This is a genomic window from Candidatus Pelagibacter sp. HIMB1485 (assembly GCF_052048055.1).
Taxonomy (GTDB): Bacteria; Pseudomonadota; Alphaproteobacteria; order Pelagibacterales; family Pelagibacteraceae; genus Pelagibacter.
The window spans coordinates 861,740-919,410 of the sequence record NZ_JBNAIN010000002.1 but is presented as its reverse complement, the minus strand read 5'-3'; the positions used below and the strand labels follow the sequence as shown (position 1 = coordinate 919,410).

The 57,671-nt window shown below is 28.2% G+C and carries 60 protein-coding genes and 3 tRNA genes (2 of these 63 running past the window's edge); 16 read left to right on the top strand and 47 right to left on the bottom strand.

Features of this window, described 5'->3' with window-relative positions; all coding sequences use genetic code 11:
* The 12 genes in view from secD to ACTTA4_RS07235 are tightly spaced (at most 53 nt apart) and all read right to left on the bottom strand, a layout consistent with a single transcriptional unit that may run on beyond the window.
* Nucleotides 1-118, bottom strand: the beginning of a protein-coding gene (gene secD / locus ACTTA4_RS07290) for a protein translocase subunit SecD (protein ID WP_262589218.1). 1,436 nt of this gene lie to the left of the window's left edge; the window shows 118 of its 1,554 coding nt (coding positions 1-118); the start codon lies at nucleotides 116-118; its stop codon lies beyond the left edge, outside the window.
* A gap of 13 nt (nucleotides 119-131) precedes the next feature.
* Complete coding sequence (gene yajC / locus ACTTA4_RS07285) at nucleotides 132-422, bottom strand: preprotein translocase subunit YajC (RefSeq protein WP_262589219.1); 291 nt, start codon at nucleotides 420-422, stop codon at nucleotides 132-134.
* Nucleotides 423-475: 53 nt separating this feature from the next.
* On the bottom strand, nucleotides 476-1,735 hold the full coding sequence (gene serS / locus ACTTA4_RS07280; protein WP_440634139.1) for a serine--tRNA ligase: 1,260 nt from the start codon (nucleotides 1,733-1,735) through the stop codon (nucleotides 476-478).
* Complete coding sequence (gene tatC, locus ACTTA4_RS07275) at nucleotides 1,728-2,498, bottom strand: twin-arginine translocase subunit TatC (protein ID WP_262589221.1); 771 nt, start codon at nucleotides 2,496-2,498, stop codon at nucleotides 1,728-1,730. The genes serS and tatC overlap by 8 nt, the downstream gene beginning before the upstream one ends.
* Nucleotides 2,491-2,709, bottom strand: a complete 219-nt coding sequence (gene tatB / locus ACTTA4_RS07270; protein ID WP_262589222.1) for a Sec-independent protein translocase protein TatB — start codon at nucleotides 2,707-2,709, stop codon at nucleotides 2,491-2,493. The genes tatC and tatB overlap by 8 nt, the downstream gene beginning before the upstream one ends.
* A 5-nt stretch (nucleotides 2,710-2,714) precedes the next feature.
* Complete coding sequence (tatA, locus tag ACTTA4_RS07265) at nucleotides 2,715-2,915, bottom strand: twin-arginine translocase TatA/TatE family subunit (RefSeq protein WP_440634138.1); 201 nt, start codon at nucleotides 2,913-2,915, stop codon at nucleotides 2,715-2,717.
* Nucleotides 2,916-2,962: 47 nt separating this feature from the next.
* Nucleotides 2,963-3,664 (bottom strand): SMC-Scp complex subunit ScpB, encoded by a 702-nt coding sequence (gene scpB / locus ACTTA4_RS07260; protein WP_440634137.1) that lies wholly within the window; start codon nucleotides 3,662-3,664, stop codon nucleotides 2,963-2,965.
* A complete protein-coding gene (locus ACTTA4_RS07255; RefSeq protein ID WP_440634136.1) occupies nucleotides 3,657-4,400 on the bottom strand; it encodes a segregation and condensation protein A in 744 nt (247 codons plus the stop codon). The genes scpB and ACTTA4_RS07255 overlap by 8 nt, the downstream gene beginning before the upstream one ends.
* A 9-nt stretch (nucleotides 4,401-4,409) precedes the next feature.
* On the bottom strand, nucleotides 4,410-5,360 hold the full coding sequence (locus tag ACTTA4_RS07250) for a glycoside hydrolase family 3 N-terminal domain-containing protein (RefSeq protein WP_440634135.1): 951 nt from the start codon (nucleotides 5,358-5,360) through the stop codon (nucleotides 4,410-4,412).
* Complete coding sequence (locus ACTTA4_RS07245; protein WP_440634134.1) at nucleotides 5,350-5,613, bottom strand: hypothetical protein; 264 nt, start codon at nucleotides 5,611-5,613, stop codon at nucleotides 5,350-5,352. Before ACTTA4_RS07245 ends, ACTTA4_RS07250 begins: the two co-directional genes overlap by 11 nt.
* The gene (argS, locus tag ACTTA4_RS07240) at nucleotides 5,613-7,346 is read right to left on the bottom strand and encodes an arginine--tRNA ligase (RefSeq protein WP_440634133.1); all 1,734 of its coding nucleotides are present in this window, start codon (nucleotides 7,344-7,346) and stop codon (nucleotides 5,613-5,615) included. Before argS ends, ACTTA4_RS07245 begins: the two co-directional genes overlap by 1 nt.
* Nucleotides 7,343-8,461 carry a deoxyguanosinetriphosphate triphosphohydrolase gene (locus ACTTA4_RS07235; protein ID WP_440634132.1) on the bottom strand — a complete coding sequence of 373 codons (1,119 nt, stop codon included), beginning with the start codon at nucleotides 8,459-8,461 and terminating at the stop codon, nucleotides 7,343-7,345. Before ACTTA4_RS07235 ends, argS begins: the two co-directional genes overlap by 4 nt.
* 50 nt (nucleotides 8,462-8,511) lie before the next feature.
* Here ACTTA4_RS07235 and ACTTA4_RS07230 point away from each other — a divergent pair, with 50 nt between their 5' ends.
* On the top strand, nucleotides 8,512-8,829 hold the full coding sequence (locus ACTTA4_RS07230) for a HesB/IscA family protein (RefSeq protein WP_440634131.1): 318 nt from the start codon (nucleotides 8,512-8,514) through the stop codon (nucleotides 8,827-8,829).
* Nucleotides 8,829-9,605 carry an exodeoxyribonuclease III gene (gene xth / locus ACTTA4_RS07225; protein WP_440634130.1) on the top strand — a complete coding sequence of 259 codons (777 nt, stop codon included), beginning with the start codon at nucleotides 8,829-8,831 and terminating at the stop codon, nucleotides 9,603-9,605. Before ACTTA4_RS07230 ends, xth begins: the two co-directional genes overlap by 1 nt.
* On the opposite strand, the gene ACTTA4_RS07220 is transcribed toward xth, so the two are convergent.
* The 4 genes from ACTTA4_RS07220 to ACTTA4_RS07205 are packed head-to-tail and all read right to left on the bottom strand — an operon-like array spanning nucleotide 9,597 to nucleotide 12,569.
* Nucleotides 9,597-10,595: an Ldh family oxidoreductase gene (locus ACTTA4_RS07220; protein ID WP_440634129.1), complete on the bottom strand. Its 999-nt coding sequence runs from the start codon at nucleotides 10,593-10,595 to the stop codon at nucleotides 9,597-9,599. The genes xth and ACTTA4_RS07220 overlap by 9 nt on opposite strands.
* Nucleotides 10,595-10,993 (bottom strand): Fur family transcriptional regulator, encoded by a 399-nt coding sequence (locus ACTTA4_RS07215; RefSeq protein WP_440634128.1) that lies wholly within the window; start codon nucleotides 10,991-10,993, stop codon nucleotides 10,595-10,597. Before ACTTA4_RS07215 ends, ACTTA4_RS07220 begins: the two co-directional genes overlap by 1 nt.
* A 24-nt stretch (nucleotides 10,994-11,017) precedes the next feature.
* Nucleotides 11,018-11,821, bottom strand: a complete 804-nt coding sequence (locus ACTTA4_RS07210; protein WP_440634127.1) for a metal ABC transporter permease — start codon at nucleotides 11,819-11,821, stop codon at nucleotides 11,018-11,020.
* Nucleotide 11,822: 1 nt separating this feature from the next.
* The gene (locus ACTTA4_RS07205; protein ID WP_440634126.1) at nucleotides 11,823-12,569 is read right to left on the bottom strand and encodes an ATP-binding cassette domain-containing protein; all 747 of its coding nucleotides are present in this window, start codon (nucleotides 12,567-12,569) and stop codon (nucleotides 11,823-11,825) included.
* Nucleotides 12,570-12,639: 70 nt separating this feature from the next.
* On the opposite strand from ACTTA4_RS07205, the gene ACTTA4_RS07200 reads away from it, so the two are divergent.
* Together ACTTA4_RS07200 and ACTTA4_RS07195 are read left to right on the top strand one after the other, a co-directional pair.
* Nucleotides 12,640-13,728 (top strand): zinc ABC transporter substrate-binding protein, encoded by a 1,089-nt coding sequence (locus tag ACTTA4_RS07200; RefSeq protein ID WP_440634125.1) that lies wholly within the window; start codon nucleotides 12,640-12,642, stop codon nucleotides 13,726-13,728.
* A 132-nt stretch (nucleotides 13,729-13,860) separates the two neighbouring features.
* The gene (locus ACTTA4_RS07195; RefSeq protein ID WP_440634124.1) at nucleotides 13,861-14,742 is read left to right on the top strand and encodes a phytanoyl-CoA dioxygenase family protein; all 882 of its coding nucleotides are present in this window, start codon (nucleotides 13,861-13,863) and stop codon (nucleotides 14,740-14,742) included.
* A gap of 7 nt (nucleotides 14,743-14,749) precedes the next feature.
* Here ACTTA4_RS07195 and phoB read toward each other — a convergent pair whose 3' ends face one another.
* From phoB to ACTTA4_RS07140, 11 genes are all read right to left on the bottom strand, one after another.
* Nucleotides 14,750-15,430 (bottom strand): phosphate regulon transcriptional regulator PhoB, encoded by a 681-nt coding sequence (gene phoB / locus ACTTA4_RS07190; protein ID WP_440634123.1) that lies wholly within the window; start codon nucleotides 15,428-15,430, stop codon nucleotides 14,750-14,752.
* A 2-nt stretch (nucleotides 15,431-15,432) separates the two neighbouring features.
* On the bottom strand, nucleotides 15,433-16,125 hold the full coding sequence (gene phoU, locus ACTTA4_RS07185) for a phosphate signaling complex protein PhoU (protein ID WP_440634122.1): 693 nt from the start codon (nucleotides 16,123-16,125) through the stop codon (nucleotides 15,433-15,435).
* Between the two features lie 3 nt (nucleotides 16,126-16,128).
* Entirely contained in the window at nucleotides 16,129-16,890 is a 762-nt protein-coding gene (gene pstB, locus ACTTA4_RS07180) for a phosphate ABC transporter ATP-binding protein PstB (RefSeq protein WP_440634121.1), read from the bottom strand.
* Complete coding sequence (pstA, locus tag ACTTA4_RS07175) at nucleotides 16,890-18,152, bottom strand: phosphate ABC transporter permease PstA (protein WP_440634120.1); 1,263 nt, start codon at nucleotides 18,150-18,152, stop codon at nucleotides 16,890-16,892. The genes pstB and pstA overlap by 1 nt, the downstream gene beginning before the upstream one ends.
* The gene (pstC, locus tag ACTTA4_RS07170) at nucleotides 18,145-19,548 is read right to left on the bottom strand and encodes a phosphate ABC transporter permease subunit PstC (protein ID WP_440634119.1); all 1,404 of its coding nucleotides are present in this window, start codon (nucleotides 19,546-19,548) and stop codon (nucleotides 18,145-18,147) included. The genes pstA and pstC overlap by 8 nt, the downstream gene beginning before the upstream one ends.
* Before the next feature lie 109 nt (nucleotides 19,549-19,657).
* A complete protein-coding gene (locus ACTTA4_RS07165) occupies nucleotides 19,658-20,677 on the bottom strand; it encodes a substrate-binding domain-containing protein (protein WP_440634118.1) in 1,020 nt (339 codons plus the stop codon).
* Nucleotides 20,678-20,782: 105 nt separating this feature from the next.
* Nucleotides 20,783-21,940, bottom strand: a complete 1,158-nt coding sequence (locus tag ACTTA4_RS07160; protein ID WP_440634117.1) for an ATP-binding protein — start codon at nucleotides 21,938-21,940, stop codon at nucleotides 20,783-20,785.
* Between the two features lie 265 nt (nucleotides 21,941-22,205).
* Entirely contained in the window at nucleotides 22,206-23,048 is an 843-nt protein-coding gene (locus ACTTA4_RS07155; RefSeq protein WP_440634116.1) for an EamA family transporter, read from the bottom strand.
* 7 nt (nucleotides 23,049-23,055) lie between these two features.
* Nucleotides 23,056-24,261, bottom strand: a complete 1,206-nt coding sequence (locus ACTTA4_RS07150; RefSeq protein ID WP_440634115.1) for a sugar phosphate nucleotidyltransferase — start codon at nucleotides 24,259-24,261, stop codon at nucleotides 23,056-23,058.
* Nucleotides 24,261-25,979: a dihydroxy-acid dehydratase gene (gene ilvD / locus ACTTA4_RS07145; RefSeq protein ID WP_440634114.1), complete on the bottom strand. Its 1,719-nt coding sequence runs from the start codon at nucleotides 25,977-25,979 to the stop codon at nucleotides 24,261-24,263. Before ilvD ends, ACTTA4_RS07150 begins: the two co-directional genes overlap by 1 nt.
* A complete protein-coding gene (locus ACTTA4_RS07140; protein WP_440634113.1) occupies nucleotides 25,979-28,606 on the bottom strand; it encodes a valine--tRNA ligase in 2,628 nt (875 codons plus the stop codon). Before ACTTA4_RS07140 ends, ilvD begins: the two co-directional genes overlap by 1 nt.
* 122 nt (nucleotides 28,607-28,728) lie before the next feature.
* On the opposite strand from ACTTA4_RS07140, the gene ACTTA4_RS07135 reads away from it, so the two are divergent.
* Together ACTTA4_RS07135 and ACTTA4_RS07130 are read left to right on the top strand one after the other, a co-directional pair.
* Nucleotides 28,729-28,802 (top strand) — tRNA-Cys (locus ACTTA4_RS07135).
* 50 nt (nucleotides 28,803-28,852) lie between these two features.
* Nucleotides 28,853-28,928, top strand: a tRNA-Asn gene (locus ACTTA4_RS07130).
* 65 nt (nucleotides 28,929-28,993) lie between these two features.
* Here ACTTA4_RS07130 and ACTTA4_RS07125 read toward each other — a convergent pair.
* The 10 genes from ACTTA4_RS07125 to ACTTA4_RS07080 form a co-directional block, all read right to left on the bottom strand.
* Nucleotides 28,994-29,365: a helix-turn-helix domain-containing protein gene (locus tag ACTTA4_RS07125; protein ID WP_440634112.1), complete on the bottom strand. Its 372-nt coding sequence runs from the start codon at nucleotides 29,363-29,365 to the stop codon at nucleotides 28,994-28,996.
* Nucleotides 29,366-29,511: 146 nt separating this feature from the next.
* A complete protein-coding gene (locus ACTTA4_RS07120) occupies nucleotides 29,512-30,246 on the bottom strand; it encodes an amino acid ABC transporter ATP-binding protein (RefSeq protein WP_316963573.1) in 735 nt (244 codons plus the stop codon).
* A gap of 2 nt (nucleotides 30,247-30,248) precedes the next feature.
* Nucleotides 30,249-31,691, bottom strand: a complete 1,443-nt coding sequence (locus tag ACTTA4_RS07115; protein ID WP_440634111.1) for an amino acid ABC transporter permease — start codon at nucleotides 31,689-31,691, stop codon at nucleotides 30,249-30,251.
* A complete protein-coding gene (locus ACTTA4_RS07110; RefSeq protein ID WP_440634110.1) occupies nucleotides 31,692-32,843 on the bottom strand; it encodes an amino acid ABC transporter permease in 1,152 nt (383 codons plus the stop codon).
* 63 nt (nucleotides 32,844-32,906) lie between these two features.
* Entirely contained in the window at nucleotides 32,907-33,947 is a 1,041-nt protein-coding gene (locus ACTTA4_RS07105; protein ID WP_440634109.1) for an amino acid ABC transporter substrate-binding protein, read from the bottom strand.
* A 124-nt stretch (nucleotides 33,948-34,071) separates the two neighbouring features.
* Nucleotides 34,072-34,148 (bottom strand) — tRNA-Arg (locus tag ACTTA4_RS07100).
* A gap of 29 nt (nucleotides 34,149-34,177) precedes the next feature.
* Nucleotides 34,178-35,347 (bottom strand): TrkH family potassium uptake protein, encoded by a 1,170-nt coding sequence (locus tag ACTTA4_RS07095; protein ID WP_440634108.1) that lies wholly within the window; start codon nucleotides 35,345-35,347, stop codon nucleotides 34,178-34,180.
* 238 nt (nucleotides 35,348-35,585) lie between these two features.
* Nucleotides 35,586-36,977: a Trk system potassium transporter TrkA gene (trkA, locus tag ACTTA4_RS07090; RefSeq protein ID WP_440634107.1), complete on the bottom strand. Its 1,392-nt coding sequence runs from the start codon at nucleotides 36,975-36,977 to the stop codon at nucleotides 35,586-35,588.
* Nucleotides 36,978-38,333, bottom strand: a complete 1,356-nt coding sequence (locus ACTTA4_RS07085; RefSeq protein ID WP_440634106.1) for a sigma-54-dependent transcriptional regulator — start codon at nucleotides 38,331-38,333, stop codon at nucleotides 36,978-36,980.
* Between the two features lies 1 nt (nucleotide 38,334).
* A complete protein-coding gene (locus ACTTA4_RS07080; protein ID WP_440634105.1) occupies nucleotides 38,335-40,116 on the bottom strand; it encodes an ATP-binding protein in 1,782 nt (593 codons plus the stop codon).
* Nucleotides 40,117-40,139: 23 nt separating this feature from the next.
* On the opposite strand from ACTTA4_RS07080, the gene ispF reads away from it, so the two are divergent.
* The 3 genes from ispF to ACTTA4_RS07065 are packed head-to-tail and all read left to right on the top strand — an operon-like array spanning nucleotide 40,140 to nucleotide 42,195.
* Nucleotides 40,140-41,240 carry a 2-C-methyl-D-erythritol 2,4-cyclodiphosphate synthase gene (gene ispF / locus ACTTA4_RS07075; RefSeq protein WP_440634104.1) on the top strand — a complete coding sequence of 367 codons (1,101 nt, stop codon included), beginning with the start codon at nucleotides 40,140-40,142 and terminating at the stop codon, nucleotides 41,238-41,240.
* Nucleotides 41,237-41,728 carry a phosphatidylglycerophosphatase A family protein gene (locus ACTTA4_RS07070; RefSeq protein WP_440634103.1) on the top strand — a complete coding sequence of 164 codons (492 nt, stop codon included), beginning with the start codon at nucleotides 41,237-41,239 and terminating at the stop codon, nucleotides 41,726-41,728. The genes ispF and ACTTA4_RS07070 overlap by 4 nt, the downstream gene beginning before the upstream one ends.
* Nucleotides 41,728-42,195, top strand: coding sequence for a CinA family protein (locus tag ACTTA4_RS07065; protein ID WP_440634102.1), 468 nt, complete (start codon nucleotides 41,728-41,730; stop codon nucleotides 42,193-42,195). The genes ACTTA4_RS07070 and ACTTA4_RS07065 overlap by 1 nt, the downstream gene beginning before the upstream one ends.
* Here ACTTA4_RS07065 and ACTTA4_RS07060 read toward each other — a convergent pair.
* From ACTTA4_RS07060 to tpiA, 8 genes are read right to left on the bottom strand one after another with little or no spacing between them, the layout of a single operon-like run.
* Nucleotides 42,192-42,629, bottom strand: a complete 438-nt coding sequence (locus ACTTA4_RS07060; RefSeq protein WP_440634101.1) for a type II toxin-antitoxin system RatA family toxin — start codon at nucleotides 42,627-42,629, stop codon at nucleotides 42,192-42,194. The two genes, ACTTA4_RS07065 and ACTTA4_RS07060, sit on opposite strands and share 4 nt — an antisense overlap.
* The gene (lipA, locus tag ACTTA4_RS07055) at nucleotides 42,629-43,549 is read right to left on the bottom strand and encodes a lipoyl synthase (RefSeq protein ID WP_440634100.1); all 921 of its coding nucleotides are present in this window, start codon (nucleotides 43,547-43,549) and stop codon (nucleotides 42,629-42,631) included. The genes ACTTA4_RS07060 and lipA overlap by 1 nt, the downstream gene beginning before the upstream one ends.
* Nucleotides 43,539-43,841 carry an FtsB family cell division protein gene (locus tag ACTTA4_RS07050; protein WP_440634099.1) on the bottom strand — a complete coding sequence of 101 codons (303 nt, stop codon included), beginning with the start codon at nucleotides 43,839-43,841 and terminating at the stop codon, nucleotides 43,539-43,541. The genes lipA and ACTTA4_RS07050 overlap by 11 nt, the downstream gene beginning before the upstream one ends.
* Nucleotides 43,841-45,097, bottom strand: a complete 1,257-nt coding sequence (gene eno / locus ACTTA4_RS07045) for a phosphopyruvate hydratase (protein WP_440634098.1) — start codon at nucleotides 45,095-45,097, stop codon at nucleotides 43,841-43,843. The genes ACTTA4_RS07050 and eno overlap by 1 nt, the downstream gene beginning before the upstream one ends.
* Nucleotides 45,094-45,915 carry a 3-deoxy-8-phosphooctulonate synthase gene (gene kdsA / locus ACTTA4_RS07040; RefSeq protein ID WP_440634097.1) on the bottom strand — a complete coding sequence of 274 codons (822 nt, stop codon included), beginning with the start codon at nucleotides 45,913-45,915 and terminating at the stop codon, nucleotides 45,094-45,096. Before kdsA ends, eno begins: the two co-directional genes overlap by 4 nt.
* Nucleotides 45,912-47,528 (bottom strand): CTP synthase, encoded by a 1,617-nt coding sequence (locus ACTTA4_RS07035; protein WP_440634096.1) that lies wholly within the window; start codon nucleotides 47,526-47,528, stop codon nucleotides 45,912-45,914. The genes kdsA and ACTTA4_RS07035 overlap by 4 nt, the downstream gene beginning before the upstream one ends.
* A gap of 44 nt (nucleotides 47,529-47,572) precedes the next feature.
* A complete protein-coding gene (secG, locus tag ACTTA4_RS07030) occupies nucleotides 47,573-47,872 on the bottom strand; it encodes a preprotein translocase subunit SecG (RefSeq protein ID WP_075506676.1) in 300 nt (99 codons plus the stop codon).
* A 6-nt stretch (nucleotides 47,873-47,878) separates the two neighbouring features.
* Nucleotides 47,879-48,619, bottom strand: coding sequence for a triose-phosphate isomerase (gene tpiA / locus ACTTA4_RS07025; protein WP_440634095.1), 741 nt, complete (start codon nucleotides 48,617-48,619; stop codon nucleotides 47,879-47,881).
* Between the two features lie 56 nt (nucleotides 48,620-48,675).
* On the opposite strand from tpiA, the gene ACTTA4_RS07020 reads away from it, so the two are divergent.
* From ACTTA4_RS07020 to gltX, 7 genes are all read left to right on the top strand, one after another.
* Nucleotides 48,676-50,097 carry a SurA N-terminal domain-containing protein gene (locus ACTTA4_RS07020; protein WP_440634094.1) on the top strand — a complete coding sequence of 474 codons (1,422 nt, stop codon included), beginning with the start codon at nucleotides 48,676-48,678 and terminating at the stop codon, nucleotides 50,095-50,097.
* Complete coding sequence (gene trpE / locus ACTTA4_RS07015) at nucleotides 50,097-51,554, top strand: anthranilate synthase component I (RefSeq protein WP_440634184.1); 1,458 nt, start codon at nucleotides 50,097-50,099, stop codon at nucleotides 51,552-51,554. Before ACTTA4_RS07020 ends, trpE begins: the two co-directional genes overlap by 1 nt.
* Nucleotides 51,554-52,120: an anthranilate synthase component II gene (locus ACTTA4_RS07010; protein WP_440634093.1), complete on the top strand. Its 567-nt coding sequence runs from the start codon at nucleotides 51,554-51,556 to the stop codon at nucleotides 52,118-52,120. Before trpE ends, ACTTA4_RS07010 begins: the two co-directional genes overlap by 1 nt.
* 4 nt (nucleotides 52,121-52,124) lie before the next feature.
* The gene (trpD, locus tag ACTTA4_RS07005) at nucleotides 52,125-53,117 is read left to right on the top strand and encodes an anthranilate phosphoribosyltransferase (RefSeq protein ID WP_440634092.1); all 993 of its coding nucleotides are present in this window, start codon (nucleotides 52,125-52,127) and stop codon (nucleotides 53,115-53,117) included.
* Nucleotides 53,110-53,901 (top strand): indole-3-glycerol phosphate synthase TrpC, encoded by a 792-nt coding sequence (locus ACTTA4_RS07000; RefSeq protein WP_440634091.1) that lies wholly within the window; start codon nucleotides 53,110-53,112, stop codon nucleotides 53,899-53,901. The genes trpD and ACTTA4_RS07000 overlap by 8 nt, the downstream gene beginning before the upstream one ends.
* A gap of 89 nt (nucleotides 53,902-53,990) precedes the next feature.
* The gene (gene lexA, locus ACTTA4_RS06995) at nucleotides 53,991-54,668 is read left to right on the top strand and encodes a transcriptional repressor LexA (protein WP_262589277.1); all 678 of its coding nucleotides are present in this window, start codon (nucleotides 53,991-53,993) and stop codon (nucleotides 54,666-54,668) included.
* Between the two features lie 22 nt (nucleotides 54,669-54,690).
* The gene (gene gltX / locus ACTTA4_RS06990) at nucleotides 54,691-56,088 is read left to right on the top strand and encodes a glutamate--tRNA ligase (protein WP_440634090.1); all 1,398 of its coding nucleotides are present in this window, start codon (nucleotides 54,691-54,693) and stop codon (nucleotides 56,086-56,088) included.
* Here gltX and lpxB read toward each other — a convergent pair.
* Both lpxB and ACTTA4_RS06980 read right to left on the bottom strand, forming a co-directional pair.
* Nucleotides 56,068-57,201: a lipid-A-disaccharide synthase gene (lpxB, locus tag ACTTA4_RS06985; RefSeq protein WP_440634089.1), complete on the bottom strand. Its 1,134-nt coding sequence runs from the start codon at nucleotides 57,199-57,201 to the stop codon at nucleotides 56,068-56,070. The two genes, gltX and lpxB, sit on opposite strands and share 21 nt — an antisense overlap.
* Nucleotides 57,198-57,671, bottom strand: partial view of an LpxI family protein gene (locus ACTTA4_RS06980; RefSeq protein WP_440634088.1) — the 3' portion only. 312 nt of this gene lie beyond the right edge of the window; only the last 474 of its 786 coding nucleotides appear in the window; its start codon lies off the right edge, out of view; its stop codon occupies nucleotides 57,198-57,200. The genes lpxB and ACTTA4_RS06980 overlap by 4 nt, the downstream gene beginning before the upstream one ends.

The following is a 57,671-nucleotide window of genomic DNA, read 5'->3' as shown; positions in this document are numbered from 1 at the left end:
TTATTTTCTTATTAAAAAAACTATCATCGAACTTAAATAAATTTGATGACGCAATTAAAATAAATAATAAAGAAAATAAAGTTACAAATAAGATTCTTAGTTTAGAAAAATAAAGCACTTATCTTAATTGATTATTTTTTAACTTCTGGAGTATTGTTTAAGAGACTTTGAATACCTGTAGCTTTAACAATTTCTACTTTAACATTTTCAGCTATTTCAACTTCTACTTTGTCGTTATCGATTAATCTTTCTACTCTTCCTGTTATTCCACCTGAAGTGACTACTTTATCTCCTCTCTTTAAACCTTCGACCATTGCTTTATGCTCTTTAACTTTTTTTTGCTGTGGTCTGATTAAGAAAAAATAAAAAATAACAAAAATTAAAATTAGCGGTATAAATTGACCTATTCCTGAACCTTCCATAAATCTCCTTTAAATTATGGCATTCTTATACCATCTCACTAATTAAAACAACTTTAATTGTTAGAAATCAATTCCATATTGTTCATATAAGGTCTTAGAACTTTAGGAATTATAATAGAACCATCTTTTTGCTGATAGTTTTCCATAATTGCAATCAGAGTTCTTCCAACAGCTAAACCACTTCCATTCAACGTACCTGCAAAAACATTTTCCTTATTACTGTTTTTGTATCTTGCCTTCATACGCTGTGCTTGAAACGTTGAACAAGATGAACATGATGATATTTCTCTATATTTATTTTCTGATGGCAACCATACCTCAATATCATAGGTCTTCTCTGCGCTAAAACCCATATCACCTGAACATAAAATTACTTTCCGATAAGGTAACTCTAATTTATCTAGTATGTCAGTTGCACAATTTGTCATTCTCTCTAATTCTTCTAAACATTTTTCATTCTCAACAATGCTTACCATTTCAACTTTGTAAAATTGATGCTGTCTAATCATACCCCTTGTATCCTTTCCATAGCTTCCAGCTTCTTTTCTAAAACAAGGAGTTGAAGCTACAAATCTCATTGGTAAATTATTAAGATCAATCATTTTATCTTTAACAATATTGGTTAAAATGACCTCTGCTGTTGGTATCAAAAATTTTCTATCTGAACCTTCGTCAAATTTAATTTCAAACTGATCATTTTCAAATTTTGGCAACTGTCCAGTACCGTACATAGTGCTTTCTGATGCCATTAATGGTGGTGATATCTCCTGATAACCATTTTGATGAATATGTGTATCAAGCATAAAATTTGATATTGCTCTTTCTAAAAGAGCCAATTTATCTTTTACAAATACAAATCTTGAACCAGTAGTTTTTGTAGCTAAATCAAAATCAAGCATATTTAGTTTTTCACCTAATTCGTAATGTGTTTTAGGTTTAAATTCTAAATTAGGTATCTCTCCTGATTTTAATATTTCTTTATTATCATTTTCGTCTTTACCATTTGGAACATCTTCATGCGGTATATTAGGTATGCTAGACAGAATACTATCTAAATCAAACTTAATTTGTTTTTGATCTTCTACAATTTTGTCGAGTTCCTTGCTGATTTCTTTAGATTTCTTAAACAAGCTCTCATCTTTTGATTTAGAAATGTCTTTTTTTTCTTTTTCTAAACTTTCTTTTTTTTGAATTAAATTTCTATTTTGTTCATCCAATTTTTGTATTTTTTCAAAATCTACTTCTAAGTTTCTTTTTTCAAGAGATTTTTGAAATTTAGAAAAATCTTTTCGTATTTCTTTAATGTTATGCATCTTCTTTTTGTAAATTTTTATTTTCTATAAATTTTACTGAAAATATTGATAATTCATACAGAATTAATAAAGGTATTGCTAAACCTATTTGAGTTATTGGATCTGGTGGTGTTAACAATGCAGCTGCTGCAAATATAATAACAACTACATATTTTCTTCTCTCTTTTAAAAATTGACTATCAACTATTCCGATTCTAGCTAATAAACTTAAAACGACTGGTAGCTGAAAACTGATACCAAAAGCAAAAATTAATTTCATAACTAGTGATAAATATTCATTAACTTTAGCCTCTAATTGGATTGGTAAATTTGTAGAAAGACCTGTACTTTCAAATGAAAGAAAAAATTTAATCGCAAGGGGCATTATCAAATAATAAACCAGCATACCTCCTAAAAAAAATAATATTGGTGTTAATATAAGGTAAGGCAGAATTGCTACCTTTTCATGTTTGTATAAACCAGGTGCAATAAATTTCCAAATTTGCATCAAGATAAAAGGACATGTAACAAAAAAAGCTGTGAAGAATGATACTTTAAGGTATGTTAAAAAGGTCTCTTGTAAAGCTGTAAATATCAATCTTCTATCAGAGCCATCTTCTTTTACAGCTCTTGCAAATGGATCAACAAGGAAACCATAGATATGTTCTGCAAATAAGTAACAAATCACAAAAAAGATAAATAAAAAGATAAAGCTATTTATCAATCTTTTTCTTAATTCTGTAAGGTGACTTACAAATCCACCTTCCTGATCTTCATTACTCATCTTTTTTAATTTCTTTTTTTATTTCGTTATCAATTTTTTCTTCATCTATCTCTAGATTTGAAACTTCATTTTGAATATTGTTAACGTATCTTTTTGCTGATCCGATCCACGAGCCTGCTTTTTTTAACATTACTGGAAAATCCTTTGGACCAAGAACTATTATAGCAATAGCAACAACAATTAAAATTTCAAACCAACCGATAGTAGGCATTTAAATTAATTTTTGTTATCCGAGTCTTTGTTATCGTCAGATATATTTTTTGGCTCTGTATCGTCAGTCACGTCTGACGCCATTCCCTTTTTGAAGCTTTTAATACCTTTAGCTACATCACCCATTAAGCTTGAAATTTTTCCTCTTCCAAACAATAAAACAACCAATATAACTATAATAGCTATTTGCCAAATTCCTATACTCATGAAAAACTTATAACCTTTTTAAGGTTATTTTGAAAGTTACTTTTTTATTAATCTTTCTCTTCAGGGTCTAGAGTGCTGTTTAGCATTTCATCTATATTGGAATAAATATCCTCTTTTTTCTCTTCTTGCTTTTCTTTGTAAAACTTTCCAGTTCCAAAAATAGCATTATCAACACTTGAACTATCAATTAAACCAGCAGCACCCAATTCATCAATTGTTGGAAGATCAGACAATTTTTGTATGTTGAAGTGACTTAAAAAATCATCAGTAGTTATGTACTGAATTGGTCTACCTGGAACATCTTTTCGACCACCTGGTTTTACCCAATTTAATTCCATTAATATCTCTAAAGTATTTGTACCAAAAGCAACTCCCCTTATTTCCTCTATCTCAGCTCTCGTAACTGGTTGATGATAAACAATTATAGCCAATGTCTCTACTGCAGCTCTAGATAGTTTCTTTTCAACAGTTTTTTCTTGGGACATCAAACTTGATAAATTTGGTGATGTTCTAAAAGACCACTTATCTTTTATACAAATTAAATTAATTCCCCTGTTTGAATATTCTTGTTTTAATTTTTCTAAAGATTCTGGAACATTACCTTTTTTAGAAACTTTACTTTCTATAGTATCTACATCTAAAGGTTCAGCTGCAGCAAAAATAATTGCTTCTATTTCTTTATCTAAATTAGATAGTTTTGATGGAAACTTTAAAACATTATCTTTTGAAGCTTTTGCTTTTTTAATCATTTATTTCCTTTATATATATTTCATCAAACAATTTATCTTGTTTAATTGATAAATTTCCTTCTTTAACTAATTCTAATGATCCAGCAAATATCCCAGCCTTACCAGTTCTTTTGTATTTTGAACCACTTTTAAAATTACTTGGTATTAATTCATCAAGTTTTTTCCATTCAAATAGTTTGCCAAAAAATTCTCTAATTGTTTTGATGCCATCTTCTGTTGTGAACACAGGTAGTTTTGGAATATTCATTTTTTGAAAATCTTTAGTCATTATTATTGTTGAGTAAGCTTTCATTAGTTCAAATAAACTTAAGTTATATTCTGTGCTATAAATTGATCTAATATTTCCTTTCATACCTCTTGTTCTTATTTCTCTACCTAATCTTTTTCTCTTAAGCATTTGTTCGGATAATAATCTAATTAATTCTAATTTTTTTAGCTGTAATTTTAACTTTTCTGCAACTTCTTGTACTTTAAATTCCTCTTCTGGAGTACCAGGTAAAAGTAATTTTGATTTTAAATAGGCTAACCATGTAGCCATTAAAAGATATTCAGAAGCAATTTCTAAATTTAAGTTTTTTTCATTAGTAATATACTCATGAAATTGATCTGCCAACTTAGTTATAGATATTTCTTCTAGATCAACTTTTTGAGCTTTTGCTAAATCTAAAAGTACATCTAATGGTCCATTATAATTATTTATATCTACATTAAATAATTCAGAATCGTTAGTGGACATGGAAAGATATTAACTTAAAATTTTATAAAATTGAGATGTTTTTTTAAGAATAAAACTACTCACTTGAGGTGAATTTTCTGCGACTATCTTCATTTCTTTCATATTTCCATTGCAATGAAGTGCTATATTACAACCTGCGCTGAATAAATTAATAGTATTAAGTTTTAAATCATCACTTAAACTCTTCATTGATAAGTCATCTGAAATTAAAATATTCTTAAATCCTATATTTTTCCTAATAATATTAATTATTTTTTTAGAGTGAGTGGCAGTGTTATTTTTATCAATTTTTGAATAAACAACATGACCTGTCATTGCAAATAAACATTTCTTCTTTTTAAATGTCCAAAAATCGTTTTTAAGAAGATATCCATATGTTTTGTTAATAATCGGTGTTGAATAATGACTGTCGACTTTTGCTAAACCATGACCGGGTATGTGCTTCATTACAGTTCCTATTGAGTTATTTTGAAATAATTCAATACAAATACCCCCTAATTTAGAGACTATTTTTTTATTTTTTGAATAAGATCGATCACCAATTACCTTGCTAGCGCCATTAACTCTAAGATCTAAAACTGGAACAGTATTAATATTCACTCCAATTAAATTCAATAAATAAGAAGTCTTATCTACAAATAACTTATAAACGATTTCAAATTTTTTTTTATCTTTATTAAACAAATCTCCAAAATATTCAGATGTCATATTATCAAATGAAATTAAATTTCTTAATCTGTTTACTCTTCCTCCTTCCTGATCAATCATAATTGGATATTTTTTATCCTTAAAAATTTTTCTAATGCTAGAGGTTAATTTTTTAACTTGATCAAAAGATTTAATATTTCTAGTAAATAGGATAATTCCCCAGGGTTTATATTTTTTTAGAAATAAAATTTCATTTTTAGATAATTTTGTTGATTTTAAACCAACTATAAAAGATTTTCTTTTACTTATCATTTTCTAATAATTTCCAAAAATTAAATTTTTTCTTTTTCTTTTTGTTTGTTTGCTTAACATACTCAATTACATTTTGAGTATCATTCTCTAAAACTGGTAAATTTTTTGAATATAATTTTATTTTCTCATCAATATTTTGATGAGATCTGTATGATTTTTTTTTGTGTTCATCTGAAAAATAATATTTTCCTGTAAAAAAAATAAATAAAAGTATTACTAAAACAAATATTAAGTACTTTATTTCTTTAAGCATTACATTTGATTTGGTGTATCAACACCAACAATATCCATACCTGTTTTTATTACATTGGAAATAGCCTTCAAAAAGATCAATTTATCTGGTGAGACTATTTTTTGATCATTAATGAACCTTTTTTCTGGAAATTGTTTTCCTAAATTCCAATACGAGTGAAATTCTGATGCAAGATCATATAAATAAACAGGTATTCTATGTGGTTCTAATTTTGTACTAGCTGCGTCAATACATTTTGGCCATTCAGATAATTTTTTTAAAATTTTAATTTCATCATTAGAATATTCAAAATTGAAATCATTTAATTCAATTTTTGAATTTACGTCTTCATCTATATGTCTAAATACAGATGAAATTCTAGCGTAACAATATTGAACATAATATAGTGGATTGTCCTTAGATTTTTCTTTGACTGCATCGAAATCAAAATCTAATTCAACATCACTACTTCTGTTAAGCATAATAAATCTTGTTGCATCTTTTCCAACTTCTTCAATCAAGTCATCAACCGTAATGTAATCCCCTTTTCTTTTAGACATTTTAAAAGGCTTGTTATCTTTTATTAATTTTACTAACTGACTAATTTTACAAATTAATGTATCTTTTTTTCCTGACAGTGCTTCAACAGATGAAGTAATCCGTTTTATGTAACCTGCGTGATCTGCTCCAAGAATATTGATTAAGTAATCGAAATTTCTATCAACTTTATTTTTATGATAAGCAACGTCACTTGCAAAATAAGTCCATGTACCATCTGATTTTTGAAGTGCACGATCTTTATCGTCTCCAAAGTCTGTTGATTTAAATAATAATTGCTCCCTTTCAACCCAATCTTTGTTATCTTCACCAGCGGGGGCTTTAATTTTTCCTTTATAAATAAAGTTATTTTTTTCTAAAAAATCTATTACACTTTCAACTTCATTGTTTAATACAATACTTTTTTCACTAACAAAATTATCATGTTTAATACCCAAGCTTTTAAGATTGTTTTTGATAAGCAGAAGTGCCTGCTCTATTGATAAGGTAGTTAATTTATCACTAATTTCGTCAAAATTATCAAAGTTAAGATTTGAATTATTTGAAATTATATTTTTTGCAAAATCAATTAGATAATCCCCAGGATACAAATCAGGATTATCTTCAGGAAATGTTTCTTTAAAATGAACTTCTCTAATTCTAAAATATACGGATTTAGTAAAATTTATAATTTGGTTACCATAATCATTCACATAATATTCTTTTGTAACTTTGTGTTTATTAAAAATTAAAACATTAGAGATAACATCGCCTAGAATAGCACCTCTACAATGTCCTACATGTAAGGGTCCTGTAGGGTTTGCTGAAACAAACTCCACTAAATAATTATTTTTCTTTTCTTTCTCATTAATTCCAAAATTATCTGCATTATCTGTAATATCTTTAATAAAATTTGACCAAAAAGATGGTTTAAATTTAATATTAATAAATCCTGGTTTGGCTACAGATATTGTTTCAATTTCGCTGTCATTATTTTTAATTTCAAGAGCAAGTTTTTCTGCAAGCTGTAATGGTGAGGTTTTATTGATTTTTGATAAAACCATTGCAACATTTGTTGAAATATCACAATCAAATTTTGGTGGGGGTATTTCTGCATTAATACCATTAAAACTTTCTGGAATTTCTAGATGATTATTTTTATTCAAATCAACAATAACTGATTTAATTTTGTCTAAATATAATTCAAAAATATTCATTTATTATCGTTATAAAGGTTAATAGCATATCTATCAGTCATACCAGATATAAAATCTGAAATAGCTCTATATTTGTCTTTAGTCAATTGATCTTTGGACAAAAATTTTCTTGGATTTGATTTAATTATTTTAAATAATTTCTTAATTATTAATTTACCTTTATGATTTTTTTTCAATACTGATTTATTGTCATACATTTTGTGTCTTAAGAAAGATTTAATTTCTTTTTCTGCATTCTTAATTTGGTTTGAAAAGCAAACAATTAACTCATTAGATTTAGCTACATCTCTTGAAGATTTTATCTTAAGCTTTTGAATATTTTTCTGAGTATTGCTCAATAAATCTCTAACCATGAGGTCAATTGAGTCTCTTATAATTTGATAAATTACAATTTTATAATTTTTATTAGTAATTTTATTTTTATATTTTTTATGAATATTTTTAAAAAAATCTATTTCAACCAATTCCTCCATTTTAAAAAGGTTGGCTTTTATTCCGTCTTGAATATCGTGATTGTTATATGCAATATCATCTGAAATTGCTGAAATTTGAGCTTCAAGAGAGGGAAATGAATTATATTTAATTTTACCTTTAAAAGCTTTTAACCCTATTAACTTATTAACTAAACCAATATCCTCAACAGGTCCGTTATGTTTAAGAAGACCTTCTAACGTTTCTATGGTCAAGTTTAATCCATTGAACTTAAAATACTTATTTTCTAAAAACATAACTATTCTTAAAGTTTGAAGGTTGTGATCAAAACCACCATAATTATCCATGCATTCATGTAAGGCATCTTCTCCAGCATGACCGAACGGCGTGTGACCTAAATCATGTGCTAAACTTAAAGTTTCAGCTAAATCTTCATTTAATTTTAAATATTTGGCTATTGATCTTGCAATCTGAGCAACCTCTATTGAGTGAGTAATCCTTGTTCTAAAATGATCTCCTTCAGTATTAACAAATACTTGGGTTTTATGTTTTAATCTTCTAAATGATGCGCTATGAATAATACGATCTCTATCTCTTTGAAAAGGAGATCGATATTTTGAGTGTGCTTCCTTAATTAGTCTGCCTTTACTTTTGTATACCCCTAACAAAGCGTCTTTTTTCATCCTTTAATTAAAATAATTAAGTATTATATTAGTAATATCAGTGTTGAGACATGATTAAAGAAATTAAATTTACAGATAATGCGTTAAAACAAATAGAAAGTTTGTTGGCAAAAAAAGACAAAGGTTCATTTTTTAGAATCGCTATTAAGGGTGGTGGTTGTTCAGGATTTCAATACGAATTCACTTTTGATAAATCAAAACAAGATGATGATTTAAATTTTCAAAATATTTTAATTGATAAAACTTCTGCAGATTTACTTAAAGGCTCTGAAGTTGATTATGTTTCTGAATTAATAGGTGAACAATTTAAAATATCTAATCCGCAAACAAAATCCTCTTGTGGTTGCGGTGTTTCTTTCTCACTTTAATGCTGATTTCTTCTTGGAATGTAAATTCTGTAAGAGCAAGAATTGAAAATATCAAAAGTTATTTATTAAAATATAAACCAGATATTTTAATGATGCAGGAAATCAAAACCGAGGATATCAATTTTCCGTATGATGACTTTTCTTCAATGGATTATGAAAGCCACGTATTTGGTCAAAAAAGTTATAATGGTGTAGCAATTATTTCTAAAAATAAATTAAAAAATATTAAAACTGATTTAATTAAAGATAAATTAAAACAATCAAGAATAATTTCTGCTGAATTTGAATATAAGAAAAAAACTATTCAATTAATTAATATATACACTCCAAATGGAAATCCTGTTGATACTGAAAAATATGACTACAAAAAAAATTGGCTTGATCAATTAATCAAACAACTAAAAACTTTATCTAAAAAAAATCCAAATTTAATTTTAGCTGGTGATTTTAATATAATTCCATCAGCAGAAGATGTTTATAATGTAAAAAGTTTTGAGGATGACGCTTTATACAGGTTGGAAATCAGAAAAAAATTTAGAGAGATGATAAATCTAGGTTTTAACGATGTTTATAGATATTTTAATGAAGAAAAAGAAGGATATACGTTTTGGGATTATATGAGAGGTGCCTGGCAAAAAAATAATGGCATGAGAATTGATCATTTTTTAGTTTCAAATTCATTAATTGATCAAATTAAAGATATAAACATCAACAAAGATCCTCGTGGGAGAGAAAAACCTTCTGACCACACTCCTATTGAAATTACTTTAACTTAAAGATTTAATTTTATTAACTAACTCTTCGTTTATATTTCTTGGACCAGTGTCCAATCTATTTTTATGACGTCTTTCACCAGGTAATCTTACTTCGCCCATTGATTTCATCTTCTCAAAAAATTCTTCTGCATGTTTTTGCCAGTTAGTTCCTGAAGTTTTATTTGGACTTATTGCTAATATAAATTCACCACCACTTGGAGGACCACCATCATTATTATCTTTAGCAGCTGTTTCATAACTAAAATTATCACCAACTAAAGCACCCGCTAATAATTCAACCATCATTGCAATTGCAGAACCTTTATAACCACCGAACGGTAATAATACTCCACCATCAGCAATTTCACCTGGATCAGTTGTTTCTTTTCCATCTTTAGTCAAACCAGTTCCAAGTGGAACTTTGTGCCCTTCTCTTTTAGCAACCTGAACTTCACCCATTGCCATCGATGCAGTTGCCATATCATAAACAACCGGAGTTTTGCCAGGTCTTGGCCAAGCAAATGAAATTGGGTTCGTTCCAAATAATGGTTTTATCGCTCCTGCAGGTGCAACAGCAGGCTTGTAAGACGTACATGCAAAAGCAACTAAATCATCTTCAGCTAACTTTTCTGTTTCAGGCCACATAGCAGCCATATGATGTGAATTATTTATTGCTAATACTGCAACACCATTTTCTTTTGCAGCTTTAGCTAGTTCTGGTAATCCTTTATTTAATACAACAGGTGCTAAACAATTATTTCCTTCAACTTTAATTACTGATGGAGATATTTTTTTAACTTCAGGTTTACCTTTTCCATTAATTTTTCCGCTTTTAAGACCAGTAACGTATGCTGGCAATCTAAATAAACCATGAGATACTGAGCCATCTCTTTCTGCATTTCTTATTAAATCTGATAAAATTGATGCTGTTTCATCATCGCATCCATTAGCCAAAAGAGTTTTTTTGGCAAGTTCAAATATTTCATCTAAGGTTAAAGATACTGTGCTCATTACTTCAATTTACACTTTTTACATAAACCAAAAAATTCTAAGTTATATTTGTTGTATCTCATTCCTGAGTCATCCTCAAAATTTGATAAATATTTTGAAAGTTTTGAATTATTTATCTCCGAAACTTTTTCACAGCTTTCACAAATAGAAAAAGCTGTTGCTTTAGAAATTTGGCAACTAGAATTTTGACATGCAATAAAAGCATTTCTGCTTTCGATCTTATGGATTTTTCCAATTTCAACTAATTTATCTAAAGCTCTATAAACTTGTAATGGTGCTTTAATCCCTTTTTTTTGAACATTAAAAAGAATTGAATAAGCCTTCATAGGTTCACCAGATTTATCAATGAGATCAAAAATTATTTTTTGGTTTTTAGAAAGATTGTGTTCTTTTTGCATCTATAAATTCTTATCAATTAGTCATTAGTTTTTCAATTGAATGGATTGCTTTATTTTAAACAAAGATAAAATGAATAAAAACAATGAAGCAGCAATAATTGAGGGTCCTGAAGCTGTGTTAAACTCAAGTGAAGAAAACAATCCTAGTATTACAGATAATAAACCACCTATAATTGAGAAAAATATCATTTTCTGAGGACTGTCTGAGATATTTCTAGCCATAGCAGCTGGAATGATTAGCATTCCGGTTATTAATAATAGTCCTACCATTTTTATTGAAATTGCGATGATTGCTGCCATTAAAATTGTGAATACAGCTTTGGCTCGCTCTGGATTTAACCCTTCTGCCTCAGCTAATTCATAATTAACAGTCGATGCAAATAAAGGTTTCCATATCAATTTTAAAATCAGCAATATGATAGCACCACCTATCCAAATTATTAGTATGTCATTTGTAGTTACAGCTAATATGTCACCAAACAACAGACCCATTATATCAAATCTAATGAATGTTAAAAATCCTATCACAACCAAGCCTACTGCTAGAGAAGAATGTGCTAACAAACCTAGCAAAGCATCACCAGGTAGATTAGTTTTTTTTTGAAGTTGAATAAGAATTAAAGCAACTACAGATGAAATTACAAAAACAGATAAGGCTATATTTAACTCTAAAGAATAAGCCATAGTCACTCCTAATAAAGCTGAGTGAGAGAGTGTATCACCAAAATAAGATAATCTTCTCCAAATTACAAAACAACCTAAGGGGCCAGTAACTAAAGCCACACCTATTCCAGCAACTAAAGCTCTAATAAAAAAATCGTCAAACATATTAATTTTTCTTTATTTGTCCTTCCTCTGAATGAACATGGTCATGTTTATGTTCATATACAGAAAGAATTTGAGATGCTTTTTCACCAAATAAAGTTTTATATTCGTTGTTTTTTGCTACATCCATTGGTGTACCAGAGCAACAAACGTGGCCGTTTAAACAAACAACATGATCAGTAGCTGTCATTACAGTATGTAAATCATGTGAAATTAATAAAATTCCACAATTAAGAGTGTCTGAAATTTTTTTAATCAATTCATAAAGAGCAATTTCACCTGTGTAATCTACACCTTGAACAGGTTCATCAAGAACTAATAATTCTGGTTTTTTTGAAATAGCCCTTGCTATCAAAACTCTTTGAAACTCACCCCCAGATAAATTTCCTAAATTTTTATTTTTTAAGTGAACGACACCAGTTAAATTTAAAGCTTCATCTATCGCTTCCTCATCAATATTTTCTGTTAACAGCATAAAATCATAAACACGAAGAGGTAATGTCCAATCTATAGATATTTTTTGAGGAACATATCCAATCTTGTTAGTATATTTCTCAACATTCCCTTCTATATTTTTATAAATTCCTAAAGCAATTTTTGCAGTTGTACTTTTTCCTGACCCGTTAGGACCAATTAAAGTTACAATTTTTCCTTTTTCAACTTTTAACGAAACACCTTCTACCAACCACTTTCCATTTTGTCGAAAGCCTGCATTATTTAGTTGAACCAAAGTTTTATTCTCAGAGTTCATTTATTCCTTGACTTGTAAATGTTATATTATTACATAATGTTATAATATAACAACTTTTAAATAATTACTTATGATAAATCTAAAAAAATTACCAATAATCTTTTCATTAATATCCTTTTTAACTATATTTTCATCAGCAAATGCTGAAATTAAAGTGGTTGCTTCTATTAAACCAATACATTCATTAGCAAGTTATTTAATGGATGGTGTAGGTAAACCAGATCTAATAGTGGATGGTTATAGCTCGCCTCATGGATTTGCAATGAAGCCCTCTCATGCAAAAATGCTTCAAAATGCTGATCTTGTGTTTTGGGTAGGAGAAGATTTAGAAAATTTTTTAGAAAAACCGTTAAGTTCTATCGCAAAAAAAGCTGAAAAAATTGAACTAATAGAAATCAAAGGATTACAAGTATTAAAATTTAGAGAAAGAAATATTTTTGACGAACATGATCATGACGACCATGGACATGATGATGATCACGGTAAAAAAGAAGATGATCACGACCACGATCACGATGATCATGGTAAAAAAGAAGACGATCACGACCACGATCACGACGATCACGGTAAAAAAGAAGATGATCACGACCACGATCACGATGATCAAGACGATCATGATGACCACGGACATGATGATCATGATGGACATGCTCATGGTGAATTTGATCCACACATTTGGTTGGACCCAATTAATGCAAAAGCTATGTTAAATGAAATGGCAGAACATTTAATTGAAAATGATCCAAAAAATGAAGCTAAATACAAAAGTAATTTAGCTAAGGCTTTACAAGAAATTGATAAACTTACAATTGATGTAATGACTGATTTAAGTAACAGCGTATCTTCAATTGTATTTCATGATGCTTATCAATATTTCGAGGAAAGATTTAACGTTAAAATATTAGGTGCATTTACTGTTAATACTGATGTAATGCCTGGTGCAGAACAACTTGCTGAAATAAGAGAAATTATTGAGCATGATAAAGTAGCTTGTGTGTTCTCAGAGCCTCAATTTAATCCTGATATTATCAATGCAGTTGCAAAAGATATGAAGATTAAAACTGGTGTTCTGGATCCTCTAGGTGCAACATTAGATCCAGGTAAAGATCTATATTTCAATTTAATTAGAAATATGTCTGTATCTTTCAAAGGTTGTTAATTAAAAATTAGGTTTAATCCGGGATTTTTTTTAAATTCTCGGATTAACATATAACATTCACTGATATTTTTATAATACAATAAGCATTGTAATTTTTTCTAAGAGGATTTATTTTCTTTATAATTTGATTTTATGAACGATTTAAATTTATTTAAAAAAAATGGCTTTCTTGTTAAAGAAAATTTAATTTCTCAAACAAAGATAAACAAAATAAATAAAATTGTTAATGAAGTAATTTCAAAAGAGAAAAAGAAAAAAAATGGTAATGGTGTAAATGGAACTCAATCCTATAATAATCACCATTTTGTTTACAATTCAGACTCATCAAAGAATAAAGAAATATTAAGACTAAATAACCCTCAGAATAGGCATAAAGTTTTCTATGAATTATCTAGAGATAAAAAGATTATATCCATAGCTAAAAAATTGTTAGGTGGAACAGTTAGATTTCATCTTGGTAAATTAAACTTTAAACTTCCAAATAAGAAAAAAGGAAGTGAAATTGGATGGCACCAAGATTGGGCTTTTTACCCTCATACCAACGATGATTTAATCACAGTTGGTATATATTTAGATGATTGCTATGAGAAAAATGGGCCTCTTAAAATAATAAAAAATTCACACAAAAAGAAATTATACAGCCACCACAGTAAAGAAAATTATTTTGTTGGAAAAATAGATACTAAGAAAAATAAAATAGGAACTAAAGATAGTGTTTCTATAACAGGAACTGCTGGAACAGTTGTTTTTTTTCATTGTAGATCAGTTCATGGATCAGGACACAACCAAATGAATAACTCAAGACCCTTAATTTTATTTGGTTATAGAGCTTGTGATGCTTGGCCATTAATCAATGATGGAAACCCTCATCCTGAAGTCAATTTAGAAAATTATGATAAAAATATTATTGTAGGAAATAAATCAATAAAACCAAGATTGACTAAAGTTCCAACAATAATCCCACTACCAAAAAAGAAACATTATGTTTCTATCTATGAACTTCAAAAAAATTAAATAATTTTTAAATAAGAGAATAACCAGATGATCTAACAGTTCTAATCAGTTCTTTTTTGTTTTTAATATTTATAGATTTTCTTAATCTTCTGATATGAACATCAATTGTTCTGCTCTCAACATTTACATTGTTTGGCCAAACGTTTTCTAAAATCTGATCTCTAGAATAAACTCTCTTTGGATTTACTAGAAAAAATTCTAGTAGTCTAAATTCAGTTGGTCCAAGTTGGATTTCTTGGTCATCCCTATATACTCTTTTTTCAATTCTATCTAAATTTAAATCATCGAATGTTAAGTTGTTTGATACAGTATTTGGGTTTGATCTTCTCAATACAGCTTTAATTCTAGATTTAAGTTCATTAAAACTGAAAGGTTTTGTTAGATAATCATCTACTCCACTATCTAAACCTTTTATTTTGTCTTCTTCCTCACCTTTTGCAGTTAGCATAATTATAGGTAAATTTTTAAAACTATTATCTTTTCTTATACTTTTACAAATTTCTATCCCTGAAAGGTCAGGCAACATCCAATCTAATAATAGTAGATCAGGCTGAAATTTTTTTAATTCTTTTAAACCATCGTTACCATTTATTGATGATGATACTATAAAACCGTTTTTTTCTAGATTATGTTGAATTAATTGAATTATTGAAGGTTCGTCTTCAATAATAAATATCCTACCATTCATTTTTATTGTTGAATAACTTTTCCTTTAGGTCTGCTACCTTTTAAGTATTCACCCTTAATTAAAAAACAAATTGTTTCAGCAATATTAGTTATATGATCTCCCGCTCTTTCAAGATTTTTTGTTGCAAAAATTAAATGGGTAGAAAAATCTAAATTCTTTTTATCTTTTGAAAGAAAATCAATAACACTTTCCATAGCTATATAGGTCAAATCATCAACTTGTTCATCTTTTTCCCATACCTCTTTAGCTTTATCATAATTTTTATTTACGTAACTATCTAGAACATCATTTAATTGTTTAATTACTAAATCTCCTAATCTCTTTAAATTTCCTAATAGTTCCTCAGGTAAATCTAATGGTAATGGTTTGACTTTTTTTGCATTACTTTTTGATAGATCACCTATTCTTTCTAAATCTTGAGATATTTTTAAAGAACTGATTGTTTCTCTTAAATCAATAGCCATAGGTGCTCTTTTGACTAGTAAAGTCATGATCTGAGTATCTATTTTGGATCTAAATTTATTTATTTCTTCATCACTTTTAATAATTTTATCAATAGAGTCTTTATCAACTTTGATTACGGCATCCATAGAATCTACCATTTGAGACTCTGTTAAACTCCCCATTTTAATCACTGAATCAATTAAAAATCTTAATTCTTCTTCGTAAGATTTTACTGTGTGCTCATTACTCATAAATTATCCAAATCTACCTGTAATATAGTCTTGTGTCATTTTATTGTCAGGATTTTTAAAAATTTTCTCTGTTTTTCCTACTTCAATTAGTTTACCTAAGTGGAAAAAGCCTGTTTTTTGTGAAACTCTAACTGCTTGAGCCATTGAGTGTGTTACAATCACAATTGTATATGTTTTTTTAAGTTCATCGATTAATTCTTCAATTTTTGCTGTTGCTATAGGATCTAATGCTGAACAAGGTTCGTCCATCAATATAACTTCAGGATTTACAGAAATTGCTCTTGCAATACAGAGTCGTTGTTGTTGACCTCCAGAAAGCCCTGTACCTGGTTCGTCAAGCCTATCTTTTACTTCTTCCCATAGAGCAGCTTTTCTTAAGCTACTCTCAACGATTTCATCTAATTCACTTTTAGTTTCACCTTTTCCATGAATTTTTGGACCATATGAAATGTTATCATAAATACTTTTTGGAAATGGATTGGGTTTTTGAAAAACCATTCCCACTCTCTCCCTTAAAGATACAACATCTAAATTTTTGTCATTAATTTCAATACCATCAATTTCAATATTTCCAGTAACTTTACAGATATCAATTACATCGTTCATTCTATTCAGACATCGAATAAAAGTAGATTTTCCACAACCAGATGGACCAATTAGAGCTGTAACCTCTTTTTCATTTAAATCTAAATTAACATCAAATAGTGCCTGTTTTTCTCCATAGAAAACATTCAAATTTTTTGATTTTATTTTTACACTATTCATTAGTTCCATCTTTTCTCAAATTTTTGTCTTAAATATACTGCTAAAAAATTCATTACAATTAAAAAACTTAATAACATCATAATAGTTGCGGATGTTTTCTCAACAAATCCTCTCTCTGCTGACTCTGACCATAAGTAAACTTGGACAGGTAATGAAGAAGATGGGTCAATTGGTGTTGATGGAATATCCACAACAAAAGCAACCATTCCAATTAAAATTAATGGTGCTGTTTCTCCCAAAGCTTGTGCCAATCCAATAATAGTTCCAGACAAAGTTCCAGGTAAAGCTAAAGGAACAACATGATGAAATACAGATTGAAATTTAGAAGCACCAACTGCTAAGGCTCCTTCTCTTATTGATGGTGGCACTGCCTTCAATGAAGCTCTACAAGGTATAATAATTCTTGGTAATGTCATCAGCGCTAAAGTTATACCTGCAACTAATGGAGTTGATCTGGGTAATTGAATGGTGGCTAGTAAAATTTGTAGAGCTAGTAAACCATAAACTATTGAAGGTACAGCTGCTAAATTGTTTATATTGATTTCAATAAAATCAGTAATTTTATTTTTTGGAGCAAATTCTTCTAGATAAATTGAAGCTAGTACAGCAACTGGAAATGCTAACAATAAGCAAATTAATATACTATAGAATGAACCTACAAGAGCTCCTCCTATACCAGCAATTTCAGGATCTCTAGAGTCTCCGTTTGTAAAAAAATAATTATTAAAATTTTTTGTTATAGTTTTGTTTTCTACAAGTTTGTCATAAATTTTAAGTTGGAAATCAGAAATTCTTCTTCTATCTTCAGGTAAATCTCTCGGATAATTACCTTTATGCAATTGATCAATATCATCAGAAGCTGTGATCTCTAATGTGATTGTTTTATCAATCAAATTATTTTTATTTGAAAATGCTTTTTTAATCTCAATTTCAGCATCTGTTGTAAATAAATCTATGAGAGCATTTTCCTCATCCATATTTTGCGCTGGATATACTTTTAATAGACTTTCAATTGTAATATCAAAAAAATCAGACTCTAATATTTCCTCTTGAGAAGCACCTGGTTCAACTTCAATAAGATCTTTATCAAAGAAAACCTCAACTTTAATTGCAGTTTTCATAAAAGCAGAACTTCCTTTGGAAAATATGTTTTGAACCAAGATTATTACAAATAATAAAGCAAAAAATATTGATGCTAGACCATAAAATCTAAATCGTTTTTCAGCGTTATGTCTTTTTTTTAACCTTTGTTCTTTAGTCATATTTTTCTCGATATTTTTTAACCGCTCGTTGAGCAATGTAATTCAATATTAAAGTTGCAATAAATAAAGTTAAACCAAGTGCAAAAGCAGATTGAGTTTTTGGACTATCGAATTCTTGATCACCAACTAAAATCATTACAATTTGAGTTGTAATAGTAGTTGTTGACTCAAGTGGATTGATAGTAAGATTTGCCGCAAGTCCAGCAGCCATTACAACTATCATAGTTTCACCAATAGCTCTTGAAACAGCTAACAAAATAGAACCAATTATACCTGGTAATGCAGCTGGTATAACCACCTTCTTAATTGTCTCTGATTTCGTAGCTCCAATAGCATAAGATCCATCTCTTAGAGATTGTGGAACAGAATTAATTACATCATCAGATAATGATGAAATGTAAGGAATGATCATAATTCCCATTATTAATCCAGCCGCTAAAGCACTTTCTGATGAAACTGATAGACCTAAATTTTCACCAATCTGTCTAAAAAACGGACCAACAGTTAATGCTGCAAAGAAACCATAAACAACAGTCGGTATTCCTGCTAAAATTTCTATGATTGGTTTTGATACTCTTCTAATTTTTAATGAAGCATATTCAGCCATATATATACCTGAAAAAAGACCAATAGGTACAGCCACCAACATGGCTATGAATGCAATAAAAGTTGTGCCAGCAATTAATGGTATAAATCCAAACGCATCTTTTAGTTCCTCTAATTCTTCAGGTGTAATTGCTGATGCATCTCTTACAAATGCTCTTTGTGGACTCCAATTAGTACCAAATAAATAATCAAAAATATTTATAACAGAAAAGAATTTTATACTTTCAAATAGTAATGAGAAAATAATTCCAAGTGTAGTTAAAATAGCAATAAGGGAGGATACAAACAACAAACCTTTTAAAATTATTTCAACATCATCTCTTGCTTTGTTGTTATTTTTAATTTTTTTTAATGAATAAATTACTGATAAAATAACTATGGTAAAAATTAATACTATTTTAGAGTTTGTAAAAAGATTAATAAACTTAGCATAAGCAATAGCACTTTCTTTTAAAATAGTATCTATATCACCAAAGTATGTTCCAAGATGTATTGCTTTAATTTTTTCATAAATTAAATTTGCTTCATTTTTATCATTGAAAATCGCTCCTTGATTAGAAGCAGTTTCGATAATTATTGATTTAATTATTACTGGTTCAAAAAGAGACCATACTAATAAAAAAACTAAAGCTGGTATAGAACACCATAAAACTAAATAATAACCATAAAACTTTGGTAAAGCGTTTAATTTTATTTTTTTTTCAATTGAAATACTTTTAGTTTTTGAACGACCATAAAAAAATAACGAAAAAGAAAATATTGTAATTAAAAATATAAGAACAAAATTCATTGAAGATTTCTATATCTTCCCTTTGTTACAGTTTTGTTACAAATTAAATCACTGATTGAATTAAAAAAAGGCCAGTAAAAATCTGGCCTTTTTTCAGGATAACTTTTATCTATTTAATATTAATTATATTTAAATCTAAAGCCGCTGATCTTGTTGTTTTGTACTCTTCAGAAGCTAGAGGAACTAGCCCAATTTTTGCTAAATAACCTCTGTTACTCATAGCTTTTTTGGAAGTAAACTCTTTTAAAAATTCCTGAATACCAGGGATAACTCCAATATGAGCTTTTTTAACATAAAAGAATAATGGTCTAGCAATTGGGTAGGAGTAATCTTGAATACCTTCTAAAGATGGTTGTACACCTTCAATAGAAGCTGCTTTTACCTTATCTTTGTTTGCTACAAGGTAACTGTAACCAAAGAAACCATAAGCATCAGGGTTTGACGTTAGTTTTTGTACAATAAGAGTATCATTTTCGCCAGCTTCAACTGCATAACCGTCTTCTCTAATTTTTGCACATTCTTTTTTAGCCTTATCTCCAAATAAAGATTTAGCTGATTTTGAACAACCTTTAACCATTACAAGAGAATTCCATGCATCTCTAGTTCCTGAGGTAGGAGGAGCAACTAATATTTCAATTTTTTTGTTAGGAAGACTTGCATCAATATCACTCCATTTTTTATAAGGATTTTCTACAAGTTTACCATCAACATCAACTTTAGCTGCTAATGCTCTCCATAATTGTTCTTTTGAAAAATTAGCATCTGGCGCACTTACTGCATGAGCAAAGGAAATACCATCATTACCTACTACAATTTCAATAATTTCAGATACACCATTTTTTTCACATAAAGCTTTTTCTTTTGGTTTAATTGCTCTTGATGCATTTGTGACATCTGGGTGATTAACGCCTACACCAGCGCAGAACAGCTTCATTCCACCACCAGTACCTGTACTCTCAATAACTGGAGTTTTAAACTTCCCACTTTTACCGAATTTTTCTGCAACCACTGTTGCGTAAGGATATACAGTAGATGATCCTACAATTTTGATTTGATCTCTTGAGTAACTAGTTGTTGTAAAACTTAATACTAAAAGAAATCCAAATATTACACTTATAATTTTTTTCATAATTCTCCTTTTTAGATTCATATGCGAACTAAATAGATTTGATTCTTAAATATTTTATTAAAGGAAGGTTAAACTTTTATTACAACCACTAACTTTTTAGTTGTATTATAGTGAGTTGAATTTGATATCTATTGTTGTTCCTTGATTTTCTACACTATTAATATCCATTTCAGCCCTATGTTGAGAAACTAAATGTTTCACAATAGCTAAACCAAGCCCAGTTCCTCCTACACTACGGCTTTTGCTAGGATCTACTGTAAAAAACCTTTCGGTGATTCTATGCAAAGATTCTTTTGGTATACCTATTCCCTGGTCTGCTATTGAAACAATATTAAGTTCACCATCTTTTTTTGTTGAAATTGTAATTTCTTTATTTTTGTCACTATATTTAATTGAGTTATCAATAAGGTTTGTAAAAATTTCAATTAATTTATCTCTGTCACCAATTATTTTAAAATTTTCAATTTTATTAAATTTAATTTGAATATTATTTTTACTAATTATTTTTTCGTATGTTTTAATTACATAATCTAACAATTCTATTAAATCTATCTCATGAGTTGGCCTTATGTGCTCTTGCAATTCTATTTTTGATAATGACAATAAATCTCTAATCAAATTTTCCATTCTTTCTGATTGAGATATCATCATCGGTAATAAATCTGTCATTTCAGAATTTTTTTTTAATTCTGAATTGTCATCAAAGGTCTCAAGGCCCATTTTAATTGACTGTAATGGTGTTCTAAGTTCATGAGAAACATTAGCAACAAAATCAGATTTCAATTGTTGAAATTTGTGAAACTCAGTTAAATCTCTCATTAGCAGCACGCATGATTGTTCATCAAAAAAAATGTTATTGTGATCTAAATAAGCAGTTATATTTAATCTTTGAGTTGCTTGATTTCTGATTTCAATTTCTAAATCTGTAACATTTGTACCCTGAAAAGCTTTATCAATAGAGTTTAAAAGATCTGGATTACGTAAAAAACCACTTATATTTTCGTTTAATTTTATTTGAAAAAGTTTATTTGAGGAATTATTGCTAAAAATTATTTTTTTACTTTTATCTAAAATTAATACAGCCTCAGGAATATAATTTAGCAAATCATATAAATTCTTTCTATAATCTTTGCTTTCAATAATTTTTACTTTTTCTTTATCAGAATTATCTTCAGTGTTAATTCCAAATACTCTTTCTTTTTTTAATAATAAAAATGTTAATATAACAATAATTAAAACTAAAATTATTAATAAAAGATCCATAAAATTATAGTATTACGTAAATACTATTAGTAAATAATCAAAATTTGATTTTTTATAAAAAATCATTAAAACATTTTCCTGTCATGAAAAACAATCGAAATAAACACGGATTTACTAAAAGAGAGTGGAACAACATGAGTCCAATTAGAAAATTGGAGAGAAAACTTGATAGAGTAAATCATATTATGGAACTAATAAGAACTATTGTTCCGATAATGCTGTTGCTTTTGAATACAATAATAATTCTTAAGTTATTCAATTATATTTAAAATAATTTAATCCCAATCACCCCAATAACTATAAGCACAATAGAGATTATTTTTTTAAGATTGATGGTTTCTTTTAAGAAGAAATATCCAATAAATATTGAGAAAAATATGCTCGTTTCTCGTAGAGCTGCAACTAGAGGAATTGGAGCTTTTGTAAAACCCCAAACAACAATCACATAAATAATAAAAGATATAGATCCCCCTACCCAAAATATCATTTTTGCATCTTTAAAAACCTTAGAAAAAATATTCTCATGTTTATTTAGTTTTAAAATAATAGGAAAAACTAAAGCACTAAATAAAAAGGAAAAGCTAATATAGGATATTGCTGAAGTGCTTACTCTTGCTCCATACCCATCTATTAAAGAATAAAGACCTATAAATGATCCAGTAAGTAATGAGTATTTAATGATCTCAATTTGATTTTGATTTTTAGAACCAAATAATCCAAGAAACATTATTCCTGCACAGATTAATAATATTGAAACTAGTGTTGCTATTTTAAATACAACCCCAAGAAATATAATGGAAATTAATGTGGCCAATAAAGGTCCAAAGCCTCTAAATATTGGATAAACATTTGTATAGTCCCCTACCTTGTAAGAATTAAGCATATACCATTGATAACCTTGATGAGCTACTACGCTGGCTATTATATATGGAAGTGCCTCTTTTCCGGGCAAAGGAAAATAAAAAATACAAATTAAAGCTAAAGGTATGTGACCTAAAACAATAGCTAGAACCGCTATAGCCTTATCTGGATGATGCTTAACCATTGCATTCCAAATGGCATGCATAATAGTTGCCAATAAAATTACAAAAAAAACTGTGGTGTCCATTAAATGTTTATTTTACTCTACCGTAAACATCTTGAAATCTTACAATGTCAGTTTCTTTTAGTATTGAGCCAACTTGAGCTTCAACAATCTTAACTGGTTTTTTTCCAGGATTTTGAACTCTATGAATGGCCTCTAATGGAATAAATATGTGTTCTCCAGGTTTTTTAGTAATTACATCTTTATCAAGTGTTATTTTTGCATTTCCTTGAGTAACCAACCAATGTTCAGCACGGTGATGATGTTTTTGTAAACTTAGTATTCCTTTTGGATTTACATAAAGTTCTTTAATTAAAAATTCTTTGCCTTCGAATAGGTTTGTGTATCTACCCCATGGTCTGTAATAAACATTTTTCTTCTTTATGTATTTGTTTTTATTCTTGTCATACATTTTTAAAATTTCTTTCCAACTACCAAGATCTGACCAAGGTATATCTAATTTAATTGCATTAATTTGCTTTGTTTTTTCAAGTATTGCGTAATCAAACGATTTAGCGGTTGCTTTTATAAATGAGGCTTTATTTAAATGATATGTATTTGAATTATATTTTGCCTTATTAACAGCTGTTACACAATTTCTGTATATGGTTGGGTTATATTTTTTAAAGTTATTGATGATTGAATCTTTACGAAGATAAAACATTCCTGAGTTCCAATATCCATTTTTTTTTATAATTTCTTTTGCTTTTGCTTCTTTAGGTTTTTCAATAAATCTAGTTACTTTATTTATGTTTCCTTTAATTTTTTTGGTTAAGAAATAACCATAATCACTTGTTGGAGATTTTGGTTTAATACCAAATACAAAAATATTATTTTCATTAAGATTGGACTTATTTTTATTGATAGCCTTATTAAATATATTCATCTTCTCAATCAAATGATCGGCTGTAAAAAACATTAGTGGCTGATTATCAGGAATATCTTTTATTAAAGCTGTGCTTAAGATAGCTGGAGCCGTATTTCTTTTAGCTGGTTCAACAACAATTTTATATTTACTGATTTTATTTTTTCTTAGATGTTGTTTAACTTTACTTAGATATTTTTTGTTTGTGCTTATAATGGGTGCATCATAAATGGATGCTTTTGTTCTCTCTAAAGTTTTTCCAAGTAAAGTCCAATTACCAAAATCAATAAACTGTTTAGCTTGATGATTTTTAGAATTAGGCCAAAGACGGGTACCAGCACCACCGCATAAAATAACTGGTCTTATTTTCATTAAATCTCTGAGTAGTCTTTAACTTCCATTTTCTTACCTGGATGAGTTGGTGCTCCTAAATATGCTGGTCCAACTGTTTGAGCATATTTCCACAATGTTCCAGATCCAAAGTCAGATTTTTTAGCTTTCCATTTTCTTCTTCTTGAAGCTAATTCTTTTTTAGAAAGTCTTACATTGATAGTTCCTTTTTTGGCGTCGATATCAATTATATCTCCGTTCTTTAATAGACCTATAGGACCCCCTAGAGCGGCCTCAGGGCCTACGTGACCTACACAAAAGCCTCTTGTAGCACCAGAGAACCTTCCATCAGTTATAAGGGCTACTTTCTCCCCTTTTCCCTGACCGTAAATTGCACCAGTTGTAGATAACATTTCTCTCATACCAGGACCTCCAACTGGTCCTTCGTATCTAATAATAATTACATCACCATCATTATACTTTCTGCTTTGAACAGCTTTCATAGCGCTCTCTTCATTATCAAAGCATCTTGCTTTTCCAGTAAATTGTAATTTTTTAAGTCCTGCAACTTTAACAATTGCTCCTTCTGGAGCTAAGTTTCCTTTTAATCCAACAACACCTCCTGTTGGTGATAATGGATCTTTGTAAGATCTCATTACTTTTTGTTTAGTATTAAATTTAACATTTTTTAAATTTTCTTTCATAGTTTTACCTGTAACAGTCATACAGTCTCCATGAATATATCCACCTTCGTATAAAGTTTTTAATAACATCGGCACACCACCTGCTAACCACATATCCTTTGCTACATATTTCCCACCAGGTTTTAAATCAGCTAGATAAGGTGTTCTTTTAAATATTTTAGCAACATCCATTAAATCAAATTTAATACCTGCTTCATTAGCAATAGCTGGTAAATGAAGACCTGCATTAGTTGATCCACCTGTTGCAGCAACAATTGTTGCAGCATTTTCTAAAGCTTTTCTTGTAACAATATCTCTTGGTTTAATTTTTTTCTGTAAAAGGTTCATAACAATTTTACCACTTTCTTTTGCATATTTATCTCTTTCCTCGTAAGGAGCAGGTGTTCCTGCTGAATATGGTAATGCTAGACCAATTGCTTCAGATACACATGCCATTGTGTTAGCAGTAAACTGACCACCACAAGCACCTGCACTTGGACAAGCAACTAATTCTAATTTTCTAAGTTCTGCTGCAGACATTTGACCTGATGAATGTTTTCCAACAGCTTCAAATACATCTACTACAGTTACATCTTTTCCTTTGTAAGTTCCTGGAAGAATGGATCCTCCATAAATAAATACACTTGGAACATTAAGTCTTACCATTGACATCATTAAACCTGGTAAAGATTTATCACAGCCAGCAATACCCACTAATGCATCGTAACAATGGCCTCTAACAGTAAGTTCAGCAGAGTCTGCGATAACTTCTCTTGAAATTAAAGAAGATTTCATTCCTTCATGACCCATTGCAATTCCATCAGTAACAGTGATTGTACAAAATTCTCTTGGTGTTCCACCATTTGCTCTGACACCTTTTTTTACAGATTGTGCTTGTCTCATTAAAGCAATGTTACAAGGTGCTGCTTCATTCCAAGTTGAAACTACTCCAACAAAGGGTTTTGCTACATCTTTTTCTGTTTCACCCATTGCATAATAAAAAGATCTATGTGGTGCTCTATCTGGTCCTAATGATGTATGTCTACTTGGAAGTTTCTTTTTATTAAATTTTGCCATTATATACCCTTTATTGTTACTAATATTTTTTCAATATCATTCTTTAAATTATTATAATTAGTTTTTTCTTGTTCAACAATCTCTTTTGGAGCACGGTCTACAAAACTTTTATTCTCTAATCTTTGAGATATTTTATTCATTTCTTGTTCTAATCTACTTTGTTTATTTGTTAAGTTTTCTTTAATTAATTTTAAATCTACATCTTTATCAAAATAAATTTTAAATAAGTCACCTGAGACAACCATTGTTGCAGCAGGTTTTTCTAAATCACTATCAAGTATGTTGTTTATTCTTCCAAGTTTTTTTAAGATAACTTCATTTTTCTTGATAAATTCTTTTTGATTGTCATTAATACCTTTAATTGAAACATCAATAAATGATCCCGGGCTAACATTTAGCTCATTTTTAAAGGATCTAAGCTCAGAAATAATATTAATCATATTTTCAACCTGCTCAGTGCTGTTATCTTTATTAACTTCTCCTGTTACCCAATTTTTATGCATTAAAAAATCGCTACCATTCTTATCAAATTGGTCTTTGAGCCATATTTCCTCTGTTACGAAAGGAATAAATGGATGAAGTAAGATTAATATATGTTTGAATACATAGGATGATACTTTTTTAACCTCTGCTTTTGCATCATTATCATCTGAAAAAAGAATAGTTTTAGATAACTCCAGATACCAATCACAATATGAGTGCCAAGCAAACTGATAAGCGTTTTTTGCAGCTTCATCAAATCTATAATCATCAAGATTTTTTTGAATTTTATTCTTTGCCTCTATTAACTCTGAGTAAATCCACTTATTAATATTTACTTTTAAGTTAGGTAGATCATCAATATCTTTAAAATCACATTCATTTGTTATTAAAAAATTATTTGCATTCCACAATTTATTTAAAAAATTTCTATAACCTTTAACTCTATCTTCTGATAATTTAACATCTGTTCCAGGTGAAGCCATTGAAAGTAAAGTAAATCTCAAAGCATCAGCACTATATTTTTCAATTAAATCTAATGGATCAATTACGTTTCCTTTTGATTTAGACATTTTCTGTCCTTTTTCATCTCTTACAAGTGCATGAACATATATATCTTTAAACGGTTCTTTATCTAAAAATTCTGTTCCAAACATAATCATTCTTGCAACCCAGAAAAAGATAATATCAAAACCAGTTACCAATACTGAAGTTGGATAAAATTTCTTTAAATATTCATCATCTTCAGGCCATCCAAGTGTAGCAAAAGGCCATAAACCAGATGAAAACCAAGTATCTAAAACATCAGGATCTCTAGTTAATTCTACTACTTTTTTATAAAATTCTTTTGCTTGAGACTTTGCTTCCTCTTCATTGATAGCTACAAAAATTTTATTGTCGGGTCCGTACCATGCTGGTATTTGGTGTCCCCACCATAACTGCCTAGAAATACACCAAGGCTCAATATTATTCATCCATTGAAAATACGTCTTTGACCAATTTTCAGGAAAAAAATTTGTTTTATTAGAATTAACAACTCCTTTTGCTTTAACAGATAATTTACCAGCATCAGCAAACCATTGCTCTGTTAGAAAAGGTTCAATTATAGAATTAGATCTATCTCCATATGGAACTTTATTTTTTATATTTTCTTCTTTTACAAAAAATTCTTTTTCTTTAAGTTCTTTTAAAATTCTTTTTCTAGCTTCAAATCTATCAAGACCTTTATAATGTTCAGGTGCGTTTTCATTTATTTTACCTTCTTCAGTAAAAATATTTATGATTTCAAGTTTGTTTCTTTGACCTACATCATAATCATTGAAGTCATGTGCAGGAGTTATTTTCAATGCTCCTGTGCCTTGTTCAGGATCAGCATAATCATCTTCTATAATTTTTATTTTTCTACCAACAATTGGAATAGTTACTGTTTTACCAACGAATGATTTAAAACGATCGTCTTTAGGATTTACAGCTATAGCAGTGTCACCTAGCATTGTTTCAGGTCTTGTGGTTGCTATAGTTATAAATTCACTGGTTCCATCTATAGGATATTTAATGTAGTAAATTTTTGAATTTACTTCTCTTTGATCTACCTCTAAATCTGAAATAGCTGTCTTAAGAACAGTATCCCAGTTTACTAATTTCTTATCTTTGTAAATTAAACCTTTATTGTAAAGTTCTACAAAAACTTTGATAACTGATTTGGATAAATTATCATCCATTGTGAATGCATTTCTTGACCAATCACAAGAACAACCAAGCTTTTTTAATTGGTTAATTATTATGTCGCCGTATTGTTCTTTCCATTCCCAAACTTTTTCAATAAATTTATCCCTACCAATAACATTCTTATCTATCTTTTCAGAAGTGAGTTTTTTCTCTACCAATGCTTGTGTAGCAATACCAGCATGATCAGTTCCTGGTTGCCATAAAGTTTCATAATTATTCATCCGGTGATAACGTACCAATAAATCCTGAATAGAATTATTTAAAGCATGGCCCATATGAAGGCTACCAGTTACATTAGGTGGAGGAATTACTATTGAAAATTTTTTAGAATTTTCTTTTGGTTTAAATAATTCATTTTTTTCCCAATATGAATAAATCTTATTTTCAACTTCAGAATGGATATATTTATCGTTACTCATTGATTTTAAAGTTTATAATTTAATAATCTTATTTAACAATAATCAATTTGGATCGTTATTTAATAGACTAATATAAAAAATTTAATATAAAAAGGCCTGAAGCTATTCGTCTAAAACAAGAAGGCAACGTGGCGGAATGGTTACGCAGAGGATTGCAAATCCTTGTATCCCGGTTCGATTCCGGGCGTTGCCTCCAAAAAAAATCTTGTTTTAGTTTTAAAAAAAAGTAAGTTGTGATTTTTATATTCCTCGGTAGCTCAGTTGGTAGAGCAGTTGACTGTTAATCAATTGGTCGCAGGTTCGAGTCCTGCCCGAGGAGCCAAAAAAAAATTAATCTAAAATATTAAGAATAAACAATTAACCAAAGGGGTCCCATTTTGGTTATGATTAAACTACTTTAGAAATATTAGATCCTGAAATTTGTAGTGTTTTGTTAAACTTTAATTTTTGATCAGCATTAAGTTCTGAATAAACTTTTGCTAAAAAATTATAATTAACATTCATATGTCCTTCTTGAGATTTTTCTAAGTTAACTAAATATTCTGAAAAATCTTCGAAGAAATAATTGATCGGCACTTTTAAATAATTTGAAAGTTGAAGTAACCTAATTGAACTTACTCCATTAGTTCCTTTTTCATATTTTTGAATTTGTTGAAATGTTACGTTAATTGCTTTTGCTACTTTTGTTTGTGTTAAACCTAAAGCCAATCTTCTTAACTTAAGTTTGTTCCCCAAGTGTTTGTTGAAATTATCTTCCATTAAGACCCCTCTTAATTAAATTTTAAAAGTCTATTGAACAAATTTATTTTAATTACTGCAATAGAAAAATTTATTTATTTTAATAAAAAAACCTTAAAAACTAAAAACCTGTCAAGCAATTGTTAAGATTAGAATGTATATAAATTTTACAAGATTTGGCTTAAGAAAAGCTTGGTACGATCACTCTTTGGATTAGCAAAAAACTCTTTTGTATCGGCTTTTTCCACTATCATACCTTCGTCCATAAAGATCATTTTGTCTGCAACTTCTTTTGCAAAACCCATCTCGTGAGTAACAACAATCATTGTCATACCTTGATTAGCCAAATCAACCATTACATCTAGAACTTCCTTAATCATTTCAGGATCAAGGGCTGATGTTGGTTCATCAAACAACATAATCTTTGGTTCCATACATAGTGCTCTAGCAATTGCCACCCTTTGCTGTTGACCACCAGATAATTGACCTGGAAATTTTTGAGCTTGATCAAGAATTTGAACTCTTTCCAAATGTTTTAATGCTAATTCTTCAGCTTCTTTTTTAGGCATTTTTTTTACCCAAATAGGAGCAAGTGTGCAGTTATCTACAATAGATAAATGCGGGAATAAATTAAATTGCTGGAATACCATTCCAACTTCAGCTCTAATTTGCTCAATATTTTTTGTATCTTCTGTTAAAGTATTACCATCAACAATGATATCTCCTTGTTGATGTTCTTCTAATCTGTTTATGCATCTAATTAATGTGGATTTACCTGATCCAGACGGTCCGCAAACTACAATTTTTTCTTTTGGTTTAACCTCTAAATTTATGTCTTTTAATACTTGGAAATCTCCAAACCATTTATTTACATTTTTAATTTGAATAATACTATCAGACATAATTATCGCTCTGTTTTATATTTTTGTTCTAGATTATAGCTATACTTACTCATTGCATAACAAATAATCCAGAAAATTATTGCTGCAAATACGTAGCCTTCCATTGCAAATCCTAACCATTCTGGATTAGTTTTTGCTAAATTTAACATTCCAACTATCTCTAATAATCCAACGACAAATATTAAAGGTGTATCTTTTACTAAAGCTAAGAAGGTATTAGCAATACCTGGGATTACTAATTTAAGTGCTTGAGGTAAAATTACAAATATATGCATCTTCCAATATCCCATACCTAGTGATTTTGCTGCCTCGTATTGGCCTCTTGGTAGAGCTTGCAAGCCTCCTCTAATTACTTCTGCAACATATGCAGCTTCAAATAAAGAAATTGCAATAATTGCTCTTACCAATTTATCTATGAAAAAATCTTCCGGTAAAAACATTGGAAACATTACAGCAGACATAAATAGAACTGTAATAAGTGGTACCCCTCTCCAGAACTCAATAAATCCTACAGATATATATCTAATCAAAGGTAACTCAGATCTTCTACCAAGGGCGAAAGCCATCCCTATAGGAAAACAAAAAATTAAACAGAAGAACGAGATTATGAATGTTAGAGACAACCCTCCCCATGCTCCAGTTTCAACCCAGTTTAATCCATCAAGCTTACCAAGTTCAATTAACTCCTCATAAAAAACAAAGTATTTAAGAACAATATAAAGAGTTAATGGAACAATTAAAAAATAGTAAAACTTAAATCTACTTGGAATAAAAAATCCAATAATAATTGAAATAACTGCAGCAATTATACCGTAAGAGAAATCAAAAAATACTGGTCCGCCTGATATAAAAAAGAATATAAACAAGAACGCAATGAAAGGATAAATAACTACATAGTATAAAGTTAAATACTTTTTAAATTTCTCTGTAGCAAAATATCCAACTGACCCAAGTAAAGCCAAAGAAATAAAAGATAAATTTATTCTCCATTGTTCAGCATTTGGATACATTCCATACATAAATCTGTTAAACCAAACTTTGATATATGTCCAACATGCACCAGTACCAGAACAAACATCTTTACTATCTCCTGCAAAACTAGCATCAACAAAAAACCAACTTAGAATTGGTGGTGTTGCTTTAATGATTACAAAAATAATTAATAATGAAAGAACAGCATTAAAACCATTAGTATTGATATTTTTATTTAGACTATCTAAAAATTTATACCCACTATGCTCTATTCTAATAAAGTGAAGACCTATAAATCCGATTACTAAAGGGATCACAAAACTTAACAAAGTTGGTAGGAAACCTGTAATGTTAACATTAAAAAATGAATTCAAAAATACATCTAAAACACTAACAAAAAATAATAAAGAACCTAAATATAAAAAGGTATTCAAATTTTCTTTATCTGGTTTTAAAAAATTAATTTTTGACATTTATTTTTCCTTAATAGCAATTTTTTTATTATACCAATTCATCAATATAGAAATTGATATACTCAAACTTAAGTAAGTAAGCATTGTAATAGAAACGATCTCAATTGCCTTTCCTGTTTGCATTAACGCAGTACCTGCAAATACTAAAACTAAATCTGGATATGCAATTGCAGCAGCTAATGATGAATTTTTAGTTAAATTTAAATATTGGTTAGTAGTTGGTGGTATAATAATTCTTAAAGCTTGAGGCATTACAACTAATTTTAAAACTTGATTTGGATTTAAACCGATAGATGCGGCGGCTTCTTTTTGTCCTTTTCCAACACCTTGAATTCCAGCTCTTACACACTCTGCAATAAAAGTTGCAGTATATAATGCTAAAGATAAAGTTAATGCAATTAATTCAGGTGGTAAATTTAATCCACCTTCGTATCTGTAAGAAGTTGCAGCTAATTGTTTTAATTTAGGTATCTCAAAAGAAAGGTTTACACCTCCTATTAAAAAACTAAATAAAGGTAATATAAAAATTAATCCTAAAGATATCCATAAAACTGGTAATTGTTTACCTTGAGTTTCTTGAACTTTTCTCGCATGAACTCTGATAACAACTATTGCAATTATTGCTGCAACTACTGAATAAAAGAAAACATTAAAATTTTCCCAAACAAAAGCTGGAACATACAGACCTTTAATAGTTAAAAAGAAAACACCAAACATTGCATCAGCATCTTGAGGTAATGGTAAAGCTCTTAAAGCTGCAAAATACCAAAAAAATATTTGTAAAAGTAATGGAATATTTCTAAAAAATTCTACGTAAAAAGCTGCAAATTTATTAATTAAATAATTTGGCGAAAGTCTTGCTACACCAACAATTATTCCAAGTATAGTTGCAATGAAAATTCCAATTACAGAAACTAAAATAGTGTTTAACAAACCAACGAGATATGCTCTAAAATAAGAATGTGATCCGTCGTATTCTATTAAAGAAAATTGAACATCAAATGAAGATTCTTGAGATAAAAAACCATATCCAAAATCAATACCTCTGTTTTCCATATTGACTTGGGCGTTATAACTAAAGAAACCAAAAACTAGAACTACTGCTAAAACTGTAATTAATTGAGGAACTATTTTTTGTAATTTGAAGTTCATTTAAGAGCTTATAAAAAAAAGGGCTAGAAAAATCTAGCCCTTTTTAATTAGTTAAATATGCAATTATCTTGCAGGTGGTACGTAAAGAATTCCACCTTTAGTCCATAATTCATTTGGACCTCTGTCTGGTAAAATTCCAGTGTCAGCTATATTTCTTTTGTAGCTTTCACCGTAGTTACCAACTTGCTTGATAATTCTTAAGCTCCACTCATTATCTAGACCAAAAGCAGCACCTAATTCACCTTCAGCACCAACTAATCTTTTTACAGCTGGATTGTCTGAAGTTTTCATAGAATCTGCATTAGCTGAAGTAATTCCATACTCCTCAGCTTCGATCATAGCATTTAAAGACCATCTGACGATATCTTCCCATACTGAGTCACCTTGTCTAACAACTGGTCCTAAAGGCTCTTTAGAAACAGTTTCAGGTAATACAATGTGATCATCTGGGTTAGTCATTTTAGTTCTTTGTGCAGCAAGACCTGATTTATCAGTAGTGTAAGTATCACATCTACCAGCATCATAAGCAGCTACAACTTCGTCAGCTTTTTCAAAAGCAACTGGCTCATAAGAAATTCCTTTAGAGTTAAAGAAGTCTCTCATGTTTAACTCAGTTGTTGTACCAATGTTTGTACAAGCTGAGATACCATTTTTGAATTGGCTTGTTGAAGTAATACCAGAACTTTTTCTAACCATGAAACCTTGACCATCGTAGAAGTTTACTCCAACGAAAGTTAGTCCGATATCAGCATCTCTAGAAAGAGTCCAAGTTGTGTTTCTTGATAAGATATCAATCTCACCAGAAGTTAAAGCTGTAAATCTTTCTTTAGCACTTAATGGTGTAAACTTAACTTTGTTTGCATCACCTAGTACTGCAGCAGCTACCGCTCTACATACATCAACGTCAATACCAGTCCAATTTCCTGCTGCATCAGCATTAGAAAATCCTGGAAGACCTTGAGATACTCCACATCTTACAAAACCCTTCTTCTGAGTGTTTTTAAGTGTTTTAGATTTTTTAGCAGCCATAGTTTCTGTTGTAAAAGTAAACAACACTGCAACCATTGCTACTAAAGAAGTTAATTGTTTTAAGTATTTAAACATTATTCTTCCTTTTAGTTATTATTATTTGTTAACAAATAATTCAAAACTAAGTTTTGAATTCGCAGGATTAAAACATTTTAGAAAAACTACTTCAAGAAGAAATTATGGTCAAAAGACCAAGAAATGGCGCGCCCTGAAGGATTCGAACCTACGACCCTCGGTTTAGAAAACCGATGCTCTATCCAGCTGAGCTAAGGGCGCAATATTTGAAATACATATATATTACAAATTTAATATTTAAACAGAAATTTTTTAGCTATCAATAATAAAGATAATAATTCAATACGGCCGATAATCATAAAGAAAATAAGAATATATTTAGTAATAAAATGTAAATTTTGAAAATCAAAATCACCCATTCCATAAGCTGAAGAATTAACAGTATTCATTAATGTTAATACTGCCAGTTTAAATGAATATTCAAAATTGATTTCACTCAAAGATAAAAAAATTGTTAATGAAAAAAGTGAGATTATAAAAATAACAATTGTAAGAAAATATTTGTTTATATCATGAGTTGCAAAGTTAATTTTAGAAAATACTAGCTTATTCATAAATACATTTTTTGGTCTGCTAAATGAAAGTATTTGATTTAAAGAATATTTTGTTAAAGAGTAAATTTTTAAAAATCTTAATCCTGAACTTGTAGAAATAAATGAACCTCCAATTATAACCAAAAGTAAATACAAAAATTGAAGATTAGTTTGTTCAACATTCAATGAAATTCCTATATTTGAAATACTACTTACTAAAGATAAAAAACTATAAGAAAAAGTATTATCGTAACTAAAAAATATAAAAAATATCCCAACTGTTATTACAAAGTATAAAAATAGATGAATATCCTCATGAAAAAAATTAATATTTTTTCTTAAAAAGATTAAATTGTATATAAAGAAAATACTGAAAAAAGAAACTAGCATTAATAATGAAAAAATTATTATCTGTGAATTTTGAGTTAGTATTGTTGAGAGATCATTTACTGGTAAAAAACCACCTGATGAAATAATAGTCATTGATAAATTTAATGAATTAAAAGATCTAATTCCAAATAAATTAAGAATTATAAAAATAGATAATGTTAAGCTTGAATATAAAATAAATATTTTAATTGTTTGTTTTAAAATTTCGGTTGTATTAAATGATAAAAAATTTGTAAGAGATTTTTTTAAGTTTTCATCATAAATATCAATCAAAAAAATTATAGAAAATAAAAAGTATAATCCACCTATCCATTGAATAGATGATCTCCATATTATTAAACCCTGATCAATATGCTTTATATTTTCAAATATTGTAAAACCGGTTGATGTAAAGCCAGACACTGCTTCAAATAAAGCGTTTAAAAAAGTTAAATTATAAATACTAAAATAAAATGGAATGGATAACACTAATGGCATAAAAAAATACCCCAAAAGTACTGTTAGTATTTTTTCAAATATTGTAGGTTTTTTATCCAAGGTATCAATTTTATAAAAGATGAAACTAATTAAACCAGAGATTACGAAACTAAAGTAATATGTATTTAAGTTTAAGTATAAATTAAAATAATAAGAGTAGATAATATTTAAAAAAGAAAAAACTGAAATTAATAAAAAGAAAAAACTTAAATATTTTACCCGAAGTATTGGCATTTAATTAAATTGAGCTAATTCTAAAAATATTTTCAACAACTGAGATTGAATCTTTTTTGGCTAAAAAAACAACTTTATCATCTTTTTGAAATACAAAGTCTGATCTAGGTATAATTACTTTTTCGTCTCTAAGAATAGCACCAATTCGAATTTCCTCAGGAAGATTAGAATTTTTTAATTCTTTGTTAATTAATTCAGATGTCTCAATTATCTCGGCCTCTATTACCTCGTATTCACCGTTCATAATTGTATAAGCTGTTTCAATTGTTCCTTTATGAATATGTTTTAAAATACTCGACACAGTATTCATTCTGGGATCAATCAAATCATCAATTTTAAGTGAATTTTGTAATAATGAATAATTTGGCTTATTAATTAAGGCCATTGTTCTTTTGTCATCGATTTCTTTTTCATCTTTTGCAAATTTTTCGACTAAAACACTTACCATTAAATTATCTTCATCATCGTTTGTAAGAGCTAAAACAGTCTCTGCTTCTTCTAAATTTGCCTCAGCTAAAACTTCCTCATCTAACGCATCTCCATTGATAACTATTGTATTGTTCAGTTCGCTTGCAAGAAATTCAGCTCTGTCTTTGTTTTTCTCAATAATTTTTACTCTCGCAGCATCTAAATTTTCCTCAATATTTTTAGCTAAATTAAAACCAATATTTCCTCCACCAACTATAAGAATTTTTTTAGAAACTTTTTCGGTGTGTCCAAATGCTTCCAATGTTTCAGACATTTGAGTTGAATTTATAATCACATAAATCTTATCATTAGTTTTTATTTCATCAGTTTTTTTGGGAATAAAAAACCTATCTTCTCTTATTACGCCAATTACATTTGCTTTAAGATTAGGGTATTTTTTTGTGAGATCACTTAATTTAATATTAATCAAACTACAATTTTCATTAATTAATATTTCAAGTAACCTAATTTTATTTTCTGCAAAAGGAACACTATCTAAGGCACCAGGAGCTTCGAGCTTTCTTTGGATTGATTTAGCAATTTCAATTTCTGGTGAAATAATAACATCTATTGGTAAGTTTTCTTTGTTATAAACCGTTGTAAACTTTGGATTTAAATAATCCTGAGATCTTATTCTCGCAATCTTTTTTGGTATTTTAAAAATAGAAAATGCAATTTGGCATATAACCATATTAATTTCGTCATTTCGAGTTACTGCTATAATCATATCAGCCTCTTGCGCATTAGCCTTTTCAAGAATTGATGGATAACTTCCTTTTCCAACAATAGCTTTAACATCAAGTGCGTCATCAATTTTTTGAATATCTTCGCTTGATGGATCTATTACAGTAATAGAATGACCTTGATCACTAAGCTGTTTAGCAATAGTGAAGCCTACTCTACCTGCGCCACAAATGATTATGTTCATTTAATTAAATTCTTTAATTCCTAAACCTTTTAATTTTCGGTGTAAGGCACTTCTTTCCATTCCAACGAAATTTGCTGTTTTTGAAATATTTCCATTAAATTTTTTCAGTTGAATAGTTAAATACTCCTTTTCAAATTTTTCTCTAGCCTCTTTTAATGGCACAGATAGACTGTTTTCAGTCAATTGTTCATTGAAATTAATATTTTTCAAGGATTCTTTTATTATATTTGAAATTTTTTCCTTTGTGTCGGGTTGTAAAATTGCAATTCGTTCAATTAAATTTCTCAATTCTCTAACATTACCGTGCCAATCATGATTTAGGATATAAGTATTGTCTTCATCTATTTCTAATTCATTAATATTGTAATTTTCAGATATTTTTTTTGAAAAATATTTAATCAAAAGTGGAATATCTGAAATACGTTGGCTCAATGGTTCAACGTTTATTTCAAAAACATTAAGCCTATGAAATAAATCTTCTCTAAAATTTCCTATTTCAATTTCTTTCTTCAAATCCTTACTCGAGGAGCATATTAATCTAACATTTACACTTATATCATTTGAACCATTAACTCTTTTAAATTTTTGATCTGTTAGAACTCTCAAAATTTTTGACTGTATATCTAAAGGTATCTCTGAAACTTGATCTATCAATAAGGTTCCTTTGTTAGCTTTTTCTAACGCTCCATAAGATATAGAGCCGTTGTCTTTTTCTTCTCCAAACAATTCCAACTCATATTTATTTGAGTCTAGCAAAGCACCATTTAAAACTACAAAAGGATTTTTATTTCTTTTTGACAATTTATGAATTTTTCTTGCTATTAATTCTTTTCCAGACCCTGATGGACCATTAATAAATACTCTACTTTCTGTTATTGAAATTTTTTTAATTTGGTCGTTTATATTTAAAATATTTTTACTATTTCCAATTAATTCATATGATGAAAACAACTTTGTTTCATATTCTTTATTTTGCTTTTTAAGATTGTAATTCTCAACTGCCCTTCTAACAAAATTAAGTAATCTCTCTTGATCAAAAGGTTTTTCAATAAATTCAAAAGCACCTTCATGAAGGGATTTTACAGCCATTTCTATATTTGCATGTCCTGATATTATTATAACAGGTACATCTTTATCTTTTGATTTAATATGTGACAACAACTCTATCCCATCATTATCACCCTTATCTAATTTAACATCAAGTATTGCAACATCTGGAAGTTTTTTATCTATCTCTGATAATGCTTGATTGTAATTAGCAGCAAGTCTTGTTTTGTAACCAGCATCCAAAATTAACTCATTAATAATATTCCTTATATCGGCATTATCATCTACAATTAAAATTTCAGAACTCATTCTATTTAATAAAATCTATTTTAATTTTTGCACCTTCATCTAAAGGTATAAATTCAATTTTTCCATTGTGATCATTTATAATTTTACTTACTATTGAAAGACCCAATCCAGTTCCATTTTTTTTAGTAGTAAAGTATGGATTTAAAATATCTTTAATATTTGCTGCAAATATCCCGAAACCAATACCATTATCTATTAAGTTGATTATTATGTGGTTATTTTCCTCATTAACTTCAATGGTGATTTTTTTCTCTAATTTACTGTCATTTTCTGCTCTTTGTTGAATACTTTCGATAGAATTTTTAATTAAATTAAAGAAAACCCTTGCAAGCTGTTCTTTATCACTATTTAAAAAAATTTCTTTTTGATTGTTGTTAATGGAAATATTAATCGAATTATCCAGTTCATTTAATAATTTTATATTCTCCTGAATAATTTGAATTAAATTATTTTCTTTTAAAATGGGTTTTGGCATACGTGCAAAATCTGAAAATTCATTAACTAAATTTCCTATTTGTTTAATTTGGTTATTTATTATCTTTAAATTCTCATCAAAATTTTGTTTTTCGTTTTCATTAACTTGATTAGAATATTTTGTTTTCATTCTATCTATTGTTAACTGAATTGGGGTTAAAGGATTTTTAATTTCATGCGCCAGTTTTCTGGCTAAATTACTCCATGCTTCATGTCTTTCATTAATGATTAATTTTTCTTGTTGATTTCTAAGTCTATCAATCATTAAATTGAAATTTTTATTTAAAATTTCTAAATCTTTATCAGTTTTTACTTCAGGAACCTTTGTATCAAATTTTCCCTCACCAATAGATACTGATGCATTAATTAAATTGTTTATGGATCTAAAAAACCTAGAAGAAAATCTTATAGCTATCGATATAGAGACAAACAATAGAACGCTAACAACTATTACATAAATAATTGCAAAAGATATTTTAATACCTGTGCTCTTTTCCTCAACAGTATAATAAAAATTTATAGCTTCTTGAGATTCAGTTAAGTATTTTGAAATATCTTTATCTAAATATTTAATTACATACAAAAATCTATTATCATAATTTTGCAACCTCATTATGGCTGCAGACATATTTTCTGGAGCGTTTATAATTTTTAAAGGTCTATCATCGTCAAGAACGAGTGCCAAAGCTCTATCTACAGGAGGCGCATATGGCTGGTCATCTTTTAGCGATGTAAATAATAATTTTTTATCAATATTTATGATGTGAATTTCATCAACACCTCTAATTAATTTCTGGGTATCTAAAAATCTCTTATATTCATTTGGATTATCATTTAAAAAATTTTTACTTTTATTGGTATCAAAGGCTATTAAAACAATATCTGATTGAATTTTATTTCTAATTTCCTCTACATAATTTTTAGCTAACTCATAAGAATTATTAACTACAGTTGTAACTTTCTTGTCGAAATATTTTTCTAAGGCAAAAGAAAAAAGGAATAATGAAAAAATAGAAATTAAAACTGAAGGTATTAAAGTAAATAGAGCAAATACAGTGATATACTTTTTGTTAGATTTTAAACCGTCTTTATCAATATCTGTTTTAATTGCTCTTCTAATTTCAAAAAAAATAAATACAAAAAAGGTAGTTAGAAGAAGGATATTTAATATTAAAAGATATTGTAAATTTTTATCAGTTAGTTTTATAAATCCTTTATCAATAAAAGTTAAAAATGTTAAAAAACCTATCGATAATGTGATAATAAATAATATTATCAAATAAATGTTTTTCTTAATAAAATCTGACATTTGGGTATAAAATTTCTATAAATATGAGTAACTATTTTATAATACTTGCATCAGGACAAAGCAAAAGGTTTAATTCGAAAAAACCTAAACAATACAACATTTACAAGGGTAAGCCTTTATTCAAACACTCTCTTGATAAAGCTTTAAAATCAAAACTTTTCAAAAAAATAGTGATTGTAGTTAACAATAAAAAGGAAATTAAAGAAAAATTTCCTAAAAATGTTTCAATTATTATTGGTGGGAAAGAAAGGTCTGATTCTTCATTGATTGCTTTAAAGTTTATTAAAAAATACAAACCCACCAATGTACTAATACATGATGCTGCAAGACCAAATTTTACAATAAATCTGTTAAATAAATTAATAACTTCACTAAAAAAATATAAAGCAGTAATACCTGCAATTAAATCTAAAGACTCAATCAAGTATAAAATTAAAAATCAAATATTCAATTTAAGCAGAGATAATTCTATTTTAACACAAACCCCTCAGGCTTTTAAGTTTAAAGATTTATATAAATTATCAACAAAACAAAAAAAGGTAGTTTCAGACGAAGCAACAATATTTATTGAAAACAATCTTAAAGTAAAATTTGTTCAAGGTGAAAATTTAAATACTAAAATTACTTTCAAAGAAGATATAAAAGAAAAAAAAACCTACTTTGGTTTAGGATTTGATATTCATAGATTAATCAAAGGTAAAAAACTTTATTTGGGAGGTATTAAAATACCTTATCACTCAGGATTAAAAGGACACTCTGATGGTGATGTAATTATTCATTCAATAATTGATTCGATATTAGGAGCTATGAGAAAAAAAGATATTGGAACTTTTTTTCCAGATAACAGTAACAAATTTAAAAATATTAGATCTCCAAAAATGCTAAAACCAATAATAGAATTGTTAAATTCAAATAATTACCATATCAATAATTTAGATATAAATTTGATCTGTGAAAAACCAAAAATATCAAAATACAGAGATAAAATAATAAATTCGCTTTCTAATCTTTTAGATTTAAATAAAAATTTAATTAATTTAAAAGGTAAGACTACAGAAAAACTTGGATTAATAGGAAAAGAAAAAGCAATTGCCTGTGAAGTAATTTGTTCGATATCAAAATGAAAAAAATTAATGTTTTAATCTCAACTTTCTTTGGTTACGGATACTTAACAAAAATGCCTGGTACTGTTGCTTCAATTGTTACAACGGTCTTTATTTATATAGCTTATGAAATTCTTGATTATACAAGTTTAAAATTCTCGATAGTCTTTTTTATTATTTTGTTTTTTTACTCTTTTTATGCAGTCAAAGACACAGAGAGTGAATTTGAAAATAAAGATCCTAGACAAATTGTAATTGATGAAGTTTTGGGTCAATCAATGCCTTTGATACTTTTGCTATATTTAAATCAAACCAATCAAATCAATATTGCTATTGAATTTTATTATATTATTTCTTTACTATCATTTAGATTTTTTGATATTTTTAAACCATTTCCTGTAAGCTATTTCGATAAAAATCATAAAAATTATTTTGGCATAATTATGGATGATATAATGGCTGGACTATATTCAATGATCATAATTTATTTAGTTAGTTTGGTATTTTAATGAGTTTAAAAAAACTACATAAAAAATTAATAGATAAAAAATTAACAATTTCTGTAGCTGAATCTTGTACAGGAGGTTTGTTGGCTAGCAATCTTACAAAATTAGCTAATTCATCCAAATATTTTCATATGGGTTTAATTACTTACTCTAATGATGCAAAAATCAAAATCTTAAAAGTAAATAGTAATATCATTAAAAAATATGGTGCCGTAAGCAAAGAATGCTGTGAAGCAATGGTAAAAAATTTATCTAAAATTTCGAAAAGCACAATTAATGTATCAATTACTGGTATAGCTGGGCCAGGAGGAGGATCAAAATTAAAACCAGTTGGTCTTGTCTATATTGGGATTAAAACAGGAAAATATTTATTAATTTTAGAAAATAAATTTAAATCTAGGAACAGATCAAATATTCAAAAAAATACAGTAAGAGAAGTATTAAATAAAATTACAAAAATTATTTCTTAGAGATTTTCAGCTCTTTTTTGAAAAGCATCAGCTATTTTGTTTAAACCAAATTGAAATGATTTTTCCATTATTAAATTCAAAAACTTATTTTTAATTTCAAAATCAACATCAAATTGAACTTCTGTTAAATTATCTTTTTCTACAAATTTCCAATTATTTTCAAGATGTTTTAAGGGACCATCAATATTGGTTACATGAATAGAGTCATTTTTTTTATCATATCTGACATCGCTTTTATAAGTATCTATAAAGGGTCTTTTGCCAATGGTCAGATCAGCAATTATTTTTTTTACATCTCCCTCGTCATTAGTTTCATAAACTTTTGAGTCTATGCAAAATGGAATGAATTCAGGATACCTTTCTATATCTAAAACAAAATCAATTAATGTTTGTTTATCACGTGCGATGTGACGTGTAACTGATGCTTTAGGCATTAATTACTTTTTATTCTATTTTGTTGTAACTTAGCAAAATCCTCATCAGCATGATAAGAAGATCTTGTTAAAGGTGATGAGGAAACTAATAAAAATCCTTTAGCTTTTGCTATAGTTCCTAAATCATCAAATTCTTTTGGCGTATAATATCTATCTAATGGAAAATGTTTTGTTGATGGCTGCAAGTATTGGCCGATAGTTATAAAATCTACATCAGCCGCTCTTAAATCATCCATAACTTGTAATATTTCATCTCTTGTTTCTCCTAACCCAACCATAATTCCAGATTTAGTAAAAATATTTTTATCAATTTTTTTAGCATTTTTTAAAAGTTCTAAGGATGCAAAATATCTGGATCCTGGTCTTACTTTTAAATAAAGACTGGGAACAGTCTCAATATTGTGATTAAAAACATCTGGTTTAGCATCAATAACTTTTTTATATGCTTCCCCTTTTCTTAAAAAATCTGGTGTTAAAACTTCTATAGTTGTATTTGGGTTTGATTTTCTTGTTTGGTTGATCACATCATAAAAATGTTCAGATCCTCCATCATTTAGATCATCTCTATCAACTGAGGTTATTACGACATGTTTTAAATTTAACTTTTTTACAGCCTCTGCAATTTTAACTGGTTCCAATGGATCTAAATTTCCTGGAACGCCAGTTTTAACATCACAGAACGCACATGCTCTTGTGCAAGTATCACCCATTATCATAAAAGTTGCATGTCTCTTGCTCCAGCACTCTGTAATATTTGGACAGTTTGCTTCCTGGCAAACAGTTACAAGATTGTTATTGTTAACTATTGTTTTTGTTAAAAAAAATTCTTTACTATTTGTAAGCTTTGATCTGATCCAATCTGGTTTTTTTTTAATTGGATTAATCGGCTTATTTTCTTTTTCAGGATGTCTACTTTTCATCTTTTTTAATTAAATAAATTGTTTCATTTTTTTTACCAAATAAAAATCTTTCTCTAATTAAGATTTCTACATAATCTAAATCTAGATTTTTACTCAACAAAGAATTTTTATGATCAATATCTTCTATTTTATTAATTAATAATGCTTCTTCATTTTTCAAGTTGGACAAAAGTTCTTTTTTTTCAAAATATGAAAAAAGACCCCTTTCTCCAGAAACTAGATTAAAAATGAAATAAAATATTAAAAAAATTGAAGTTAATAAAAAAAAATTTTTTTTTATTAATCTTAACATTAATTGATCTTATTCATTCTTGCCTTATTTCCAAGTTCTTCTTCAATTCGGATTAATTGATTATATTTAGCAACTCTTTCTGAACGTGCTAAAGATCCAGTTTTGATTTGGTTAGAATTTGTTCCAACTGCTAAATCAGCAATAAATGTATCTTCACTATCTCCAGATCTATGAGAAATTATTGTTTTATAGCCAATAGTTTGAGCAAATTTAATTACATCTAGAGTTTCTGAAACAGTACCAATTTGATTAAGCTTAATTAATATAGAATTTGATGAAATATTTAAAAAACCTTTTTTAAGTCTTTCAAGATTTGTGACATAAAGATCGTCTCCTACAATCTGGACTTTTTTCACAGAACGCATTAATTTATTCCAAGCTAACCAATCATTTTCAGCAAAAGGATCTTCTATCGATTTAATTTTATATTTCTTAATAATTTTTTGGTATTCTTTGATTGATTTTTCAACAGAAACAAAACTTTTTGAATGAATTGAATATTTGTTTTTTTTTAATAGTTCATTTGCTGCTACATCCAAACAAATTGAAACATCTTTACCATTAACAAATCTAGATTTCTTAATTGCTGAAACAATCAAATCAAGAGCCTGGTTATTACTACTAATCATAGGTGCAAAACCACCTTCATCACCAACTGATGTAGAATAACCTTTGTTTTTAATTAAAATACTTAGGTTTTTAATAACAACAAAACAAATCCTCATTGCCTCTGAGAAACTTTTTGCTCTATCAGGTCTTATCATAAATTCTTGAATTCTAAGACCATTGTTGGCATGAGCTCCACCATTAATAATATTCATTAATGGATAAGGTAATTGAAAATTATTTTTTAAAAAAAAAGTTTTGTAGAGAGGTAGTTTTTTTACTTTTGCAGAAAGTTTTTTTACTGCCATTGATACAGCAAGCATAGCATTTGCACCTAAATTGGTTTTTTGTCTAGTACCGTCTAAATTAATCAACAAGGCATCAATTCTCTCTTGATTATGAACGTTTTGTCCTTTTAATTTTTTTGAGATTTTTGAATTTACTAATTCAACAGCTTTTAAAACACTTTTACCTAAATATTTTTTATTATTTTTATCTCTTTTTTCAAAAGCTTCGTATGTGCCAGTTGATGCACCTGATGGGCATATTGCAGACGCACTGGAATTATTTGTGTAAACCTCAGCTTCTACTGTTGGATTTCCTCGACTATCAAAAACTTGTCGTGCTTTAACTTTTATTATTTTACTCACTTAATAAGTTTATCAATTTCGGTTAACTGTTTTAGTAAATTTTCTAGTTTATCTAGAGGAACCATATTTGGTCCATCAGATGGTGCATTATCAGGATCTTGATGAGTTTCTATAAACACACCAGCAACCCCTACAGCAACAGCTGCTCTTGCAAGATACTCAACAAATTCTCTTTGACCACCAGAAGACTCTCCTTGTCCTCCAGGTTGCTGAACTGAATGCGTTGCATCAAAAATAACTGGATAACCATTCTTGGCCATAATAGGTAAAGATCTCATGTCAGAAACCAAAGTGTTGTATCCAAAACTTGCACCTCTTTCAGTAACAAGAATATTTGAGTTTCCTGAGTCTGATATTTTTTTTGTAACATTTACCATGTCCCAAGGTGCTAAAAATTGACCCTTTTTAACATTTATAATTTTATTTGTTTTTGCAGCAGCAATTAAAAGATCAGTTTGTCTACAAAGAAAAGCTGGAATTTGCAAAACATCAACATGATTAGCAACTATTGAACATTGCTCTGAATTATGAATATCTGTTAAAATTGGAATATTTAATTCTTTTTTAATTTTGTTAAACACAGGTAATGAAGCTTCCAAACCAGCACCCCTCTTACCTTTTAAACTTGTTCGGTTAGCTTTATCAAAAGAAGTTTTATAAATAAAACCTAAACCATATTTGGAAGTTATTTCTTTTATTTTTCCAGCCATGTCCATTGCATGCTGTTCTGTTTCAAGCTGACATGGACCAGCAATAATACAAATTTTTTTATCATTTGAAATTTCTATGTTCCCACAATTGACTGTAATACTACTCATTTATGATTTTTTGCTGCTTTGATAAATGAAGAGAATAAAGGATGAGGAGATAAAGGTCTAGATTTAAATTCAGGATGGAACTGAACTCCAATAAACCAAGGATGATTTTTAAGTTCAATTATCTCAGGAAGTTTATTATCTGGCGATAAACCAGAAAATATTAGTCCATTTTTCTCAAATTTTTCCTTAAATGAAATATCCACTTCATATCTATGTCTGTGTCTTTCTTTGATTAATCTTGATTTATAAATATCTCTAATTTTAGACTTATCTTTTAAAATTGCATCATAAGAACCAAGTCTCATTGTTCCACCTAAATTTTTATCTGTACCTTTAACTTTTTTTCCACTTTTTTCCCACTCATTCATTAAACCAATTATATGAACACCACCTTTATCAAACTCAGAAGAAGTTGCTTTTTTAATTTTTAATTTATTTCTAGCAAATTCTATTATTGCCATTTGCATACCGTAACAAATACCTAAAAATGGTATTTTATTAATTCTTGAATATTTAATTGCTTCGATTTTTCCCTCAGTTCCTCTTTTTCCAAATCCTCCTGGTATTAGAATACCTGAAACATTTTTAAGTTTGCTTTTAATTTCAGAAACTTTTAATTTTTCTGAATCAATTCTAACTAAATTTACCTTCAAGTTGTTTGTAATTCCTCCATGCGTTAAGGCTTCATCTAATGATTTATATGCATCTTTTAATTCAACATACTTACCTATTATCGCAATATTAACTTGTTTTTTTGTATTAAGTGTAATTTTGGTAATTTTCTTCCAAGGATTTAGGTTATTTGATTTTTTAGATTTTATTTTAAAGTAATCTAAAACTTGAACATCTAACTTTTCTTTAGCAAAACTAATTGGTGCTTCATAAATTGTTTTTACATCAACCGTTTCAATTACATTTTTAATATCAACATTACAAAATAGAGATATTTTTTTTCTATGCTCTAAAGGTATTGGTCTTTCTGATCTACAAATAATTATATCAGGTTGAATACCAATACTTCTCAATTCTTTTACGGAGTGTTGTGTTGGTTTAGTTTTTATTTCATCTGATGCTTTTAAATATGGAACTAAAGTTAAATGAATAAATAAAGCATTTTTTTTCCCGATATCATTTGAAAATTGTCTTATAGCCTCAACAAATGGTAAACTTTCAATATCTCCTACAATTCCACCTATTTCGCAAATTACAAAATCTTCTTTTGACGTATCGTATTTAATAAATTCTTTAATTCTATCGGTTATATGTGGAATAACTTGTACTGTCTTTCCAAGATATTCTCCTTTTCTTTCTTTTCTCAGAACATCGCTATAAATTTTTCCTGTAGTAATATTATCTGTTTTCTTTGCAGTAACTCCTGAAAATCTTTCATAGTGACCTAAATCTAAATCTGTTTCAGCGCCATCATCTGTTACAAAAACTTCTCCATGCTGGAATGGACTCATTGTTCCAGGATCTACATTTAAGTAAGGATCTAATTTTCTAAGCCTAACTTTATACCCACGTGACTGTAATAGATAAGCTAATGATGCTGATGATAGACCTTTTCCAAGGGATGAAACCACGCCGCCAGTGACAAATATATATCGCGCCATGGAATTATCTTATAGCTAATAAAAAAAGAAATAGAAAGTATTAATTAATTATTTTCAGGAATTGATGGAGTATCTTCAGTTTTTTCTTCAACCGTGTCTAAAACTGATCCTGTAGGTGTTAATTCTGCTCTAGAAATTATTGTAAGCGCTAAGCTACAAATGATAAATAAAGTTGCAACTATCGCAGTTGCTTTGGTAATAAAACTACCAGCAGATCTTGATAGCATGAAATTTTCTTGAGAAACACCAATACCTAAAGCGCCACCCTCTGATTTTTGAAGTAGCACAAGCACAACTAAAATAAATGCAAGTATGATGTTAATTACAAGTAATAATGTTTCCATGGTGGTCTAATTAATGGTTTTTTTAATTATATCAATAAATTTCTTTGGATTTTGTGATGCTCCACCTATTAAAAAACCATCTATGTCAGGAATTATTTTTAATTGATCAATATTTTTGATGTTAACAGAGCCTCCATATAAAACTTTTGGAGATTTTTTTCCAAATTTACTTTTTATAAATTTAATTGATTTAGACAGTTCCTCTGATGAAGGAATTAAACCAGTTCCAATTGACCATACTGGTTCGTATGCAATAATTATATCATTAATTTTTTTGATAGATTTTAATCCTTTCTTTAATTGACTATTTAAAACTTGATTAGTCTTTTTATCTCTTTTTTGTCTTAGAGTTTCACCAATACAAAAAATAATTTTTAAACCAGATTTAATTGAATTTTTTATTTTAAGATTAATTAGATTGTCATTTTCTCCAGCCATTCTGTTTTCGGAATGACCCAAGATCACATATTTTGCTCCAACACTTTTAAGCATTCTTGCATTAACCTGACCTGTAAAAGCTCCATAATCTAAATTTTGATGAGAATTTTGTGCACCAACTTCAATATTTGTTTTACTAAGTCTTTTTGAAATTGGACGTATTAGAGTATTTGGAGGACAATAAATTAGTTTGAACTTATTTTTTTTATGACTTTTTGAGAATTTAATAACTTTATCTAATGAATTTATAGTTTTTAAATCTCCAAACATTTTCCAATTAGCTATAAAATACATATATTTATTTGTCATAATTGACTTTTTAATCTATAGATTTGTTTTTTACAGATCAATAAATTTATAACGTTATGGTTGAAAAATTAAAAAATTTAGGTTGGAAACAATTTGGTGGATTGGTTCTAATAGTAATCATCATAATAGCTTTTGGCTTTGGTGGATTTGGCGGTGGCTTTAGCACTAACAATCAAAATAACATTGCTAAAATAAATAAAACTAACGTTACCACTCAAGATTTCATGGACTATGTTAATCAAAGTGGAATTTCACAAGAAGCAATAAGAAATAATTTAGACAACAATATTATAGAAGAATTACTATCAGGACTTATTTCAACAACTTTAATTGATCTAGAGATTGAAGATTTTAAACTTTCTATAAACGAAAAGACAATTTTAAAATATTTAAAAGACAATAAAAATTTTAAAGACGAGAATGGTGCTTTTGAAAGAATTAAATACGAAAAATTTTTACTTTCAAATAATATGTCTGCTCCTTTGTTTGAGTTGAAATTAAAAAATCAAGGTTTACAGAAACATTTATTTGATTTTATCGGTGCAGGTACTGTTACCCCTGAATTTCTAATAGAAAGTAAATTTGAAGAAAACAATAAATCATTAATTATTGAATACTTTGATATGGAAAATTTATATAAGATTAAAGATAATTATACATCAGATGAAATCAAAGCATTTATTGAAGAAAATAAAGATCAATTAAAAAGACAATATATTGACTTTAAATATGTGGTTTTAAATCCAAAAAATCTAATTGGAATTGATGAATTTAATCAAGATTTTTTTAACGAAATTGATGCAATAGAAAATAAAATTTCTCAAAATGAAAGTTTTAGTTCAATAATCGAAAACATAAATGTGGATGTGAATAATATTAATGAATTTGCTCCAGATGAAAACACTAGCACAAACGAAAAGTTAATTTACTCTAAGAAATCAAGCAAATTAGATATATTTGAAAGTGGCGATAATTATATTCTTTATAATATAGAGAATGAATATGATCGTTCACCAGATCTAAATGATGAGATAGTAAAAAGTGAAATTGTCGAGCTGATTTATCAAAAAGGTAAATTTGATTACAATAGAAAAATAATTGAAGAAATACAGAATGATGGATTTAATGAAAGTAAATTTATAGAGTTAAGTTCAGGTAAAATCCAAACTGGATCAATTAATTCGATTAACGATGATGGGCTATTTGAAGTAAATTCAATTAAAATGCTCTACTCATTACCTCAAAATTCTTTTGCTTTAGTAAACAACACTAATAATCAAATATTTTTAGTCAAAATAAAAGATATAAATAAAAATACGATAAATAAACAAGGTGAGGAATATAAAGGATTTGTAAATTCACAAAATACAAACAACAGAAAAAGTATTTTACAATCTTACGATACCCTGTTGAATAATAAATATCAGGTTCAATTGAATCAAAAAACTATTGATAGAATTAAAAACTATTTCAAATGATAATTAATCGAAGCTTCAAAGATTTTAAGTTTCGACATAGAAGCAAAAAAAATCAGATTATATACACTTCTAAAAAAGTAAATTCTGATGATGAAGTAATAAATTTAATTGATAATTTTTTAGAGGAAAAAAATAGTTTTATATTTGAGTCTGTTGAAAAAGGAAAAATTAAAGGTAGATACACAATTTTTGGTAAAGATCCTGATAAGATATGGGAGTTCAACAACCAAAAGTCATATTTAATCACTGAAAATAAAAAAATCATTCTTAAAGATAAACCAGAAGAGCTAATAGAAAAAATTATTGAAAATTTTAAATTTGATACACCTAAGAATTTACCTAAAATTTGTTCGCTAATTTCAGGTTATTTTTCATACGACTCTATTAGGTACATAGAAAAAATTCCTAACTCATGTAAAAATGACCTTAATTTACCTGATGTAAGATTGATGAGACCAAGAACCTTGGTTATTCATGATAATTTAAAAAAAGAAATATTTTATATAAGTAATGTTTTTAATGATGAAAAAATTAAAAATTATCAAAAAAAGTATGACTCTATAAAGACTGATCTATTTAAACTATTAATTCAATCATCGATCAAAAATATTGATACAAAAAGGGTATTAAAAGAAAAAAAAATTAAAGTTAAATCAAATACATCTAAAAATAAATTTCTGGCAATGGTTAATAAAGCTAAGAAATACATTAAACTTGGTGATATTTTTCAAGTTGTTTTAAGTCAAAGATTTGAAGCAAAATTAACAAAAAAACCCCTAGAAATTTATAAAAAACTTAGAGTAACTAACCCCTCTCCTTTTATGTTTTACTTCAACTTTAATGACTTTCAAATTATTGGGGCAAGTCCAGAAATTTTAGTAAGACTAAGAGATAACAAAATTACAGTTAGACCAATAGCAGGTACTAGACCAAGAGGAAAAAATAAAAAAGAAGATCTTTTTTATGAAAAAGACCTTCTTAAAGATAAAAAAGAACTTTCTGAACATTTAATGCTTTTAGATCTAGGAAGAAATGATGCTGGTAAAGTATCAAAAATAAATACTGTAAAGGTAACTGAGAGTTTCATAATTGAGAGGTATTCTCATGTAATGCATATAGTTTCCAATGTAGTTGGAGAGTATAATAAAAAGTTTTCAAAATTTAAATCACTGTTGGCAGGATTTCCTGCTGGTACAGTATCTGGTGCTCCTAAAATAAGAGCAATGGAAATTATTGATGAATTAGAAACGTCAAAAAGGAAAGTTTACGCTGGTGGAATTGGATACTTTTCTGCTAATGGTGAATTTGATACTTGTATTGCATTAAGAACAGCTGTAGCAAAAAATAAAAAATTCTATGTACAAGCTGGAGCAGGTATCGTGGCTGATAGTAAGCCTACAAACGAATATGATGAAACAGTGAACAAGGCGAAAGCTTTGATAAATGCTTTAAGATAATGAAAATATTATTAATAGATAATTATGATAGTTTTACATTTAATCTTTATCATTACATTTCTTCATTAGATGTAAAAGTTGATGTCATAAGAAATGATAAAATTAACTCTAAAGAAATATTAAGAAAAAAATATGATAAAATTGTTATTTCACCTGGACCTGGAAATCCAAATCAATCTGGAAATTGCATAAGCATTTTAAAATCATTGCATAAAAAATTGCCCTTTTTAGGTGTTTGTCTTGGACATCAAATTATAGGTCAAGTCTTTGGATCTAAAATTATTCAAGCAAAAAAATTAATGCACGGAAAAACTAGCAAAATTAAATCACAAAAAATTGGGATTTTAAAAAATCTACCTCGTACCTTTGAGGCTACAAGATATCATAGCTTAATTATTGATAAAAAAACACTTTCGAAAGATTTAGAGATTACAGCTGAAACTGATGATGGGGTAATTATGGCTATCCAACATAAGCAATTTAATATTCATGGTGTGCAATTCCATCCAGAAAGTATTAAAACTAAGATAGGAATTAAAATTTTAAAAAGTTTTATAAATTATTAATTTTATGGAAAAGATTTTAGAAAAACTTAAAAATAAAGAAAATTTAACCTTTGAAGAAAGTAAGTCAGCATTTGAAATTTTAATGACTGGTAAAGCTGATGAGGATCAAATCTATAATTTTTTAGCACTTCTGTCTGAAAAAGGAGAAGTTGCAGATGAAATTGCTGGAGGTGTTTATGTGCTTAGAGAAAAATCTAAAAGAGTAAACGTTCAAGATTGCATAGATACATGTGGTACAGGTGGTGATGGCATGAACACTGTTAATATATCAACTGCATCAGCCTTACTTTTAGCTAGTATGGGTATAAAAGTTGCAAAACATGGCAATAAAGCAGTATCTTCAAAATGTGGCTCTGGAGACGTTTTGGAAGCTCTTAATATTAAAATTGATTTAGAACCGAAAGAAATAGAAAAAGAAATAAACAATAACAATTTTGGTTTTATGTTCGCTCCAAATTATCATAGTGCCATGAGATTTGTAGGTCCTGTAAGAAAGAAAATTGGTAAAAGAACTATTTTCAACATGATTGGTCCTTTAAGCAATCCGGCTCTAGTAGAAAGGCAGGTTGTTGGAGTATTTGATAAAAAATTGTTAAGAATTTTTGCAGAGGGATTAAAAAATTTAAATATAAAATTTGCATGGATAATAAATAGCGAAGATGGATTGGATGAAATATCTCCTTATGCAAAAACAAATATAATACAATTGAAGAATGGAGAAATATCTGAAATCTTGGTTGATCCTAATTCAATTGGTGTGAATGCAGAAAAATTTGAGAACTTAATTGGTAAAGATGCAAAATTTAATGCAGATAAAATGATTGAAATATTTAAAGGTAAAGATAATGATTTTTCAAAAGCAGTTTGTTTAAATGCTGCAGCTGGTTTAATCGTTGCAGAAAAGTTTGTTGATTTTGAAGAGGCCTATAATCACGCAAGACAATTTATTCTTTCTGGTAAAACTTTTTCACATTTGGAACAAATACAAAATGTCTGAAAACGTTTTAGAAAATATAATTAAAAAAAAAATCGAAAAAATTGATAATCTAAAAAAATCAATAGATCTTAAAAAATTAGACGAATTAATAGAAAAAAATAAATCATACATAAATTTTAAAGATAAAATTGAAAACAATTTAAAAAACAATAAAACTTCAATTATTGCTGAAATAAAAAAAGCAAGTCCTTCTGCAGGTGTTATAATTGAAGACTACAATCCAGTAGAAATTGCTAATATTTATTTAAAAAATAATGCTACTTGTTTATCAGTTTTAACTGAAGAAGATTATTTTTTAGGAAATTTAATTCATATAAGCAAAATTAAAGATAAGGTTAATTTACCAATATTATGTAAAGATTTTTTTATTGATACTTTTCAAGTGCCACTTGCCAAAAGTTATGGTGCAGATGCAATTCTGATTATTTTAGCTGGTGTCTCAGATGATCTTGCAAACAATTTATATCAAGAGGCATTGAAATTAGATATGTCAGTAATAGTAGAAGTGCATACTGTTGAAGAGGCTCAAAAAGCATTAAATTTTAAAGATGCGCTAATTGGTATTAACAACAGAAACTTAAAAACACTTAAAACTGATATAAATACAACCTATGATATTTATAATGTTGTAAAAAACCACAAAGGACCTCTAATTTCTGAGAGTGGTATTAAATCTAAAGAAGAATTATTGGAATTAAACAATAAGACTTCAATTAATACTTTTTTAATTGGTGAATCACTTTTGAAAAAATTGGATGAAAATTCAATTTTTTCAGTTTTGTAGTCAATTTAATCCCTATTTTACTCGCTTTTTTTAGTATTGTTAAAACAAAAGAACTTTTATAGAACATCTTTTGTACGATATTTGTTCTTATGCTAACAAAAAAACAAAAAAACTTACTTTTATTTATCAACAAGAAGTTGAGAAGTTCTGGTGTATCTCCTTCTTACGAAGAGATGAAACAATCTCTAAACTTAAAATCAAAGTCAGGTATTCATAGATTGATTAGCGCTTTGGAAGAAAGGGGATTTATTAAAAGATTAGCTCATAAAGCGAGAGCTTTAGAGGTAGTAAAATTACCTGAAACAGCTTCAGCAAATGATATTTACAATAGTTTTTCGCCAAGTGTTATCAAAGGTGGTTTAGACGAAGAAATTAACAATTCTGATGAAATGGAAGTTCCAGTATTAGGAAAAATTGCAGCAGGAACTCCTGTTGAAGCAATACAAAATGAAGTTTCAAGAATACCATTGCCAAATAATTTAGAAAAAAATGGAGATTATTTTGGATTGAAAGTTCAAGGTGACTCAATGATTGAAGCTGGAATCCACGAAGGAGACACAGTTATTATTAAAAGAACAGATACAGCAGATAATGGAAAAATTGTAGTCGCATTAATTGACGAACACGAAGCAATGTTAAAAAGAATTCGTAAAAAAGGTAAAGTTGTTGCATTGGAAAGTGCAAATAGAAACTATGAAACCAAAATATTTGGCCCTGATAGAGTAAAAGTTCAGGGTGTTTTAGTATCTTTATATAGAAACTTCTAAAAAAATAGTCTAAACATCTCTGATGTCAAAAGTAGCAACTCGTTTTGCTCCCTCTCCTACTGGGGCTCTTCATATTGGTGGTATTAGAACTGCCTTGTTTAATTGGTTATATTCAAAAAATCAGAAAGGCACTTTTCATTTAAGAATTGAAGATACTGACAAAGAAAGATCGAAAGAAGAACACAAAATACAAATAATTAAATCCTTAAATTGGTTAGGGATAAAACATGATGGTGAAGAATATATTCAGTCAAGTAAAATTGATGATCATGTAAAAATTGCAAATGAATTATTAAAAAATGGATATGCCTATAAATGTTACTGTTCACCTGAAGAGATAGAAGAGCAAAAAAAAAGAGCTAGACAAAAGAAAATACCTTATATTTACAACAGAAAATGGAGGGATGCAGAAGAAAAAGATGCTCCTAAAGAAATTAAACCTGTAATTAGATTTAAAAGTAAAATTGAAGGAAGTTCAACTCTCAAAGATTTGGTACAAGGTGATGTTGAAATAGAAAACAGCACAATAGAAGATTTTGTAATATTAAGAAATGATGGAACTCCAACTTATAATTTGTCAGCAACTGTAGATGATCACGAAATGGGAATGACCCATATAATTAGGGGTGATGACCATAAAATAAATACTTTTAAACAGATTCAAATTTATGAAGCAATGAAATGGGATGTGCCACTGTTTGCCCATATACCTTTAATTCATACAATAGAAGGTAAAAAATTATCCAAGAGAGATAATGCCTCAACATTAGATGACTACTCAAAAATTGGAATTATGCCTGACGCTTTGAGAAATTATTTGCTAAGACTAGGATGGTCATATCAAGATAAAGAAATATTTACTTTAGAGGAAAGTATAAAATTTTTTAACTTAGAAGGTATAGGAAAATCACCATCAAAATTGGATATGAGCCGTATTTTGTCAATGAATGAGCACTATATTAAAAATATTGATGAAAGTGATCTGTATGATCATCTTTTGAGATATTGTGAAGAATATAAAGATAAAATTGATATAGAAAAAGCAACAAAAATAAAATCATCTTTAGTATTTTTAAAAAACAAAGCAAAAACACTGGAAGAAATATTTAATAATGCAGAATATATCATTAATGATGAAGTTAATTTTAATGAAAATGATTTAAAACTAATTGACGATAAATCCAAAAAAATAATTAATGAATTTCAAAATGAAATTAAAAACTTGGAAAGTTTAACTAGAGATAATTTAGAACCAATAGTCAACAACTTGATAAAAAAACATGAAACAAATTTCAAAGGTGTAGGTCAACCATTACGAGTAGCCCTAACTGGATCCAAGTTTGGACCAGGCCTATATGATATTGTTATATCTTTAGGTAAAGCAGATGTTGAAAAAAGATTAAGAAAGATACTTAATTAAAACAGAACTTGCCTCACCAGCAGATGAAGTTTTAGACCTGATGCCCTCTAAAGTTATGGAGCACTCACTTACCTGTTTTTTCATCAACTTGGGGTTTTTAAGAAAATAAAGAACTGACCTATATATTTCATCTGCATTACATTCTTTTTGAAGTAATTCAGGAATTACCTCGCGATTATTAATTATATTTATAATATTTGCAAATTTTACATTAACTAACATTTTAAAAATCATAAAATTAATAAAACTAAGTTTATAAATAATAATTGATGGAATATTAGAATTACAAATTTGTAACGAAACAGTACCAGATTTTGAAACAGCAAAAATAGATTTAGACAAAATTTCAAATTTAATATTTTCTTCAGACACAATATCTATATTGTCAAAGTTATATTTTTTTACATGTTCTAAAATTAAACTTTTATTTTCTTCTGTTGCATGAATATAAAAAAAATATTCATTATGCTTTTTGTTCATTAATTTAATAAAATCCAATAATATAGGTAGCAAAACATTAGTTTCAGAATTTCTGCTACCAGGAAATATAGATATTATTTTTTTATTTTTGGGTAAAATATTGTCAATAATAGTTTTGTTGCTTTGATTTCTTTCTATCAGGGGATGACCAACAAAAGTGTTATTAATATTTTCTTCATCAAAGTATTTTTTTTCAAATTCAAACAACAAAAGTATGTGATCAATAAATTTTTTAATTTTTTTAACTCTATTCTTTCGCCATACCCATACTTGAGGTGCTACATAATGAATTGTTTTAATATTGTTATTTATTTTTTTAACCTTTTCTGCTACTCGTAAAGTAAAATCAGGGCTATCTACACTTAGCAATATATCAGGGTTAAATTTTACTATTTCTTCTACAGTTTTATTTATTTTTGATCTAATTTTGAAAATATTAAGTAATACACTTGTAAATCCTAAGTATGTAATTTCTTTCAAATCATAAATAGATTTAATTCCTAGTTTCTTTAAGTGAGTACCACCAACAGATAAATATTCAATTTCAGAATTTTCTAGTTTTAATCTTGAAATTAAAGTTGATGCAAGTTTGTCTCCAGATGGTTCACCTGTTAATACAAAGATTTTTTTCATAAAACTTTTATAAAAATTTTATTTTTATTTGCAAAATTTAATACTTCTTTCTTATCGAGAAAAATATTCTTTTTAGATTTTAAAACGAGACCCTTTAATCCATATTTTTTAATGTCTCTCAAAGTTTGCAAACCAACAGTTGGTAAATCCATTCTTAAATCTTGTTTATTTTTAGGTAATTTTATTAATATACCTTTTGAATCTTTCTTCAATTTTGAGAGCATTTTTTTTGTTCCTTGCCTTCCCTCTTGTGCAATTATTTTTTCATCTTTGACAACTAAAGCCTGTATATGATCTAAACTATTAATTTTATTAAAATAATTTTTAGCTTTTTCAATTGAGTTATTATCATTTTTAGTAGGCTTAGTTTTTGTATAGTTTCCTTTTCTAAGGGATAGTTCTGAGTTAAAGTAAATAGAACTAATTACTTTTATACCCTCATTTGCAAGAATATTAATTATTGATTTGAT

Coding starts and splice junctions, on each gene's coding strand:
- ACTTA4_RS07115 (WP_440634111.1), bottom strand. CDS start 31,691: ATGTCAAAAATTAATTTTTTAAAACCAGATAAAGAAAATTTGAATACC.
- trpD (WP_440634092.1), top strand. CDS start 52,125: ATGGAAAAGATTTTAGAAAAACTTAAAAATAAAGAAAATTTAACCTTT.
- kdsA (WP_440634097.1), bottom strand. CDS start 45,915: ATGAGTAGTATTACAGTCAATTGTGGGAACATAGAAATTTCAAATGAT.
- ACTTA4_RS07010 (WP_440634093.1), top strand. CDS start 51,554: ATGAAAATATTATTAATAGATAATTATGATAGTTTTACATTTAATCTT.
- tpiA (WP_440634095.1), bottom strand. CDS start 48,619: ATGACAAATAAATATATGTATTTTATAGCTAATTGGAAAATGTTTGGA.
- ACTTA4_RS07020 (WP_440634094.1), top strand. CDS start 48,676: ATGGTTGAAAAATTAAAAAATTTAGGTTGGAAACAATTTGGTGGATTG.
- tatC (WP_262589221.1), bottom strand. CDS start 2,498: ATGAGTAATGAAGATCAGGAAGGTGGATTTGTAAGTCACCTTACAGAA.
- ACTTA4_RS07095 (WP_440634108.1), bottom strand. CDS start 35,347: ATGCCATTAGTGTTATCCATTCCATTTTATTTTAGTATTTATAATTTA.
- ACTTA4_RS07255 (WP_440634136.1), bottom strand. CDS start 4,400: ATGTCCACTAACGATTCTGAATTATTTAATGTAGATATAAATAATTAT.
- xth (WP_440634130.1), top strand. CDS start 8,829: ATGCTGATTTCTTCTTGGAATGTAAATTCTGTAAGAGCAAGAATTGAA.
- ACTTA4_RS07160 (WP_440634117.1), bottom strand. CDS start 21,940: ATGGATCTTTTATTAATAATTTTAGTTTTAATTATTGTTATATTAACA.
- ACTTA4_RS07085 (WP_440634106.1), bottom strand. CDS start 38,333: ATGAGTTCTGAAATTTTAATTGTAGATGATAATGCCGATATAAGGAAT.
- tatA (WP_440634138.1), bottom strand. CDS start 2,915: ATGAGTATAGGAATTTGGCAAATAGCTATTATAGTTATATTGGTTGTT.
- ACTTA4_RS07235 (WP_440634132.1), bottom strand. CDS start 8,461: ATGAAAAAAGACGCTTTGTTAGGGGTATACAAAAGTAAAGGCAGACTA.
- tatB (WP_262589222.1), bottom strand. CDS start 2,709: ATGCCTACTATCGGTTGGTTTGAAATTTTAATTGTTGTTGCTATTGCT.
- ACTTA4_RS07155 (WP_440634116.1), bottom strand. CDS start 23,048: ATGGACACCACAGTTTTTTTTGTAATTTTATTGGCAACTATTATGCAT.
- ACTTA4_RS07065 (WP_440634102.1), top strand. CDS start 41,728: ATGAGTTTAAAAAAACTACATAAAAAATTAATAGATAAAAAATTAACA.
- ilvD (WP_440634114.1), bottom strand. CDS start 25,979: ATGGCAAAATTTAATAAAAAGAAACTTCCAAGTAGACATACATCATTA.
- phoU (WP_440634122.1), bottom strand. CDS start 16,125: ATGAGTAATGAGCACACAGTAAAATCTTACGAAGAAGAATTAAGATTT.
- ACTTA4_RS07210 (WP_440634127.1), bottom strand. CDS start 11,821: ATGTTTGACGATTTTTTTATTAGAGCTTTAGTTGCTGGAATAGGTGTG.
- ACTTA4_RS07245 (WP_440634134.1), bottom strand. CDS start 5,613: ATGCTTAAAGAAATAAAGTACTTAATATTTGTTTTAGTAATACTTTTA.
- argS (WP_440634133.1), bottom strand. CDS start 7,346: ATGAATATTTTTGAATTATATTTAGACAAAATTAAATCAGTTATTGTT.
- ispF (WP_440634104.1), top strand. CDS start 40,140: ATGAGTAACTATTTTATAATACTTGCATCAGGACAAAGCAAAAGGTTT.
- ACTTA4_RS07215 (WP_440634128.1), bottom strand. CDS start 10,993: ATGCAAAAAGAACACAATCTTTCTAAAAACCAAAAAATAATTTTTGAT.
- phoB (WP_440634123.1), bottom strand. CDS start 15,430: ATGAATGGTAGGATATTTATTATTGAAGACGAACCTTCAATAATTCAA.
- gltX (WP_440634090.1), top strand. CDS start 54,691: ATGTCAAAAGTAGCAACTCGTTTTGCTCCCTCTCCTACTGGGGCTCTT.
- yajC (WP_262589219.1), bottom strand. CDS start 422: ATGGAAGGTTCAGGAATAGGTCAATTTATACCGCTAATTTTAATTTTT.
- ACTTA4_RS07165 (WP_440634118.1), bottom strand. CDS start 20,677: ATGAAAAAAATTATAAGTGTAATATTTGGATTTCTTTTAGTATTAAGT.
- ACTTA4_RS07060 (WP_440634101.1), bottom strand. CDS start 42,629: ATGCCTAAAGCATCAGTTACACGTCACATCGCACGTGATAAACAAACA.
- ACTTA4_RS07125 (WP_440634112.1), bottom strand. CDS start 29,365: ATGGAAGATAATTTCAACAAACACTTGGGGAACAAACTTAAGTTAAGA.
- lipA (WP_440634100.1), bottom strand. CDS start 43,549: ATGAAAAGTAGACATCCTGAAAAAGAAAATAAGCCGATTAATCCAATT.
- ACTTA4_RS07205 (WP_440634126.1), bottom strand. CDS start 12,569: ATGAACTCTGAGAATAAAACTTTGGTTCAACTAAATAATGCAGGCTTT.
- ACTTA4_RS07070 (WP_440634103.1), top strand. CDS start 41,237: ATGAAAAAAATTAATGTTTTAATCTCAACTTTCTTTGGTTACGGATAC.
- ACTTA4_RS07195 (WP_440634124.1), top strand. CDS start 13,861: ATGAACGATTTAAATTTATTTAAAAAAAATGGCTTTCTTGTTAAAGAA.
- ACTTA4_RS07120 (WP_316963573.1), bottom strand. CDS start 30,246: ATGTCTGATAGTATTATTCAAATTAAAAATGTAAATAAATGGTTTGGA.
- ACTTA4_RS07000 (WP_440634091.1), top strand. CDS start 53,110: ATGTCTGAAAACGTTTTAGAAAATATAATTAAAAAAAAAATCGAAAAA.
- ACTTA4_RS07140 (WP_440634113.1), bottom strand. CDS start 28,606: ATGAGTAACGATAAATATATCCATTCTGAAGTTGAAAATAAGATTTAT.
- serS (WP_440634139.1), bottom strand. CDS start 1,735: ATGCATAACATTAAAGAAATACGAAAAGATTTTTCTAAATTTCAAAAA.
- ACTTA4_RS07080 (WP_440634105.1), bottom strand. CDS start 40,116: ATGTCAGATTTTATTAAGAAAAACATTTATTTGATAATATTATTTATT.
- trkA (WP_440634107.1), bottom strand. CDS start 36,977: ATGAACATAATCATTTGTGGCGCAGGTAGAGTAGGCTTCACTATTGCT.
- ACTTA4_RS07220 (WP_440634129.1), bottom strand. CDS start 10,595: ATGAGCACAGTATCTTTAACCTTAGATGAAATATTTGAACTTGCCAAA.
- ACTTA4_RS07150 (WP_440634115.1), bottom strand. CDS start 24,261: ATGAAAATAAGACCAGTTATTTTATGCGGTGGTGCTGGTACCCGTCTT.
- ACTTA4_RS07050 (WP_440634099.1), bottom strand. CDS start 43,841: ATGTTAAGATTAATAAAAAAAAATTTTTTTTTATTAACTTCAATTTTT.
- lpxB (WP_440634089.1), bottom strand. CDS start 57,201: ATGAAAAAAATCTTTGTATTAACAGGTGAACCATCTGGAGACAAACTT.
- ACTTA4_RS07250 (WP_440634135.1), bottom strand. CDS start 5,360: ATGATAAGTAAAAGAAAATCTTTTATAGTTGGTTTAAAATCAACAAAA.
- pstB (WP_440634121.1), bottom strand. CDS start 16,890: ATGAATAGTGTAAAAATAAAATCAAAAAATTTGAATGTTTTCTATGGA.
- lexA (WP_262589277.1), top strand. CDS start 53,991: ATGCTAACAAAAAAACAAAAAAACTTACTTTTATTTATCAACAAGAAG.
- ACTTA4_RS07230 (WP_440634131.1), top strand. CDS start 8,512: ATGATTAAAGAAATTAAATTTACAGATAATGCGTTAAAACAAATAGAA.
- ACTTA4_RS07110 (WP_440634110.1), bottom strand. CDS start 32,843: ATGAACTTCAAATTACAAAAAATAGTTCCTCAATTAATTACAGTTTTA.
- scpB (WP_440634137.1), bottom strand. CDS start 3,664: ATGATTAAAAAAGCAAAAGCTTCAAAAGATAATGTTTTAAAGTTTCCA.
- ACTTA4_RS07035 (WP_440634096.1), bottom strand. CDS start 47,528: ATGGCGCGATATATATTTGTCACTGGCGGCGTGGTTTCATCCCTTGGA.
- pstC (WP_440634119.1), bottom strand. CDS start 19,548: ATGAATTTTGTTCTTATATTTTTAATTACAATATTTTCTTTTTCGTTA.
- ACTTA4_RS07105 (WP_440634109.1), bottom strand. CDS start 33,947: ATGTTTAAATACTTAAAACAATTAACTTCTTTAGTAGCAATGGTTGCA.
- pstA (WP_440634120.1), bottom strand. CDS start 18,152: ATGACTAAAGAACAAAGGTTAAAAAAAAGACATAACGCTGAAAAACGA.
- ACTTA4_RS07200 (WP_440634125.1), top strand. CDS start 12,640: ATGATAAATCTAAAAAAATTACCAATAATCTTTTCATTAATATCCTTT.
- secG (WP_075506676.1), bottom strand. CDS start 47,872: ATGGAAACATTATTACTTGTAATTAACATCATACTTGCATTTATTTTA.